Below are 56291 nucleotides of genomic sequence, written 5' to 3' on the forward strand. Positions count from 1 at the left end.
CGAAGGCACGGCAGCGAGGTTCGAGATATTGACCTCGATGATGTCGGTCCAGCGGTTCTTGGGGGCGAATTCCTCAAGATAGACGGCGGCGGCGACACCGATCGGCACGGCCAGCATCAGCACCACGAACATCATGTAGAGCGAGCCGAGGATGGCGATGCCCACGCCGGCGGCTTCGGGGCGCTGGTCAGAGGCGTCGGGATTGGTCAGGAAGGACCAGTTCCATTCCGTCGCCAGCAGATTCTGGCCCTTGAGCGCATCGGCCAGTTGCAGCTGCGCCACCGAGGTATTGGCATCGCGCGAGGCGCTGTCCATGCTGACGCGGCCCTTGTAATAGCCGTCGACCCGGCCGTTCACCAGCACGCGGGCGTCGATGGTGGTGCCGATCAGCTCGGGGTTGGCCAGCACCTGATTGCGCAGCTGCGCCGAGGCCTCTTTCGAGATCAGGTCGGCCGTGTCCTTGGCGCTCAGCCCCTCGATGGTGATGCCGTGCTGGGCGATGGCGGCCTGCAGCGACTGGTCGAGGATCTTGCCATAGGCCAGGGTCAGGACTTTTTTCAGCTCTTCGGGATTGCGCTGGCCGGACTTGTCCAGTTGCTGAGCGTCCAGCGTCACCGGGATTTCCAGATAGGTCTGGCGAAAGGCGCCAAGACCGCCGGAAAAAATGGTGATCAACAGCATCAGCAGGCACAGGATCGACACTGCGATGGCGGCAAGGCCATAGCCGCGGAAACGGGCCTCGGCGGCGTTGCGCTTGCGGGTGCGCTCGTCAAGGACCAGCAGCGAGCCCGACTGCGCCGGCTGATCGGCGGCGGTGAAGGTTGCGTCGGTCATTCGTACTGCTCCCGGTATTTACGCACGATGTAGAGGGCGAAGACGTTCAGCGCGAGCGTGACGGTGAAAAGCGTGATGCCCAGTGCAAAGGCCACCAGCGTCTCGGGCGCGGCGAAGTCGGTGTCGCCGGTCAGCTGGCTGACGATCTTGACGGTGATCGTCGTCATCGCCTGGAACGGGTTCACGCTCATCTGTGCGGCGGCACCGGCGCCCAGCACCACGATCATCGTCTCGCCGATGGCGCGCGAGGCGGCCAGCAGGATGGCGCCGACGATGCCGGGCAGCGCGGCGGGCAGCACGACCTTCTTGATGGTTTCGGACTGGGTCGAACCCAGACCCAGCGCGCCGTCGCGCAGGCTTTGCGGCACGGCGTTGATGATGTCATCGGAAAGCGAGCTGACAAAGGGGATCAGCATGATGCCCATGACCAGACCCGCCGTCATCACCGACGAGCCCGAGCTGCCAAGCCCCAGAGGCTGGGCGAAATAGTCGCGCAGCAGCGGCCCGATGGTGATCAGGGCGAACAGGCCGTAGACGATGGTCGGGATGCCGGCCAGCACCTCGATCGCGGGCTTGGCAAAGCTGCGCAGCTTGGGCGAGGCGTATTCGGACATGTAGATCGCCGCGAACAGCCCGATCGGGATCGAAACCGCCAGCGCGATCAGCGAGATATACATGGTGCCCCAGACCAGCGGCACGATGCCCAGCTGCGAGCCACCGCCAAAGCGGGGCGACCAGGTGGTGCCGAACAGGAAATCCTGCCAGGGGTATTGCCGGAAGAAGTTGCCGGTTTCGAACAGCATCGACAGCACGATGCCCAGCGTCGTCATGATGGCGATGCACGAGCACAGGATCAACAGGCCGCGCACGAAGGCTTCGACCGCATTGCGGGCACGGAACTCGGCCGAGCTGCGCATCAGCGACACGCCCAGACCGACCGCAGCCAGCAGCAGCGCGACGCCGGCCAGCAGCGGGCGGCTGACCTGCGGCTGGAAGAAGGTCCAGATGGCAATCAGGAACAGGGCCGGAACGGCCGTGTAAAGGGCAATGTTCCAGCCGTAATAGCTGGGACGGGAGTGCAGTTTGCGACTGTCACCGGCGACCTCGGCAAGCACGCGCTTGCGGCCGACGAATGAACCGGCAACCGCCAGGACCAAGATGAGCAGCAGGATCCAGGAGACGGGCATGTGAGCCTCAGGTCGATGGAACAGGGAAAAAGGCGCGGGACCGTCAGGATCCCGCGCCCATGAGGATATTATTGGGCGATGGTGGTTTCGTCAGCCACGGCCTTTTGCGTCGCCGCCAGTTCGGGGTCGGCAACCAGACCATAGGTGGCCAGCGGGCCCGACGGGCCGGCGATCTCGTCCGAAACGAAGAACTCGGCGAATTCCTTCAGGCCGGGAACCGAACCGATGTGCTGTTTCTTGACGTAGAAGAACAGCGGGCGCGACACCGGGTATTCACCCTTGGCGATGGTCTCGGTCGAGGGGAGCACGCCGCTCATGGTGGCGACCTTCAGCTTGTCGGTGTTGTTTTCGTAGAAGGCCAGACCAAAGACGCCGATGCCGTTCTTGGCCGACTGGATGCGGGCCAGGGTTTCGGTGTAGTCGCCGTCCACGTCGACCGACTTGCCGTCGGTGCGCAGCGCCATGCAGTCCTCGGCGGCTTTCTTGTCGTCAGCGCCGGCGGCTTTCAGGGCGTCCTCGGCACCGGCTTCCTTGCAGCCGGCGTGGATGACTTTTTCCTCGAAGACTTCGCGGGTGCCGTGCTTGGTGCCGGGCACGAAGGCCAGGATTTCCTGGTCGGGCAGATCGGCGCGGATCTCGCTCCATTTGGTGTAGGGGTTCGGCACCATCTTGCCGTCCTTGAGCACATTCGCGGCCAGCGCGTTGTACCAGTCGGCCGGGGTGAAGGCGAAGTCCTTGCCCGAGATGTCGCTGGCAAAGACGATGCCGTCATAGCCAAGGCGCACTTCCATGATCTCGGTAACGCCGGCGGCCTTGCAGGCAGCCTTTTCCGAATCCTTGATCGGGCGCGACGAGTTGGCGATGTCGATGGTGTTGTCCGCCACGCCTTCGCAGAATTTCTTCAGGCCGGCCGACGAACCGCCCGATTCCACGACCGGAACCGGGAAATCGCTGTTTTCGCCGAAGGCTTCGGCGGCGATGGTGGCATAGGGCAGCACGGTGGACGAGCCGGCGACCTGGATCTGGTCGCGGGCAGCAGCAAACGTCGCCGAAGCGGCGATCATGGCCAGCGCCGACACGGCGAGCTTTGCGGATTTCATAGGATCACTCCTGACATTTCCATGGGGCCTTCAGCGGCCTGTCGTTCGCATAAGGACCGAACGTGACGCTTATGCGTAATGAATATGACAGTCGTGCGACAATCGCCGGCCGGGGCGGAACTTGCGCCGCAAGGCCGCGCCGATCCGTCCCGGTCTATGGTGTTGCGGCCCCGAGGGCCGGCCGGATCAGCCGATGCGACCGCGCTGGCCGCCGGTCTGGGCGCGGTCCAGCAGCAGGTGGTCCAGAATCACGCAGGCCGCCATCGCCTCGCCAATCGGCACGGCGCGGATGCCGACGCAGGGGTCGTGCCGGCCCTTGGTGATCAGCTCGATTTCCTCGCCCTTCTGGTTGATGGTGCGGCGCGGCGTCAGGATCGAGCTGGTCGGCTTGACCGCGAAACGCACCACGATGTCCTGCCCGGTCGAGATGCCGCCCAGAATGCCGCCGGCATGGTTCGACAGATAGCGCGGCCCGTTATTGCCCATGCGGATCTCATCGGCGTTCTGGACCCCGGTCAGGGCGGCAGCCGCCATGCCCTCGCCGATCTCGACGCCCTTGACGGCGTTGATCGACATCATCGCGGCGGCCAGATCGGTGTCGAGCTTGCCATAGACCGGCGCGCCAAGGCCGGGCGGGCAGCCCTGGATCAGCACCTCGATAGCGGCGCCGACGCTGTTCTGATCCTTGCGGATGGCGTTCAGATAGTCCTCCCAGACCGGCACCGCCGCGGCATCGGGCAGGAAGAACGGGTTGTTGCCGATCTCGGCCGCGTCGAAATTCGCCCGATCCAGATGCAGGCTGCCCATCTGCACCATATAGCCGGTGATCCTGAGCCCCGGCACCAGATCGCGCAGCACCGCTTGCGCCACGCCCCCCGCCGCGACCCGGGCCGCGGTTTCGCGCGCGCTGGAGCGCCCGCCGCCGCGATAGTCGCGGATGCCGTATTTCAGGTGATAGGCGATGTCGGCATGGCCGGGGCGAAAGGCCTGCGCGATCTCGCCATAATCCTTGCTGCGCTGGTCGGTGTTCTCGATCATCAGCTGGATCGGCGTGCCGGTGGTCTTGCCCTCGAAGACGCCCGACAGGATGCGGACCTGATCGGGTTCCTGCCGCTGGGTGGTGAATTTCGAGGTGCCGGGGCGGCGGCGGTCCAGAAACTGCTGGATCCATGCCTTGTCCAGCGCCACGCCGGGCGGACAGCCATCCACAGTCGCACCCAAGGCCGGCCCATGGCTTTCGCCCCAGGTTGTGAACGTAAAGACGCGGCCGAATGTGTTGCTGCTCATGCTGCCCCCTTTTGCCTCTGCGATAGCCGCGCCGGCGCATTCAGGCAATGGAAAATGCCGGTGCCAAGCGGCATCCCGCGCCACCTGAACGAACCAGTTCACACCCTATTCACGCCCCGGCGCGAGAGTCCGGGACGGGGCCCCAGGGCGACCCCTGTCGTGTTCACGATTTCACAGGAGGAAACGATGGCCTACAATTACATATACGGCACCACGGGCAACGACTCGCTGGTCGGCGGCAGCGGCGATGACGCCATCTATGCCTATGCCGGCAACGACACGCTTTTTGGCAATGCCGGCAACGATTACCTTTTTGGTTACGATGGCGACGATTACGTCAATGGCGGCAGCGGCAATGACTACATCACCGGGGATGCCGGCAACGATTACCTGATCGGCGATTCGGGCGTCGACACGATCTATGGCGGCACCGGCAGCGACACGCTGGTCTCGACCGGCTACGGCTATTACTCGGCCGGGGCGGACAATGATGCCGTCTATGCCGGCAGCGGCGGCGGCGAGACGCTGGACGGCGGCGACGGCAACGACTGGCTGTATACCTACAGCTTCAACGGCGACTATCTGGTGAACCTCGCCACCGGCGCCACCAATTACAGCTTCGAAAGCTTTACCAATTTCGAGAATGTCTACACCGGCGACGGCAATGACACGATCTATGGCACCACCGGCGCCAACTATATCTACAGCAACTCGGGCAACGACCTGATCAGCGGCGGCGATGGCAATGATACGCTGTCCGGCGGGCTGGGCGATGACACGATTTATGGCGGGGCCGGCAACGACTACCTCTATGGCAGCGACGGCAACGACTATCTCTCGGCGGGGACCGGCACCGACACGGTCTATGCCGGGGCCGGAAATGACACGCTCAGCTCCAGCGGCTATGGCGTCTATTACGCCGAAGGGGGCGACGATCTGGCCTATGCCGGGGTGGGCGGCGGCGAGACCATCGACGGCGGCACCGGCAATGACTTTCTTTATACCTATGCCTGGAGCGGTGACTATCTGGTCAATCTCTCCACCGGCGCCACCAATTACAGCTACGAAAGCTTTACCAACTTCGAGAGCGTCTATTCCGGCACCGGCAATGACACGCTGCTGGGCACCGACGGCGCCAACAGCATCTTTGGCAACAGCGGCAATGACAGCATCCTCGGGCTGGGCGGCAACGACTATATCGAGGGCGGCGATGGCAATGACACCATTCTGGCCGGCACCGGCGTCGATACGGTCTGGGGCTTTGACGGCAACGATTCCATCACCTCGTCGGGCTATGGCGAATATTACGGCGGCAACGGCAATGACACGATCTATGCCGGCAATGGCGCAGGCGAGACCATCGACGGCGGCGCCGGCATCGACTGGCTGAACACCACCTCGTGGAATGGCGATTACGTCGTCAACCTGACCACGGGCGCCACCAACTGGAGCGGCGAATATTTCATCAATTTCGAGCATCTGTTGACCGGCAGCGGCAGCGACACCCTGACCGGCACCGACGGCAACAACCTGATCGGCGCCAATCTGGGCAATGACGTCATCTATGGGCTGGGCGGCAATGACACGCTGTTCGGCTCGCTCGGCAATGACTATCTGTCGGGCGGAGATGGCAATGACTCGCTTTCGGGCGGGCAGAACAACGACACGCTGCTGGGTGGCAACGGCAATGACACGCTGGACGCCGTCTCGGGCAATGACGTGGCCTATGGCGAGGCGGGCAACGACCTGCTGCTGTCCTCGGGGGCGGGGCAGTATTTCGGCGGCACCGGCAATGACACGATCCGCAGCGTCACCGGCACGGCCGAGACCCTGTCGGGCGGCGACGGGGTGGATCTGGTCGATACCAGCGGCTTCTCGGGCAATTTCAGCCTGAACCTGACCAGCGGCGCGACCAACAAGGCGGGTGAGCTGATCATCGGCTTTGAAAACGCCACGCTGGGCGCTGGCAGCGACACGCTGACCGGCTCGGCGGGGGCCAACCTGCTGAACGGCGGTGGCGGGCATGACCGCATCAGCGGCATGGCCGGCAACGACACTTTGATCGGCGGCGCGGGCAACGACACGCTGATCGGCGGTGCCGGAACTGATTCGCTGATCGGGGGCGCGGGCGCGGATGTGTTCCGTTTCAACCTCGTCAGCGACTCGCCTGCGGCATGGGACGTGATCTCGGGCTTTGACGGCATCGGTGTGGCGGGCGGCGACCGCATCGACCTGTCCGCAATTGACGCCAATACACTTATCGCAGGAAATCAATCCTTTACCTTCAACGGCACGACCGCTGGCGGTGCCGGAACCTGCTGGCTGCAGAATTCTGGCAGCGACACTTTGTTGCGTGTTAACGTCGATGGTGACGCTACGGCAGAAATGACGTTCCGCATTCTCGACGGCGGCGCAATTGCAGGGCAATATGCGGCGGTAGACTTCATATTGTGACAGTTGTCCGCCGTGCTTGTGGTGGGGTGCGGCAGGGCAACTTTGGAGGGCGCGGGCCGGAGACACCCGCGCCCTTTCCATTTTTCCGGCGGCGGGGGCCCTAGCTGCGGGCCAGCAATGCCAGCCGTTCTTGCCAATGCCGGGCCGTCAGCGCCGCCGTGCGCGCCAGCGCAACCGCCTGCTCGGGCGTCACGGCGCGAAATCCCAGTGCATCGCCCGGCCGCAACTGCACGAAACCGTCCAGATCACAGTCAAGCACGGTGGCGATCTTGGGATAGCCGCCGGTGGTCTGGTGATCGGCCAGAAGCAGCGTCGCAACCCCGTCGCCCGCAACCTGGATCGAGCCGCGCGACACCGGCCCCGAGGGCATGTCCAGAACCGCGTCGGGCGCGATGCGTGGCCCGTCCAGCCGCACGCCCATACGGTCGCCCGCGCCGGTCACGCGCCATGGTCCGGCAGTCAGCCGCGCCAGCGTCTCGGGGGAAAAGAACCGCTGCTGCGGGCCCAGCGTGACATGCAGCCGCCCGCGCGGCCGGGCCTGCACGGGACAGGGGATCAGGCAGGGATCGCGCGGCGCCGGATCGGCGATTTCGATACGGTCTCCCCGGCTGATCCGCCCGCCGCCAAAGCCCGAAACCCAATGCGTGGCCGCGCTGCCCAGCCATTCGGGGCTTTGCAGCTGCCCGGCAAAGGCAAGATAGCACCAGCTGCCCCAAGGCCCGCGCCGGATCGCCAGCCGCTCGCCCGCGCGCAGGGTGGCGAGGCTCCATGAGCCCAGACGGCGCCCGGCATGTTCGGCGATGAAACCGCCGCCGGCCAGCGCAAAGCCGACCTCGCCGGACAGGCATTCCAGATCCAACCCCGCCAGCGATACCTCGATGCCGGGGGCGCCGGCCGGATTTCCCAGCGCCAGATTGGCGGCGGCAAAGGCGCCCCGGTCCATCGGACCCGAACGCGGCACGCCATAGCGCATCAGCCCCGGCCGGCCGGCATCCTGCACCGAGACCAGCGGCCCTGCCGCGACCACCGACAGCACCGCCGTCATGGCCGCGCCTCGAAGACCGCGCGCGGGATGCGGCGGAACCGCACCCGGTCGCCCACATCGAACAGGAACGGCCGCTGCGGATCGCCGGTCAGGATGCGTGTGGGCGAGCGGCCGATGATCCACCAGCCGGTCGGCATGGTCAGGGTCGAGACCAGACATTGCGGCCCGGCAATCAGCACGCTGCCGGCAGGCACATCGCGACGGGCGGCAGGCTTGCGCGGCAGGCGGATCGGCTGCGGCACGCCGGCCATATAGGCGTAGCCGGGGGCAAAGCCATACATATAGACCCGGTAATCACCCGCGAGATGCGCCGCGATCACCGCTTCGGGGGTCATGCCGGCGGTCCGGGCGACCTCGGCCAGATCGGGGGCAAGATCCTGATCATAGCAGACCAGAACCTCGCGCGTGGTGCCGGGGCCGGTGGCCGATGGCCGGTCCAGCAGGCCGCGCGCCCCCGCCTCGACCGCGGCATGGTCGGTGCACAGGGGATCAAAGCGGATCAGCAGCGCGGCATAGCTGGGCACCGTCTCGACCAGACCGGGCAGCGGCGCCAGCGCCAAGGCCCGGTCCAGATCGAGCACGCGGGCATGGATGGCATCGTCGATCCGGTCGCCGAACTCGACCAGCAGGCTGTGTTCGGCAATCGGGGCAAAGACGGGAAAGCCGCGATCCGTCATCGCGCCGCAAGAAAGGGGGCAATGGTGACACCGGCCGCGGTCAGGCGCTGGCGCAGCAGGCCAGCCATGGCCACGGCCGCCGGATTGTCGCCATGGATGCAGATGGAATCGGCCGCAAGCGGGATCGCGCTGCCATCGGTGGCCGGCATCAACCCGCTGTCCAGAAAGGCCAGCAGGCGGCGGGCCACCGTCTCGGGGTCGTGCAGGACCGCGCCGGGCAGGTCGCGCGGCGCCAGCCGGCCATTGGGCAGATAGCCCCGGTCGGCGAAGATTTCCGAAAACACCGCCAGCCCGGCGGCGCGGGCTGCAAGCTCAAGCTCGGTGCCCGAGATCGCCAGCACCGCCAGCTGCCCCGGCAGGGCCGCGACCGCCGCGACGATGGCCTCGGCCACCGGCCGGTCAGCGGCGGCAAGATTGGCCAAGGCGCCATGCGGCTTGACATAGCGCAGCTCGGCGCCCGCCAGCGCGGCCACGCCCTGCAGGCTGCCGACCTGCGCGGCAATCATCCGGCCGATCAGGGCGGGCGTCATCGGGATGATGCGGCGGCCAAAGCCCTCGCGGTCGGCATAGCCGGGATGTGCGCCGATGGTGACGCCGCGCGCCGCGGCCGCCCGCAGCGTGGCAAACATCGTCTCGGGGTCGCTGGCATGGCCGCCGCAGGCGATATTGGCCGAGCTGACCAGATCCAGCATGGCCGCGTCATCGCCCATCGCCCAGGGGCCGTAAGCCTCGCCCAGATCAGAGTTCAGGTCCATCCGCATCGCCCCCCGGCATTCGCTGGCCCGGACTATGCCCCCTGCCCCGCCCCGGCCGCAATAGGGCGGCGGTTGCGCCGGCCGCCACCCTTGCCCTGCGGGCGGTTTCGTATGACAAGGCTGCAACACGCAGAAGGACAGGCCGGATGAAACAGCTCGCGCGGATCGGGATCGACGGCTACATGCTGCTCTTGATACTGACCGGGACTCTGGGGGTCGTGCTGCCGGCGCGCGGCATCGCGGCCGATGTGCTGGGCAATGTGACCTTCTGGGCGGTGACGCTGCTGTTCTTTCTTTACGGCGCCAAGCTGGACGCGGCCTCGGTCCGGGCGGGGATGCTGAACCTGAAGCTGCAGGGCCTGACCTTTCTGTGCACCTATCTGCTGTTTCCGGTCATCGGTCTGCTTCTGGTCGCGATCTTTGGCCGCGTGCTGGGCCCCGAGATGGCCATGGGCATCCTGTTTCTGTCGGTGCTGCCCTCGACCGTGCAAAGCTCGATCGCCTTCACCTCGATCGCGGGGGGCAATGTGCCGGCGGCGATCTGCGCGGCCTCGCTGTCCAATCTGGCCGGCGTCGTGCTGACGCCGCTGCTGGTCAGCAAGCTGTTGCATCTGGAAAGCGGCGGCGGGGTCAGTCTGGAGGCGGTGGAAAAGATCGGCGTCCAGATCCTGCTGCCCTTCATCCTTGGTCAGCTGATGCGGCCGCTGATCGGCACCCTTGTCCAGCGCCACCGTTTCCTGACCATGCTGGTCGATCGCGGCTCGATCCTGCTGATCGTCTATGCGGCCTTCAGCTCCAGCACCACCTCGGGGCTTTGGGCCGATATTCCGCTGGCGAGCATGGCGCTGAGCTTTGGCGTGGTGGTGGTGTTTCTGGCGGTGGTCATGTGTTCGACCAGCCTGACCGCGCGGCTGTCGGGCATGGGGCGCGCCGATGAGATCGTGCTGTTCTTTTGCGGCTCGAAGAAAAGCCTCGCCAGCGGGCTGCCGATGGCCACGGCGATCTTTCCGGCCGCGACGCTGGGCGCCACCGTGCTGCCGCTGATGATGTATCACATGCTGCAATTGCTGGTCTGTTCGGTCATCGCGCAAAAGCTGGCGCGCCGCGTGGCGCGGGCGGGATAGCCCCTCCGGCGCGCGTTGCTTGCCCTCTGACGGCAACCCCAGGGTTTTGCCCCGATAATGGGCGCAACATCATTGGAGTCGCAGGAGCAAGTCATGCCGAACAAAGCCACAGTCCGGGGCGTCCTCGTGGACGCGACGCTGGCGCCCATCGCCGAGGGCAAGATCGTCGCCACGCTGAACGGGTCGGATATCTTCGACAACGGCATCCGCATCGTCACCCAGAAGGTCGAGGCGACCACCGACGTGCAGGGCCAATGGACCATGTCGCTGATCGTCAATGCCGAGGGCGACAATGCCGCCACCAGCTGGTCGATCGAGGGTTACAACCAATATGTGACCAAGGTTTTCGAGGTGAAGTCGCTGTTCATCGCGACCAGCCTTGCGACCTCGCTGGGCGATCTGGAAAAGACCAGCGCCCAGAACCTGAAGGCGGCACGGGACGGCAGCGTCTCGCGGCTGATTCTGGTGGACAGTTTCGCCGAATATGCCGCCCTGCCCGAAGCGCAGAAGCGCGGCAACGACATCGTGCTGGTCAAGGAGGCCTGAGATGGGGGTCACGCTTTACGGCGACATCAGCCCGGCCACCTTCAAGGGGCTGGCCGCGGCCTATTTCGGCAATACGCCCGTCAAACTGTGCGATGCCGGCGGCACGCCGGTCGTGGGGGCGACCCCGGCCGTCGCGCCCGCCATCCAGCGCCAGCCCAGCATCCTGCCCGCCACCGCCGGCATCGGCGACAGCGTGACGCTGGATCTGGGCGCGGCCTCGGGCACGCCTGCCCCGGTCGCCAGCTGGGATTTCACGCTGGACGGCGCCTCGATCAAGGGCCGGCTGGACAGCGGCGCCATGACCATGGAACTGGCCGAGGCCGGCAGCTATGCGCTGACCGTGACCTGGGCCAACAGCGCCGATGCGGTCGAGGCCACGCCGGCCAGCCTGCTGGTCAAGAAGGACGAAACGCCCACGACCCCCGCCATCGACTATGCCCGCGTCGCGCTGGCCTATGTCGATGCCGCCAGCAGCTTTTCCGGCAGCGCCACGGATGTCACCGCGATCACCGCCACCGGCACCGGCGGCTATGTCTTTGCCAAGGCCGGCAGCGGCACGGCGATCCAGCGCAGCGAGGCCGGTTTCGTCTTTGGCGACGGCGCCTATGTCCAGACACAGGTGCTGAGCAACCAGCCGACCACCGATGGCCTGTTCGTCGTGGTCGATGTGACGCTGAGCAGCTATGGCAGCAACGTCGGCCAGCTGATCGACGGCACGGGCATCAACCTGAAGCTGCGCAACAGTGCCGGCGCGATCCAGGCGCTGGGGCCGGTTTCGGGTCAGGGCGCGCTGGCGCTTGGCACGGTCAGCTATGGCAACCGCATTCTGATCGGCGGCCAGATCGACGACGTGCTGGACCTGCTGCGCGGCATCAACACCTCGGGCGCGGTGGTGTCGGCGCCGCATAGCGGGCTGACCGATCCGCTGCCGACGCGCTTTACCACCGGGCGCTATGTCAAGGGCACGCTGCACCGGCTGGTCATCATCGGCCGCGCCGAAGGGCAGGACTGGCCGGTGACGCTGGAGCAGGTCTTTGCGGATTTTCGGCGGGGGGAGTGACGGCCCCCCGGCCTTCCGTCACATCGCTGGACATCCTGCCGGTCTATGGCCAATCCGAAAACCGCTCGTCCGAGGCGGTGGCGCTGTCGCAGGCGCTGGATGCCACGGCGCCCGGACAGATCCATTACACCTTTGGCATGGTCACCGAGGCCGGGCGCCCGGTGGACAGTTCGGGCGCGGGCTGGGGCGGCAGCAGCATGGCTGCCATCGACCAGACCCATCCCGCGCAGGGCTTTGCCCCGGCGGCGGGGCTGGGGCGGGTGTCGCCGGCATTTACGCTGCAATTCTGCCGCGCCGCGCGGTGGCGGGCGGCGGGCCATCCCGAACAGGGCGCGATCATCGGCGATCACGGCTATGGCGGCCGCTATATCAACGAATGGCGCCGCGATGACGCCAGCCCCATCGGCCGCAACCAGCAGTTCTGGATGCGTGAAAGCAAGCGGCTGGCCGACGGTTTCGGCATCGCGATCCGCTGTCCCTATGTCTATCTGTTCCAGGGCTCCTCGGCCAAGGACCAGCCCGGCGCCGTCTATCGCGCCGATTTCAACGTGGCGCATGGCGAGACGGTGGCGCTGGCGACCGAGCTTTTCGGTGTGGCACCGCAGCTGGTCGTGGTCGTCAACGGCGCGGATGTGAACACCATCGGCGATGTCTATGCCACGCCCGGCGTGCAATATCGCATCGCGCTGGATTACGGCGGCATCATCGCCACATGGCAGCGGATCTATCCGATCAACGACCAGAACGCCCATGTCGATCCCGACGCCAAGCTGTTGATCGGCGAGACCTCGGACTGGGCGATTTCCGAGGTCGAGGCGGGCCGGCCGTGGAACATCACCTATGGCGTAGAGAAATCCGGCAGCGACGTGATCGTGCGCTTTGCCCTGCGTCCGGGCGAGACGCTGATGCAGCGCGCCAGCCTTTACGACGCCTTTGGCGGCGCCGGCACCTGCGCCGATTTCGGCTTCGAGGCCGATGGCGGCATCAGCAGCGTCACGCCCGATTTCGCCGGCAACAGCGTGCGGCTGACGCTGGCCTCGGCCTCGGCGCGCTGGCTGCGCTTTGCCCATCAGGTGCAGGATTGCTACGCGCTGACCGATGCCGGCGGCTATACCATGTCGGCCCATCGCACGACACTGTTTGCCAGCGAGACGCGGGCCAGCCGGCTGGTCCCGGGCCAGGCGCTGTGGCGGGCGCTGCCGGGATTCCGGGGCAGTTTCGCCGGCGACAGCTTTCAGCCCGAGGCCTGAGATCCGGGCCTGCCGCCCGCGGCAGGCCCCTTTCGGTCGGAACCCTGCCCCGGCCCCGGCGTTGGTCCGGTGTAGAACGCAACATCAACCGACAACGGAAGGGATGTGCCATGAACTGGGATATCATCGAAGGCAAGTGGAGCCAGCTCAAAGGCGCCGTGAAGGAAAAATGGGGCGACCTGACCGACAATGACCTGACCGAGATGGACGGCAAGCGCGACAAGCTGCAGGGCAAGCTGCAAGAGAAATACGGCTGGACCAAGGAAGAGGCAGAACGCCGGGTGGATGACTTCTTCAAGGACAAGCTTTAGTCTGGGCCCGAATCTGGTTCCGATTCATCGACCGGAAACCATTGAACTGATATATTGAGGGCATCTGGCGGCACCCCGGCCTTTGCGGGGTGCCTTTCGTCATGTCCGGGGGAACGGTTTGCGCGCCAAAGAGTCATTGAACACCAGCCTTTCCCTACCTATCTTTGTGACAAGCAGGGGACCCGTGCTGCCGATCCCGGGGCCGCGTCTCTTGGCGAGAAAGGACTGATTCCATGAACGAATTCGCCCAAACCACCCATCCGGTCCTGCCGCTGCGGGATATCGTGGTGTTTCCGCACATGATCGTGCCGCTCTTTGTAGGGCGCGAGAAATCGGTGCGGGCGCTTGAGGCCGTGATGGAACAGGATCGCCCGATCCTGCTGGCCGCGCAAAAGGACGCCGCCGTGGACGAGCCGTCTGCCGACGGCATCTTCCTGACCGGCGTGCTGGCCAATGTGCTGCAACTGCTCAAACTTCCCGATGGCACCGTCAAGGTGCTGGTCGAGGGGCGCGAGCGCGTGCAGATCACCGGCTTCGTGCCGAATGACGAATATTTCGAAGCCCGCTCCGAGCCTCTGGCCGAGGTCGAGGGCGATGCCGACACCCGCACCGCGCTGACCCGTGCTGTTGCCGAAGAGTTCGAGCGCTACGTCAAGGTGCGCAAGAACATCCCCGAAGAGGTCGTCTCGGCGGTCGCCGAAGCGCGCGAGCCTGCCCGTCTGGCCGATCTGGTCAGCGGCCATCTGGGCATTGCGCTGGACAAGAAACAGGAACTGCTTGAGACCCTCGACACCGCCGAGCGGCTGGAGAAGGTCTATGGCCTGATGCAGGGCGAAATGTCCGTGCTGCAGGTCGAGAAGAAGATCAAGTCGCGCGTCAAGACCCAGATGGAGAAGACCCAGCGCGAATACTATCTGAATGAGCAGATGAAAGCCATTCAGAAGGAACTGGGCGATGGCGAGGATGGCTCGAACGAGCTGACCGAGCTGGAAGAAAAGATCGCCGCGACCAAGTTCAGCAAGGAGGCCCGTGAAAAGGCCGAAGCCGAGCTGAAGAAGCTGAAGTCGATGTCGCCGATGTCGGCCGAAGCGACGGTCAGCCGCAACTATCTCGACTGGCTGCTGAGCCTGCCGTGGGGCGTGAAATCGCGCACCCGCAAGGATCTGGCCAAGGCCGAGGAAGTGCTGGACGCCGATCACTATGGTCTGGAAAAGGTCAAGGAACGCATCGTCGAGTATCTGGCGGTGCAGAACCGTTCGGCCAAGCTGAAAGGTCCGATCCTGTGCCTCGTCGGCCCTCCGGGCGTGGGTAAAACCTCGCTGGGTCGGTCGGTGGCCAAGGCCACGGGGCGCGAATTCATCCGCATCAGCCTGGGCGGCGTGCGCGACGAATCCGAGATCCGCGGCCACCGGCGGACCTATATCGGCTCGATGCCCGGCAAGATCATCCAGGCGCTGAAAAAGGCCAAGACCACCAACCCGCTGATCCTGCTCGATGAGATCGACAAGATGGGGCAGGATTTCCGCGGTGACCCGGCCTCGGCGATGCTGGAGGTGCTGGATCCCGAACAAAACGCGACCTTCGTGGACCACTATCTTGAGGTGGAATACGACCTGTCGAACGTGATGTTCGTGACCACGGCCAATAGCTACAACATGCCCGGGCCCCTGCTGGACCGGATGGAGATCATTTCTCTGGCCGGTTACACCGAGGACGAAAAGCGAGAGATCGCCCGCCAGCACCTGCTGCCCAAGCAGATTACAGCGAACGGCCTGCGCAAAGGCGAATTCTCGGTGACGGACGAGGCGCTGACCCATGTGATCCGCTATTACACGCGGGAAGCCGGGGTGCGGTCGCTGGAGCGTGAGATCGCGAAACTGGCCCGCAAGGCCGTGACCGAGATCCTGAAGGGCAAGGTCAAGTCCGTCGAGGTGACCCCGGCCAAGGCCGAGGAATATCTGGGCGTGCGCCGCCACCGTTATGGTCTGGCCGAAAAGGACGATCAGATCGGCGTGGTGACGGGTCTGGCCTGGACTCAGGTCGGCGGCGATCTGTTGCAGATCGAGGCGCTGAAATTGCCGGGTAAGGGCCGGATGAAGACGACCGGGAAACTGGGCGAGGTGATGAAGGAATCGATCGACGCCGCATCGAGCTATGTGCGCTCGATTGCGCCGCAGATCGGGGTCAAGCCGACCAAGTTCGACACGATCGACATCCACGTCCACGTCCCCGATGGCGCCACCCCCAAGGACGGCCCCTCGGCCGGTCTGGCGATGGTGACCTCGATCGTCTCGGTGCTGACGCAGATCCCGGTCCGCAAGGACATCGCCATGACCGGCGAGGTCAGCCTGCGCGGCAACGCCATGGCCATCGGCGGGCTGAAGGAAAAACTGCTGGCCGCGCTGCGTGGCGGCATCAAGACCGTGCTGATCCCGGTCGATAACGAAAAGGACCTGGCCGACATCCCGGCCAACGTCAAGGAAGGGCTCAAGATCATCCCGGTCAGTCATGTGCGCGAGGTTCTCAAGCACGCGCTGGTGCGGGCGCCCGAGCCCATCGAATGGGACGAGGCTGCCGAAGAGGCGGCCGAGGCCAGCCGGCTGGCTGCCGCCAGAGAGCAGGCCGCCGGCAGCACGACGGTCGCCCATTGACACAGACCGATCGCGCGGGGCATGGTCCCCGCGCGATTTTTTCACGATTGTTTGTGTAACGATGCAGGAGCCCCCGATGGCACGGAATGGCCACGACAAGCCAGGCGCCGAAGGCAATCCACAGTCGCGCCGCCGCACCCGGATCGAAGAGGATCCCGGCACGGCGCGGGTGCTGCAAAAGCGCCAGTTCCTGAACGCGGTCGCCCTGCGCAGCGGCCTGCGCCCCGCTCAAATCAAAGAGGTGGTCGAGGCTACGCTGGCCGAACTGGGCGATGCCATCGCCTCGGGCCAGACGCTGGCCCTGCCGCCGCTGGGCCGCGCCCGCGTCAACCGCCAGAAGGATGTCTCGGGTTCTGAGGTGATCGTCCTGCGGCTGCGCCGCCGCGCCAGCGACACCGAGGAGTCCGAGGGGTAGTTTTTTTGCCCATCCCCCTTGCGGCGCTGTCGCGCTGCGGCTATCTAGCGCGCACCGGGCGATTAGCTCAGCGGTAGAGCGCTTCGTTCACATCGAAGATGTCAGCGGTTCAAATCCGTTATCGCCCACCATCATTCCAATGACTTAGGCAGCGTATTGCGATATGCGCCTAAGTTCATTGAATTTCCCCCACACACATTCTCCCGGCTCCCGGTCCTGACGGATCGCGGGCCTGATCCGATTCGCCCCCCCTGCGGCTGCGCGCGCGGATGTGCGAAACGGCGATCACATGGGACTAACGCTGCGATCTTCGCGGGTGGCGGGGGTTGCGAAGCGCGCCCATCGGGCGCAAGAACGCGCCGGGGGCCTCCCCCTCATCTCCCCGCGAAATTCGGAAAGATAATCCAGTGTCCAATCAAACTCTTGAATTGCTGGCCAAGCGCCGCAGCCAATATGCGCTCGGCAAGAACCTGCCCCTGTCGAACGATGCCGTCGAGGCGCTGATCAAGCAGGCCATCCGCCTGTCGCCCTCGTCCTTCAACTCGCAAAGCTCGCGCGCCGTCATCCTGTTCGGGGCCGACAGCGAAAAGGTCTGGTCGCTGATCGAGGCCGAGCTGCGCAAGATCGTCCCGGCCGAGGCCTTCGCCCCGACCGAAGCCAAGATGCGGGGCTTTGCCGCCGGCGCCGGCACCGTGCTGTTCTACGAGGATCAGGCCGCGATCACCGCACTGCAAGAGAAATTCCCGCTTTATGCCGACGCCTTCCCGGGCTTTGCGAACAATTCGGCCGGCATGGCGCAACTGGCGGTCTGGACCGCGCTGGCCGAGGTCGGCATCGGTGGCAGCCTGCAGCACTACAGCCCGATCGCCGACGCCGCGCTGGCCGAAGCCTTTGGCGTGCCGGCCAGCTGGAAGCTGATCGCGCAGATGCCCTTCGGCTCGAACGAGGCGGTCCCGGGCGAAAAGACCTTCGTCGCCGACGACACCCGCTTCATCACGCTGGGCAAGTAAGACCTGCCCCTGGCCCTGCCGCGACCGGCGGCAGGGCAAACCCTGCGGGCCACGCCCGCGCCGGCCCGCCAATACCCAGCCCTAGCCCGGATCGCGCGCGCCCCAGACCGGAAACGGATCGGACAGCCCGCGCCAGTCTTGCGGCGCGAAGTCCTGCGCCCCGACCAGAGCCGCGTCCAGCTGTGCCGTGATGGCGCCGCGATCCATGTCGATGCCGATAAAGACGATCTCTTGCCGGCGGTCGCCCCATGGTTCGGACCAATTGCGCGCGATCTCGGCCCGCGCTTCGGGATGGGCAGGACGGCGTTCCTCGGGCAGGCTGGCCCACCAGCGCCCCAGCGGGCTGATCGAGGCCGAGGCGCCGGCCAGACTGAACTCGGCTGCCCAATCCGGGCGCGTCGCCAGCCAGAAATGCCCCTTGGCGCGGATCACGCCGGGCAAATCCCCCGCCAGCACCTGCTCGACCCGGACCGGATCAAAGGGCTGGCGTGCGCGATAGACAAAGGACGAGATGCCATATTCCTCGGTCTCGGGAACATGTTCGGCAAAGCCGTAAAGCTCGCGGGCCCATAGCGGATGTTCTTGCGCCTTGTCGAAATCGAAAAGCCCGGTGTTCAGGATCGCGTCCGGCGGCACCTGACCGAAATCGGTCTCGATCAGGCGGGCGGCGGGGTTCAGCGCGTGGATGATCTGCCGCGCCTGCGGCAGACGTTCGGGGCCGGCCAGCGAGGCCTTGTTCAGCACGATGACATCGGCGAATTCCACCTGCTCGGTCAGCAGGGCGACCAGATCGCGGCGGTCGCTGTCGTCCAGCGCCTCGCCACGTTCGGCGATGGATTCCAGACGCTGGAAATCGCGGGCAAGGCTGGTCGCATCGACGACGGTGACCATCGTGTCCAGCCGCGCCACATCCGACAGGCTGTCGCCGGCCGCATCGCGGAAATCAAAGGTCGCGGCCACCGGCAGCGGCTCGGCGATGCCGGTGCCCTCGATCAGCAGATAGTCGAAGCGCCCCTCGGCTGCCAGTTGCCGCACGCCTTGCAGCAGATCGTCGCGCAGCGTGCAGCAGATGCAGCCATTGGTCATCTCGACCAGCTTTTCCTCGGCCCGGTCCAGCCGGGCGCCCTCGCGGATCAAGTCGGCGTCGATGTTCACCTCCGACATGTCATTGACGATGACGGCGACGCGGCGCCCGTCGCGATTGTTCAGGACATGGTTCAAAAGCGTGGTCTTGCCCGCGCCCAGAAAGCCCGAAAGGACGGTCACGGGCAGGCGGCTGTCGCCTGAATGCTGGCTGGCTGGCATGGCGTTCCTTGTATGTTATGTTATTACATCTCCAATACCCCAGCCCCCGGTGCCTTGCAACTGCCGATGTCCTACCGCCCGAAGGGCCGGTTGACGTCGGCGGGCCAAGGCGGGAAACATGCGCGGATGATCGCATCCCGGCCTTGCCCGCCCGTCGCCCGCCGCGCCGCGCCGGGTGGCCCGCGCAAAGGACAGGCCCCGTGAACAGCCCCGCATTTCGCCAGCACAGCAGCCATTGGGGCGCCTTTCAGGCGCGTCCGCAGCCTCGCGGCGGGCTGGAGATCCGGCCCTTTGATCAGGATCCGGCGCCCTCGCCCCTCTTGGGCAATATCCCGGCATCGCTGGACCATCCCGCGCGGCTAGGCCGGCCCCTGGTGCGCAAGGGCTGGTTGCAGGACGGCCCCGGCCCCGATCCCCGGCGCGGCCACGACAGCTATGTCGAGATGGATTGGGACAGCGCGCTGGATCTGGCCGGACGCGAGCTGCGCCGGCTGGGCGCCGGGCCCGAGCAGCCGCTGGCAGGGCCGCTGCCCGGCACACGGGTCTTTGGCGGCTCTTATGGCTGGGCTTCGGCCGGGCGGTTCCACCATGCGCAAAGCCAGCTGCACCGCTTTCTGAACTGCGCCTTTGGCGGCTATGTCTCCAGCGTGGACACCTATTCCACGGCGGCGGGCTCGGTGATCCTGTCGCTGGTCTGGGGCGAGGCGTTCCGGATGACGCGCGATCACCCCTATCTGCAAGAACTGGCCGAGGATACCGAGCTGCTGATCAGCTTTGGCGGGTTGCCGCTGCGCAATACCGCCGTCAGCGGCGGCGGCAACTCCCAGCATTCGGTCGCACAGGCGCTGGATCGGGCGGCGGCGCGCGGCTGCGGTTTCGTCTCGGTCAGCCCGCTGGGCGATGACATGGCGGCGCTGCCCAATGGCGACTGGCTGGCGCCGCGTCCGGGCAGCGACACCGCGCTGATGCTGGGCATGGCATGGCATCTGCAGGACAAGGGGCTGGCCGACCGCGCCTATCTGCAACGCTATACCAGCGGCTATGACCGCTTTCTGGCCTATCTGACCGGCGCCTCGGACGGGGTGGCCAAGACGCCGGACTGGGCGGCGGCGATCTGCGATGTGCCGGCCGCGCGCATCGTGGCGCTGGCCGAACGCGCCTCCCGCGTCCGCACGATGATCAATGTCACCTATTCGCTGCAACGCGCCGAGCATGGCGAACAGCCGGTGTGGATGGCGCTGACGCTGGCGGCGATGCTGGGCCGGGGCCAATTGCCCGGCGCGGGGTTCTGCTATGGGCTGGGCTCGATCGGCAATATCGGCAAGGCGCCGATGGACCTGCCGCTGCCGACGCTGCCGCAGGGCCAGAACCGCGTGCCGGATTTCATCCCGGTCGCCCGTATCTCGGACCTGCTGCTGAACCCCGGCGCGCCTTTCACCTATCGCGGCCAGACGCATCACTATGCCGATATCCGGCTGGTCTATTGGGCCGGCGGCAATCCGTTCCACCATCATCAGGACCTGACGCGGCTGGCAAAGGCCTTTGCCCGCCCCGAGACGGTGATCGTGCATGACAGCGTCGGCACCGCCAGCGCCGCCCATGCCGATATCATCTTTCCCGCCACGATCAGCGCCGAGCGCGAGGATATCGGCGCTTCGGGCAACGACCCCTTCCTGATCGCCATGCAGCCGCTGGCCGCGCCAAGGGGAGAGGCGCGCGACGATTACGCGATCCTGTCGGCACTGGCGCAGCGCATCGGCTGCGAGGCCGCCTTTACCGAGGGGCTGGACGCCGCCGGCTGGTTGCACAGGCTCTATGGCCATGCGCAGGCCACGCTGGCGCGGCGCGGCATCCCCACCCCCGATTACGAGGCATTCCGTCAGGGCATGGTGCTGCCCCTGCCGCTGCGCGAGGCCGAGGGGCTCTTGCGCCGCTTTCACCGCGACCCGCAGGCGCATCCGCTGGCCACGCCCTCGGGGAGGATCGAGATCTGGTCCAATACCGCTGCCGCCGCCGGCCTGCCCGGACATCCGGCATGGCTGCCGGGGCAGGAATGGCTGGGCGCAGCCGGGGCGGCGCAACACCCGTTCCAGCTGATCGCCAACCAGCCGGCGACGCGCCTGCACAGCCAGCTGGATTTCGGCGCGACCAGCATGGCCGCGAAACAGGACGGGCGCGAGGTGGCGCGGCTGAACTCAGACGATGCCGTCCGTCTGGGCATCGCATCCGGCGATGTCATCCGCATCTGGAACGGGCGCGGCGCGCTGCTGGCGGCGGCGGCGCTGTCGCCCGCGATCCGCCCCGGCGTGGTGCAGCTGCCGACCGGGGCCTGGCATGCGCCGGTCGATCTGCCCGGGTTGGGCTGGGTCTGCGTCAACGGCAATCCCAATGCGGTCACCTCGGACCGGCCCGCCTCGGGGCTAAGTCAGGGCTGCACCGGCCAGCTGGCGCTGGTGTCGGTCGAAAAGCTGGCGGGCGAGGCACCGGCCCCGGTGCCGCATCACCACATCCTGCCCCGGCCCTGACGCCGGGCGCAGGCGGGTCGGGGCCTAATGCCCGGTCCCGCCCGCGTCGCGGTAATGGGCCAGCGCCACAAAGACCCCCACCGCCAGCGCACCGATCAGTGCGGCGGCGGTGGCCAGCAGCACCGAATGCGTGGCGCTGAAGGCGGCTCTGGCCGCCGCGATCACCGCCGCGCCCGGACCGTCCGGCAGTTGCTGCGCCACCAGATAGCTGTCACCGATCGAGCGTGCGGCCTGCGCCGCCAGATCCGGCGCCAGACCCTGCGGCGCGGTAAAATGCCGGCCAAAGACCCCCGACATGAACACACCGAACAGGGTGATGCCCAGTCCGGTGCCCAGCTCATAGCCGGTCGCCTCCAGCGACCCGGCCGCGCCGCCCTTGCTGGCCTCGACCGAGCCCATGATCGCGATCGAAGAGGCGGTCAGCCCGATGCTGAGCGCCAGCCCCAGCACCGCCAGCAGCGCCGCGACCAGCAGCCCCGCCTCGTGGAAATCGCGCCGCGCCAGCCCGGCCAGCGCCATGGCCGCCGCCGCCAGCGACAGGCTGGCCACCAGCCGCAGGCCGAACCGCCCCGACAGCCAGCCGGCAACCGGCCCGCCCAAGGCGGCAGCGGCCATGATCGGCACCATGAAGATCCCGGCCTGCAGGGGCGACTTGCCCAGCACATATTGCAGCTCTTGCGCCAGCGTCAGCTCGACCCCGGCCAGCGCGCCGGTGACCACCACCGCCATGATCATGCCCGCGACGATGGCCGGGTGCGAAAACAGCGTCAGGTCCAGCATCGGCTCGGCCCCGGCAAGCTGCTTGCGGGCAAACAGCGCCAGCAATGCCAGCCCCAGAACGAGAACCAGCGCCACCACCGCCAGCGGTTGCCGGGCGCCGAATCCCGCCTTGATCGCATAGACGATCGCGATCATGCCAAGGATCAGCAGCAGCGCCTGACCAAAGGCCCAGCCGCCCGGCGTGACCGCCTCGCGCCGGGGTAAAAGCAGCCAGCAGGCCGGGATCACCACCAGCATCACCGGCAGGTTGATGAGAAACACCGAGCCCCACCAGAACCGCTCAAGCAGCGCGCCGCCGATCAGTGGGCCGATGGCCGCCCCCGTCGCGCCGACCGTGCCCCACAGGCCCAAAGCCATACCGCGTTCGCGGTCGTCCTCGAAGGTGCGGCGGATGATCCCCAGCACGCAGGGCAGGATCATCGAGCCGCCCAGCGCCAGCAGCATCCGCGCCGCGATCAGCAGGGACGCGTTCGGCGCAAAGGCCGCCAACGTCGAGGCGATGCCAAAGATCGACAGCCCCGCCAGCAGGATCCAGCGGTTGCCGACCCGGTCGGCCAGCGTGCCCATTGGCACCAGCAGCCCCGCCATCAGCAGCGGATAGATGTCGATGATCCACAGCACCTCGTTGCTCGTGGCGGCCAGCGCCTGCGTCAGCCGGGGCACCGCCACATGCAGGATGGTCATGTCCAGCACCACCGGCGTAAAGGCCAGCATGACCGCCACCAGCACCAGCCAGCGTTTCGGATCGGGTTGTCGCGTCGGCACGGTCCACCTGAGAATCTGTTGTGTCTGCCGATATAAATACATACGTATGGATTTCAACGATCCATTGGGCAGACAGGGGCGCGGATGGGCAGGAAACCGACGATCAGCCGCGACCGGCTCTTGGATGTGGCCGAGGACATCGTGCGTCAGGGCGGCGCTGCGGCGCTGACCATCGGCGCGCTGGCGCAGGCGGCGGGGATCTCCAAGGGCGGGGTGCAATATTCCTTTGCCTCGCGCGAGGCGCTGGTGCAGGCGCTGATCGCGCGCTGGACCACCCAGTTCGACGCCGTGCTGGAACCGCAGGACGCCGCCGATCCGGTCGGCTTTGCCCGGCGCTACATCGCCGCAACCCGCGCCTCGCAACCGGCGCTGAACGCCAAGATGGCGGGGCTGATGATCGGCTATCTTGAGGATCCGGCCAACCTGCACGAGATCCGCGAATGGTATCGCGGCATCTTTGCCCGGCTGTCGGGCAACTCGGGCGCGGCGCAGGCGGCACGGGTGGCCTTTCTGGCCGTCGAGGGCCTGTTCCTGATGCGAATCAATGGCATCGACGAAAGCGGAGCATGGGGCGGCTTTCTGGACGATGTCGAGGCCGTGCTGGACCGGCTGGCAGAACCGGCCCCCGCCGTCGGTCCGGTAGCACCGGACGACCGCGCCGAGGCCGGATAGACCCCGCCCCGGTGATGCCGACGCGCGTAAGCCAACACCGCATCGTAAGGGCCGGGCGACATGGCCCGCCCCTCCTGACAAACTGCGGCCCCCGAGGGGGGAGGAACCCCGGGGGCCGGTTGCCGGCTGGCGGGGGCCACCCGCCGCCCGGGTCACTCGCAAGGCAGCGCAGGGCCTTGGGCGATCAGGGCGACCAGCCCGTCAGACGGCGCTCACCGCGCAAGGACCGCCTTCAGCACCCGCGCCAGTTCGACCTGCGGAGCGGCGCTCTTGGTGGTGGCACGCCAGGCAATATGGTGGTCGGGACGCACCAACAGGCAGCCATCGTCGCGGATTTCGGAAAGTCGGGCCCATTCGCCGCTGTGATCGACATAGGTCTGGCGCGGACCGATGACATGGGTGGCGATCTCGATGCCCAGCTCGGCCGCCAGCGCCTCGGCCGCCTGCGCCCAATCCTCGCCGCCAAGTCCGGTCAGCAAGGTAAAGCGCCCGTGCCCGCACAGATCAAGGGTCGAGACCTCGGCCCCGTTGTCATGGCGGTAAAGCCATGCATGCGGCAGGCGCGCACCGGGCCAGGTGGTGGGCTGGTAATGCAGATCGGCGTCCAGCTCGAATGCGGGCTCGATCTGGCCATCCGTCACCACCGCATCCGAGCGGTAACGCTGGTTCATCTCGACCCCATGGGCATCGAATTCGTATTTCTTGAAGGCGATGGCCTTGCGGATCGCATCGCGCTGCGCCTCGGCCTCGGGGGTGCCCTGGGTGCGGGCCTGCAGGTTCGTCTGCATCTGCTCGGGGCTCACGCCCTCGGTCATGCCCAATGCGGCAAAGATCGGGCCGGTCTCGGCAATCGACTGGTTGGCGCGGGTGACGATCTGCTTGGCGACCGGGGCGCGCTCGGCGTCATAGCTGTCCAGCAGCCGCTCGCCCGCCTGCCCCTTCAGCACCATGGCCAGTTTCCACGCAAGGTTGAACGCATCCTGGATCGAGGTGTTCGAGCCCAGCCCGTTCGACGGCGGATGGCGGTGGATCGCATCGCCCATGCAGAACACCCGGCCCTGCGCCGTCTTGGTGGCGTAGAAATTATTCACGGTCCAGGTGTTGGCCGAGATCAGCTCGATTTCCAGATCGGGGTCGCCGACCAGCTGGCGGGCAACGCTGGTGGCGAATTCGGGCGTGACGTCGGGCGCGGGCTGGTTGATGTCATAGCCCCAGACGATCAGCCATTCGTTCCACGGCCGCACCATGCGCACCAGACCCATGCCGATGCCGCCGACATCGGCGCCGGGCTGCATCACCCAGTAAAGCACCGAAGGCCGGTGCGCGACATAGCGCGACAGATCGGCGCGGAAATAGATGTTCATCGAGCCGCCGACGCCCATCTTGCCCTCGAAGGGCAGGCCGGCATGTTCGGCGACCAGCGACTTGCCGCCATCGGCGCCGATCAGGTATTTCGAGCGGATGGTGATTTCCTTGCCCGACAGCCGGTCGCGGCAGGTGGTGGTCACGCCCTCGGCGTCCTGCACATGGCTGAGGTATTCGGTGCTCATCCGCGCCTGCGTGCCGCGCTGGCAGGCGGTCTTGAACAGCAGCGGCTCCATGAAGGTCTGCGGCAGGTCGTTCATCAGCGTGGGCGAGGACATCAGATGCTCGGCCTTGGACAGCGGATGGTTGCCCCAGGCCTTCATCCGGCCGATTTCCTCGCCGGCAAGGCTTTCGCAGAACACGTTCTCGCCCATCAGGTCCTGATGCGCGGCGAACATATAGGCCTCGTCCTCGACCTCGCGACCCAGATCGCGCAGCACCTCCATGGTGCGCTGGTTGGTGATATGGGCGCGCGGGGTATTGGCCAGCCAGCGATAGCGGTTCACCGCCATATTGGCGATGCCATAGCTGGACAGCAGCGCCGCCGTGGCCGAACCGGCGGGGCCGGTGCCGATGATCAGCACGTCGGTGGTGATGTCAGTCATGCAGGTTCCTCCCAGAATGGTGCTCGGCGCGGACCTCCCCGTCCGCGCCGAGGAGACAAGGTCAGGCGGCAGGCGCCTCTCCGGCCCATGCGGCCTGCAACAGGCTGCGGATGCCGTCGCGCGTGACCGGGCGCGGGTTCCAATAGGGGTTGGCCGAGGCCAGATCGGCGGCACGGTCCAGATCGCTTTCTTTCAGGCCCAGATCGCGCAGCGCCAGCGGCGCGCCGGCATCGCGGGCGAAATGCCACAGGCCCAGCCCCGGATCGCCGCCGCCGAACAATTCGCTGACCGGAGCCAGCAGATCGGGCACCGCCGCCGCGTTATAGGCGATGGCATGAGGCAGGATCACGGCATGGGTTTCGGCATGGGGCAGATCGAAACTGCCGCCCAGCGTGTGGCAAAGCTTGTGGTGCAGCGCCATGCCGACCTGCCCCAGAACCGTGCCGCACAGCCACGCGCCATAAAGCGTCTGGCCGCGCGCCGACACGTCGCCGGGTTCGGCCATCACGCCGGGCAAGCTGTCACGAAAGGCGCGCAGCCCCTCGACCGCCATCAGCGACGACAGCGGCGAGCGGTCGCGCGCATAAAGCCCCTCGGCCGCATGGGCCATGGCGTTAAGGGCCGAAGTCACGGTCATACCCACCGGCAGGCTGGCGACCAGCTCGGCATCGTAAAGGATCACCTCGGGCTGGACGGCCGGGCTGGTCAGCGTGGTCTTTACGCCATTCTCGGTCTGGCCCAGAATCCCCGTCGCCTCCGAGCCGGCATAGGTCGTCGGCACCACGATCTGCGGCAGGTCGGTGCGCAGCGCGATGGCCTTGCCCAGCCCGGTGGTCGAGCCGCCGCCGACCGCGACCAGCACATCCGCGCCCAGCTCGCGCGCCCGCGCCGTCGCCTGCTCCGAAATATCGACCGGCGTGTGCATCGCCGCGCCGGTAAAGCGGCCCACGGCCAGATCGCCGCAGATCGCTGCGAATTCATCGGCCATCGCGGCCTGCTGCGGCGTGGTCAGGATCAGCGCGCGACGGGCGCCAAGCGCCTCGATCTCTTCGGCGACCGCCTTGCGGATGCCGGCGCCGAAACGCACGCGGACCGCGGCACTGCGCGCCGTGAACTCATCGCGGTAAAAAGACATGGTCTTCCCCTCCTTGCCTGGAACTGACTTTATCGCCATCCAACAGAAATATTGATCGGAAGCGCGCGCTGTAATATAGCCTTTCGGTATGAAACTCGACAGCGAGCACCTTGAGATTCTGGCAGCCATCGTCGAACACGGCGGGCTGACCGAGGGCGCCGAGGCCATGGGCAAGTCGCAGCCCTCGGTCTCGCGCTCGATGGCCTTGCTTGAGGCGCGCATCGGCCTGCCGCTGTTCGAGCCGGGCCGCCGCCCGCTGCGCCCGACCGAGCTGGGCGCCAGTCTTGCGCGGCTGGGCAGCCGCATCCGCCACGCCAGCCAAGAGGCCAGCCTGCTGGTGCAACGCTATCGTCAGGGGCTGGCGGGGCGGTTGCGGGTCGGCGGCTCGCCGATCTTCATGGATGGCGTCGTCGCCTCGATGATCGCCGAATTCCAGTCGCGCCATGCCGATGTGCAGATCGACCAGTCCTATGGCTATCTCGACCAGCTGGAAGCCGGGCTGCGCAACGGCGGGCTGGATGCGGCGATCCTGCCGCTGCATCCCGGACAGGTGCCCGAGGATCTGGAATTCACCCCGCTGCTGGCCGGCAATAATGTCATCGCCTGCCGCGCCGGCCATCCGCTGACCCGAACCAAGGGCATCACGCTGAATCATATCGCGCCCTATGCGTGGATCGCGCCGCCGACCAACAGCCCGCTTTACCGCGACCTGCAGCGGGCACTGAAATCCATCGGTCAGGATGATTTCCGGGTGAATTTCTCGGGCGGGACGCTGGCCTCGATCCAGTCGGTGCTGGCGGGATCGGATGCGCTGACGGTGCTGCCCTATTCGGTGGTGTTCCTGTCGCGGCGCACCATCCCGCTGGCGGCCCTGCCGCTGAAGATCGACCATGCCGCGCGCCAGCTGGGCATCCTGCGCGTGCTGGACCGGCAATTGCCGCCGGCAGTGCGGCAGCTGACCGGCTTTCTGCTGGGCGAATGCCAGCGGCTTCAGGCCAGAATGGACCATGAACAGCAGATCACCCGGCGACGCGGCTGAAGCCGTGGCCGGTCCCGGTTGCGCCTGCCCCCGCGTGCCCGATTGCGACACCCCCTGCCACGGCGCCGGTCATTTCAGCGCCACATAGGTCGCCGAATCCAGCTGCGCGATCCTGACCGCCACGCTGAGACCGCTGCACGCGGCCAGCATGTCGCGCATGGTTTCCCCGACCCCCTCCAGCCGTTCGCGCGTGCGCGAGGGGCGCGGCATGATATGCAGCTCGGCATTGATCCCCGGCTGGTCGGGCAGCGCCAGCACCGGCACCACCGCCAGCTGGCAGGCGTCGGGCGTGACTTCCAGCTGCTCGCACAAGACCTGCCGCAGGTCCGGCAACAGGGCCGAAAGCCCGGCCCGCGCCTCGTCATAGCGGCTGTCGTCGACATAAAGCTTCAGGTTGGGCATCGGGGCACCTCAGACCGGGACCAGAACGAAATCATAGGGCGAGCGCCACAGCGTCTCGCCGCCCTCGACCTGCTCATAGGGCGCGATCAGCGTGTCCTTGACGCCAAAGACCGCATCCGAGGTCAGATATTCGTCGCCGCCGACGAAGGTATGCGTCACCAGCCGCTGATAGCCCGGCGCGGTCACCAGATAATGCATATGCGCCGGCCGATAGGGGTGGCGGCCCAGCTGCGCCAGCATCTGCCCCACCGGGCCGTCATCGGGGATCGGATAGGCCACCGGCTTGATGCCGCGGAAACTGTAGCGCCCGTCCGGCCCGGTGATGAAGCGGCCGCGGTTGTTCCACTTGGGCTGAATGCCGGGCTGCTGCACGTCGTAATAGCCCTCGGCATTGTCGGACCAGACATCGACCGTCACGCCTTCGATGGGATTTCCGTCCAGATCCAGCACCCGCCCCTCGAAGAGGCAGCTTTCGCCCTTGCCGTCCAGCGTGATGTTGTCGCCCATCTGCCGGATCGGCGCGTCCATGACGTGAAAGGGGCCAAAGACGGTGTTCTCGGTCGCGCCCTCGGGGCGGCGGTTGTTGATCGCATCGACCAGCATCGAGACGCCCAGCACATCCGACAGCAGGATGAATTCCTGACGCTCGGCCGAACAGATCTGGCCGGTGCGGGTCAGAAAGCCGATGGCATAGTCCCATTCCTCCTGCGTCAGGCCGACATCCTTGATGAAATCATGCAGATGCCGGACCAGACTTGCCATGACCGTAGCCAGACGCGGATCGGTGTCCGGCCCGATGCGGCCATTCACGGTGGCGGTGGAATTGGCTTCGCTGAAATAGCTCATGGACGGGTCCTCCTCAGGAACGGGTTGGTGCGGGGGCGGCGGGCGCGGCATGTGACAGCGGCAGCGGGTCAAGCCCCGTGCGCTGGACAAAGCCGCCCCACAGCCCCCGGCGGGCAAACAGCATGATCGCAATGCCGATCAGGCCCAGCACGATCAGATAGACGGTGCCGTAATCGGCCAGCAGGCGTTCAAGCCCGTAAAAGACCAAGACGCCGATGACCGGACCGGGCAAGGTGCCGATGCCGCCGATCACCACGATGAAAATCACGAAGGCGGTCCAGTCCAGCAGCGAAAAGGCCGCGCCGGGCGAGATGCGGCCGATCTGGATGAACAAAAGCCCGCCGCAGATGCCGGTGCCAAAGGCGGTCAGCAGAAAGACCAGCGCCTTGAGCCGCAGCGGATCCACCCCCACCGCCCGCGCCGCCAGCGCATTGTCGCGCACCGCCTGCAGCCCCAGCCCCATGCGCGAGCGCAGAAAGGCCCAGCTGGCCAGCAGCAGCACGACCACCAGCGCCAGCGCCAGCCAATAGGTCAGCGCATCGACCGCTGCGGCCTTCGAGCCGCCGATCAGCCCGCGCACCGTGGCCACGCCCAGCATCTCTTGCGCGGCACCCTTGGGCAGCGAGGTGCCGGTGCCGCCGCCCAGCGCCTTCCATTGGCTGAAGGCCAGCCTGGCAATATCGGCCACGACCCATGTGCCGATGGCGAAATAGGCCCCGTTCAGGCGAAAGGTGAAAAAGGCCACCGGCACCGCCAGCGCCATGGCGACCAGTCCACCGACCAGCAGCCCCGCCAGCGGGTCCATGCCCCACAGGATGACGCTGGCAAACATCGCATAGGCGCCGATGCCGACAAAGGCCTGCTGCCCGACCGAGACCAGCCCGGCAAAGCCCGCCAACATGTTCCAGTTCAGCGCCAGCACCAAGAGGCACAGCACCATGAACAGGTCCTGCACCAGCGCGCGCGATCCGATCACCGGCACCAGCGCCATGCCCAGCACCAAAAGCGGCAGTATCAGCGGAGTGAATGTTTTTCCCATGATCTCGCCTCAGTCATTGGCGCGCGGGAACAGCCCACGCGGACGCACAAGCAGCACGGCGACAAAGGCCAGATGCCCGACCAGCACCTGCCATTCGGGGTTCAGCGCCGCGCCAAAGGCCTGGGCCACGCCGATCACCAGCCCGCCGGCCAGCGTCCCCCACAGGCTGCCAAGACCGCCGATGATCACCGCCTCGAAGGCATAAAGCAGCCGCGCCGGCCCGATCGAGGGATCGAAATTCGCCCGCGCGCCCAGATAAAGCGCGGCGATGGTCGCCACCACCAGCGCGATACCGGTCGCCATGGCAAAGATGCTGCGCGGGCGGATGCCCATCAGCTGCGCCGTCACCGGATCGTCCGAGGTCGCCCGGAACGCCCGGCCCAGCGCCGTGCGGTAAAAGATCTGGTTCAGCACCACGATCACCAGCACCGCCGAAACCAGCGTCAGCAGCGGCATCACCCCGACCGTCACCGGACCCAGCGGCAGCGATTGCGCATCGATCGGGCCGACGGGCAGCTTGCGGCTGTCGGCGGAAAAGCCGATCAGCAGTGCGTTCTGCACCACCACCGACAGGCCAAAGGTGACCAGCAGCGGCGGCAGGATATCCTCGCCCAGCACCCGGTTCAGCAAGGCGCCCTGCAAGAGCCAGCCCAGCGCGAACATCACCGGCAGCGCCAGCAGCGCCGCGACAAAGGGATTGAGCCCGGTCACCGTGCCGATGCCAAGGATCAGATAGGCGCCCAGAACGATCAGGTCGCCATGCGCAAGGTTCACCAGCCGCATGATGCCAAAGACCAGCGACAGCCCGGCCGCGAACAGCGCGTAAAGCCCGCCCAGCATCAGGCCCTGGACCAGCGTATCAAGCCAGATCATGCGTGGACTCCGAAATAGGCATTGTGGATGGCGTCGCGCGACAGCGTGTCTGGCCGCCCCGACAGGGTGATGCGCCCCTCCATCATGCAATGGACGTGATCGGCGATCTTCAGCGCCTGCCCGATGTCCTGTTCGACCACAGTGATGGCGGTGCCGCTGTCGCGGATGGTCGGAAAGGCGGCGTAGATCTCGCGGATCACGACCGGGGCAAGGCCCAGAGACAGCTCGTCGCACAGCAGCACATCGGGGTTCGACATCAGCGCCCGGCCGATGGCGACCATCTGCTGCTGGCCGCCCGACAGCGCGGTGGCGGGCTGCTGGCGGCGCTCGCGCAGGATCGGGAACAGATCGTAAAGCCGCGCCAAGGTCCAGAAGCCGCTGCCCCGCCGGGCATGGGCGCCGATCAGCAGGTTTTCCTCGACCGTCAGGCTGGGAAACAGCCGCCGCCCCTCGGGCACCATCGAGACGCCGGCGCGCAGGATGTCGGGCGCGGCCAGCCGGTCCAGCCGCCGCCCGGCCAGCGCCACCGACCCGCCCGAGACGCGGGCGATGCCGGTGATGGCGCGCATCAGCGTGGTCTTGCCGGCGCCGTTCGCGCCGATGATCGCCATGACCTCGCCGCGCTCCAGCGCCAGATCGACGCCGAACAGCGCCTGAAAATCGCCGTAATGCGCGGTCAGTCCGCGGATTTCCAGAAGCGCGCTCATGCCTCGATCCCCAGATAGATCTCGCGCACCTCGGGGGCGGCCATCACCGCATCCGGGGCACCGATCATCAGCATCCGGCCAAAGTTCAGCACCATCAGCCGGCTGACCACCGAGGTCAGCGCATGCAGGACATGTTCGATCCAGATGATCGCCGTGCCCTGGGCGTGAATGTCGCAGATGGTGGCGACCAGCTCGACGCATTCGCCCTCGGTCAGCCCGCCGGCGATCTCGTCCAGCAGGATCACCCGCGGCCGCGTCGCCATGGCCCGGGCCAGCTCCAGCCGCTTGCGGTTCAAAAGCGGCAAGCCTCCGGCCTTGCGGTCGGCCAGCGCGGCAAGGCCGGTGCGGCGCAGGATGTCGGCGCAATGCGCCGGGGCCTCGGCCGCCGTCAGCCGGCCGCCAAAGCGCGCCGCCACCAGCAGGTTTTCATAGACCGACAGATGGTCAAAGGGCTGCGGGATCTGGAACGAACGCCCGATGCCGCTGGCGCAACGCTGCATCGGCGTTTCGCCGGTGACATCGCGCCCGTCCAGCAGGATCGCGCCCTGATCAGGCCGCAGATTTCCGGTGATCAGGTTGAACAGCGTGGATTTTCCCGCCCCGTTCGGACCGATGATGCCCAGCGCCTCGCCCGGAGCCAGATCGAAGCTGACCTCCTGGGTCACCTTCAACGCACCAAAGCTTTTCGAGACGTTCTGAAGCGACAGAATCGCCATGGCTCCCCCCATGCTGGCCCGCCCTCCCCGGCAGACCGATGCCCCGCCTTCAGCCTAAAGGCCGGGCCGCCAGAAAGTGATCGGATGATCGGGCAGGAATATCGCTTCGGGTTATGAAGCGGCCGGCCCGCGCCAGATCATCAACGAAAGACATCACGGCTGTCCTCGCCCATCAGCGTCAGGCTGACATGGCCATCGGCCGCCTCGCGCAGCCGGTGCCAGCGCCGGTCCAGATAGATCAGCGATTCCAACTCGGGCGCCTCGGCGCCCTGCCCGGCCTCGCCCTCCAGCAATTCGGCCACGACCACGGTCGCGCCCTCGACCGGCAGTGCGCCTTGAATGCGGGCACGAAACCATGTCGCAACGCCGCTGTAGCGCGGCTCGCCGGTGGGCAGGCGCTGCCATGCGATGCCGGGACCGAACCGGTCGGCCCCCGGCGTCGCGCCCAGCTGCGCGAGCGCCAGATCGGAATAGCGCAAGAGATGGATCACCGCCGAGCCCGCCTCCAGCACCGCTGCCGTCGAACCCGAGCGCGAGGACAGCGAAAACGCCACCGTCGGCGGCGCGGCACTGACCGAGATCAGCGAGGATACCGTCATCGCCACCGGCTGGCCGCCCGGATCGGCGGTGATCACCGCCACGCCGGCGGGGTGGCAGCGAAAGGCCTCGCGAAAGGCCAGCGACAGGGATTGGTCGGTCATCATGCGCGGTCTCCGGCTGCGCGCGGGCCGGGGCGGTCCCGGCCCGCGCGGGGGGTCATTTCTTGTCGATCAGGTCGTAGAACTGCCAGGTGCGGTCGGACCATTGCCCGCCCAGCTCGCGCCCGGCCGAGGTCACGATCGAAGGCGCGATGGTGAAATGGTTCGCTGCCACCATCATGTCGCGGAAGGTGCGCTGGATCACGCCCGCGCGCAGCCCCGCCCCGCCCGAGGCGCGATAGGCAAAGTTGCAGACATCGACGCCGACCTCGTGGATCTGCGCCTTGGCCAGATGCACAAGGCTGATCTGGCGCGTGGTCATCATCTGGCCGGCCTCGCACATGGCCTCGATTTCGCCCCAGGTCTCCATGACCAGGGCGCGGGCGGCGCGGTAATTCGCCTCGGCACGGCCATAGTCATACCAGAACTTCTCGCTTTCGCCCAAAAGCCCGGCGCGGCCGGATTTCGAGCGGGCAAAGGCCGCGATCTCGTCAAGCATCCGCCGCCCGGCGCCCATGGCCCAGCCGGTATGCCCGATCGAGGCCAGACCGACGATGCCAAGGCTGAACAGCTCTTTCAGGCGCTGCGGCGGCGCGGTCAGGATCGGGAACACCATATCCTCGGCGACAAAGACATTCTCGGCCGAATAGTCGATCGAGCCGGTGCCCTTCAGCCCCAGCACGTCCCAGTTGCCCAGCTGCTTGTGTTCGGGGATCGGCGCATGGGCGCACATGATGATCGGATTGCCCGCCGCGTCCTTGGCCGGCTTGCCGCTGCCATCATCGACGAAACAGGCCGAATGCGACCAGGTGGCATGCGAAAAGCCCGAGCCATAGCTCCATTTGCCGGTCAGGGTATAACCGCCTTCGGTCCTTTTCAGCATGCCCAGCGGCGCGCCCTGCCCCGAGAAACGGTTCTCGGTGCCCGGCGCGAACAGGCGCCCGACGGCACTGTCGGGCAGGAAGGCCGCCGACATGGCGCCGATGCAGCAATGCACCATCGACACCCAGCCAGCCGAACCCGAGTGGTAGGTAACAGCCTCCAGCAGTTGCAGCACCTCGGTCGGGCGCATCTGCGCGCCGCCCAGTTCCTCGGTGGCCATCAGATGCGAAAAGCGCAGCGGCTTCAGCAGGGCAAAGGTTTCGGGCGTCAGCTCGCCCGCCGCCTCGTCGGACGGGGCATTGGCTTCAAGCTGCGGGCCGATCTCGGCGATCCGGGCCAGCAGATCGCGGTAATCGACGCTCTTGCCCCAATAGCGGTGGTTCATGGGCTTGTTCATCTTGCTCCTCCTCGGGATGGCTTCAGGCGGCGAGAAAATCGCCGATGTCTTTCAAGGTCTCAGGCCGTTCCTGTGGCACCAGATGGCCGGTATCGGGCACGGACAGGAATTGCGCATTGCCCAGATTTTCCAGCCAGATCGGCGCCTGGCTGGCGGGCAGCAGCCGGTCCTGTTCGCCCCAGACCAGCAGCGTCGGATTGGTGATGCGCGCCATGAAGCGGCGCAGGTTCGGATGGCCCATGCCAAAGGGCGCGCAAAGCCGACCGACCAGATCGCCCTCGCGCATGCGGTCGGCGCCAAAGGCTTCGGCAAAGGCCGGGTCGCTGCCATCGGGGAAATAGCGCGCCGCCACCGCCGGATCATGCGTCAGATAGCCGGGAAAGTCCTGCGGCGCGATCGCGGACAGGGGCGTGGCCGGATGCGCCGGATCGTTCAGCCCGGCGGGCGCGATCAGCACGACCTTGCCAAAACGCTCGCGCGCCAGCGCCGCCAGTTCGGTCGCCATCCAGCCGCCCATGGAAAAGCCGATCAGATGCGGCTTTTCCGCCAGCTCCAGCGCATCGAGCAGGTTCAGGTAATGCAGCAGCATGTCCGTCATGCCCGCGACATGCGGCGCCGGGCCGGACAGGCCCATGCCGGGATGGCTGGGCAGGATCACGCGAAAACGGTCGGCCAGGGCCTCGGCAAAGTCGAAGCCCTCAAGCGTGGCCGCGCCATGCAGGAACAGGACCGGCGCGCCCTGCCCGATGGATTGCACCACCGTCCGCACGCCACCGATATCGTATTCCCGCGTTTCGAAAGTCACGGACATCTTGTTTCCTCCTCAGGTCAGCTCGGGCTGGATCAGCACCTTGCATTGCGTGGTGCGGCGGCGCAGGCCTTCGAATACTTGCGGCACCGGCGACAGGCCGATGCGGTCGGTGATGATCGCCTGCGGTGCAAAGGGCCCGGCGGCCAGCGCGTCCAGCGCCACGCCGAATTCGTTGCGCTGGTGAAAGAACACCGAAAAGATCAGGTCGATTTCCTTGGAGAGCGCGACGAACGGATCCCATTCGTCGCCGCCGATGCACAAACCGACGCCGATCACCTTGCCCTGCAGCCGCACCGCCTCGGCGGCGGCCTGCAAAAGCCCGCGCCGGCCCACGCATTCAAAGACGATATCGGGTGGCCCGTCGCAGAGATCGGCAAGGTTTTCGGCCAGCCGCTCGCCCGACAGCGCGAAATCCGTCGCCCCCAGCGCCAGCGCGCGGTCGCGCTGATGATCGTGCAGATCGGCCATGACCACCCGCGCCGCGCCCAGCCGCCGCGCCCAGAAGGCCACCAACAGCCCGATGGGACCGGCGCCCAGCACCGCCACCCGGTCGCCGGGGCGCATGCCGGCGCGCAGGACCGCATGCAGCGCCACCGCCAGCGGCTCGGCCAGCGCGCCATCGGCCAAGGCCACGCCCGGCGGCATCACCCGGCACTGGCGCGCGGCGACGGTGACATATTCGGCATAGCCGCCGCCGATCAGCGCCATCTGCGGACAGCGGGCCGGATCGCCCGCAAGACAGCGGTCGCAGCTGCCGCAGCCGCGCATCGGCACCACCGCGACCGCATCGCCAAAGGCAAACTCCTTGACGTCGGCGCCGGTCGAGACCACCTCGCCGGCGATCTCATGGCCCAGCACAAAGCCCGGACCGATGCCAAAGGGCGCCGGATCCTCGGTGATATGCAGGTCGCTGCCGCAGATGCCGCAGCCGGCGACGCGCAGCACCACCTCGTCGCGGGCCGGGGTCGGATCGGGGCGGGTGTCGAGGCGCAGCGGCTGGCCCACCGCATCGAAGATGACGGCCTTCATGGTGTCTTGTCTCCTGTCAGGATCAGGTGGCGGCGGATCGGGAACCATGGCGCGTCCCAGCGCGCCGAGATCATGCCCCAGATGCCGCCCCGCGCATAAAGCGCCACCAGCACCGTCATCACGCCCAGCACCACGAAATAGCTGGCGCCATATTCGCCGAACCAGCGGTCGGCCACGAAATAGATCAGCGTGCCGATCAGCACCCCCTCGATCGAGGCGATGCCGCCGACCATGACGATAAAGATCGCCACATTCGACCACATCGGATCGAAGGCCGCCTGCGGGTTGATGCGCAGCTGCGCCATGAAATAGACCGCGCCGACCAGACCGCAGCCCACCGCCGCCGCGACATAGATCATGAAGCGCAGCCGGCGCACGTTGACGCCCTGACTGGCCGCCGCCACCGGATTGTCGCGCATCGCGATCAGCGCCAGCCCATAGCGCGACCGCAGGAACCAGTAGCTGCCGCCGATGCTGACCAGCACCATCAGCGCACACAGCAGCGACATGGCGACGTTGCGCTGAAACCCGGTGTAATCCTTCATCACCGACAGCGACATGCCCGCCCCGGCATTGACCCATGACAGGTTCGAGGCGACCAGCCGGAACACCTCGGCCACGACCCAGGTGCCGATGGCGAAATAGGGCCCGTCCAGCCGGTGCAGCAGCAGATAGCAGGGCACCGCCAGCACCGCCGGCACCAGCAGCGACAGAAAGATCGCCAGAAACGGGTTCACGCCAAAGGTCTGCGCCAGCACGAACAGCGCATAGCCCGCCGCCCCCATGAAGGCCTGCTGCCCGACCGAGACGAGGCCGGCATAGCCTGCCAGCATGTTCCACATCTGTGCCACCGCCAGATAGCAGCACAGTTCCAGCACCATCCGGATGGTGCCGGTCTTGGCCCAGAACGGCATCGCCGCCAGTGCCACCACCGCCAGCGCCAGCGCCAGCAGCGCCATCCGGCCCGAGGCCGTCTGCCGCCGCACCTCGACCGCGGGAAGATCAGGGGAAATCGCGACCATGTCTCAGGCCCTTCCGAACAGGCCCTGCGGGCGGGTGGCCAGCACGAGCAGAAAGACAAGATGCCCGGCCAGCACGCCGAAACCGGGATCGATGCGGAAACCGATGGCCTGCGTCACGCCCAGCACCATCGAGCCGATGAAGGCGCCCCAGACCGAGCCCATGCCGCCGATGATCACCGCCTCGAAGGCATAGATCAGCTGCGCACCGCCATCCGAAGGCGCCACGGTCGAGCGCAGCGACTGAAACACCGCCGCAAAGCCAAGGATGCCGACTGCGATGGCCGTGGCCGAGGCATAGACCGCGCGCGGGTTGATCCCGGTCATCGCCGCCGCCTCGACATCGGAGGCCGCCGCGCGCAGCGCCCGGCCAAAGCGCGTGCGCCTGAGCAGCAGATCCAGCCCCCAGGTCAGCGCCACGGCAAAGACCAGCACGATCACCGGCAAAAGCCCGATATGGATGCCGCCAAAGGCCAGCGACCGGCTTTCCAGCCCGCCGCCGGGCAACGAGCGGCTGTTGGCCGACCAGATCTGCAGCATCAGGTTCTGCAGCGCCAGCGACAGGCCAAAGGTCGCGATCAGCGAGGGCAAGGGATCCTCGCCCACCACCCGGTTCAGCACCGCCTTTTGCAAAAGCCAGCCCAGACCCACCGCCAGCGGCACCAGCGCCGCCATGACGGCAAAGGGCCCCAGCCCCAGCTTCGAGGCCAGCGAAATGCCGATCAGCGACAGCAGGATCACCAGATCGCCATGGCTGACGTTGACGATCTTCATCACCCCGAACATCAGCGCCATGCCCAGCGCGTATTGCGCATACATGCCGCCCAGCAGCACCCCCTGCACCAGCGCATCAAACCATTGCATGAGAGCCTCCGAAATAGGCGCGGCCGATGTCCTCGCGCGTGACCGCCCCGGATGCGCCGGTCAGCGTCACCCGGCCTTCCAGCATGCAGTAAAGCCGGTCCGAGGCCGATTGCGCCAAACCCACGTCCTGTTCGACCAGCACGACCGATGTGCCCTGCGCCCGGATCTCGGGCAGGGCGGCATAGATTTCGCGGATCACCTTGGGCGCAAGCCCCAGACTGATCTCGTCACACAGCAGCACCCGCGGCTGGCACAGCAGCGCCCGCCCGATCGAGACCATCTGCTGCTGGCCGCCCGACAGGCTTTGCACCGGGGTGCGGGCCTTGTCCCTGAGGATCGGAAACAGCTGTTGCAGCCGCGCCAGCGACCAGCCGCCCTTGCGGCCCAGCCGCTCGGCCTGATCGACGGCGACACGCAGGTTGTCCTCGACCGACATGCCGGTGAAAAGGCGCCGGCCCTCGGGGACGATGGCAATGCCCTTTTGCACCATGCGGTCGGTGGGCGTGCCGCCGATGGGCTGGCCCGCCAGCCGCACCATGTCGGGCGCTACCGGCAACAACCCCATGATCGCGCGCAGAAAGGTGGACTTGCCGGCGCCATTGGCACCGATCAGCGCCACGGCCTCGGCCTCGGCGATCTGGAAATCGACGCCGTAAAGCGCCTGAAAATCGCCATAGCGCGCCACCAGCGCATGGGTGGACAGAACCGGATCCGTCATGCCTCGATCCCCATGTAGACGCGTTTCACCTCGGGGTCGGCGATGACGGTCTGCGGCGCGCCCTCGGCGATCTTCTCGCCGAAATTCAGCACCATCAGCCGGTCGGCCACCGCCATCAGCGCATGCAGCACATGTTCGATCCAGATGATGGTCACGCCACGGTCGCGGATGCGCCGCACCAGCCCGACCAGCGCCGCCGATTCCTCGTCGGTCAGCCCGCCCGCGATCTCGTCCAGCAACAGCAGTTGCGGGTCCGAGGCCAGGGCCCGCGCCAGTTCCAGCCGCTTGCGGTCCAGCAGCGTCAGCCCGCCCGCGCGCAGATTGGCCTTGTCGGCCAGTTTGCAATCGCGCAGCACGCCCGCGCAAAAGGCATAGCTGTCGCGCTCGGACCGGCCGCCGCCAAAGGCCGAGGCGACCAGCAGGTTTTCAAAGGTGGTCATACCCGAATAGGGGCGCGGGATCTGGTAGGTCCGCCCGATCCCCATCTGGCAGCGGCGAAAGGGCGGCTCGCCGCGCAGCGCCACGCCCCCCAGCCGGATCTCGCCGGCCGAGGCGTGGATGTCGCCGCTGATGATGTTGAACAGCGTGGTCTTGCCCGCGCCATTCGGGCCAAGGATGCCCAGCACCTCGCCCCGATGCACGTCAAGGCTGACGCCATGCAGCACGCGGACCGCGCCAAAGCTTTTCGACAGATCGCGTGCCGCCAGCAGAATGTCCCGGGTCGTCCCGGCGTCCTGGTCCAGCATCTTACCAGCTGATCGGCACGATCTTCTGTTCCGGCGCGATCAGCTGGTTCACAGAATTGTCCACGATCTTCAGGTCATAGGGCCATTTCTCGCCCTTGACCCACTGCCCGCCAAAGATCGGCATGGTGCAGACGTTCTTGTGCGGCTGACCCGAGAACTTGACCGGGCCGCAGACGGTGGTCAGGTCGGTGGCGGCCATGGCCTCGCGGTTGGCCTCGCGGTCCAGCGGATCGGTCGAGCGTTTCAGGATGTCGATGGCCACCTCCAGCAGCGCATGGGAATAGCCCAGAGGCTGCGTCCATTGCCGTTTGCGGTCGGCCTCCCATTCGTCGGCCAGCGCGCGGCCGTTCTGGCCGGTCAGGCTGGACGGGAAGGGAAAGGCCGGCGTCCACCAGACCTCCGAGGACATGCCATTGCCCAAAGGGCCCATCGCCTCGACCCCGCCGGGAAACAGCAGCGCCGCCGCCACCGTGACCGCGCGCGGCTTGAAGCCCTGCTGGTTGCATTGCGTCACGAAGGTCTTGAGATCGTCGGGATAGGTGATGCCGCCGATGATTTCGCAGCCGGCCTTCTTGAAGGCGTCGATCTGGGCCGAGAAATCATTGGTCCGGGCCTGGAAATACCCCGGGATGGTGACATCGTAGCCGGCGGCGCGGGTGGGCTTGGGCAGGCCGTAATCCTCGTTGCCCCAGGTCTCGCCATCGATGTTTTGCGGAAACAGCATCCCGACCTTGCGGTTGGTCTCCAGCCCGTTCCACAGCCCGACAAAGGTGTTCAGCGCCTCGTCCAGACCCCAGAAGAAATGATAGGTCCAGTCGAATTCGCCGCCGCCGCGCGGCATCACCACCGCCTGCCACGGCGCACCCGCCGAGATGCAGGGCGTCTCGTAAAGCTCGGATTGTTCCATCACCGGCAGGATGGTGTCGGTGGTCGAGGCCGGCACCATCAGATGCACCTCGTCGTTCAGGATCAGGTCGCCCGCGATTTCCGCCGCCTTGTTGGGGTTCGACTGGCTGTCGCGTTCAAGGATCTCCAGCTCATAGGTACTGCCGTTGGCGGCGGTGATCTTGCCCCCCAGCGCGGCGCGGATCTTTTGCACGGTATAGCCGTCGGTTTCGCCAAACAGGCCCAGCGGGCCGGTGGCGGGGGTGACATAGGCCATCTTGATCTTGCCCGCCGTCTGCGCGCGCAGATAGCCCGGCAGCGCCAGGGTCGAGACCATCCCCGCCCCCAGTCCCTGCAGGACGCTGCGGCGGCTGATGCCGGACCGGACCAGCCTGTTGAAATAGGTCATCGTGTTTCCTCCCTTGGGGCTGCCGGTTCCGCCTCCTCCTCAGGCGGGGCCGGCGCCCGTGATTTCAGGTCATGCGGGTCAGCGAGCCGCCGTCGATCACGATCAGCGAGCCGGTAAAGAACGCCCCCGCCGGCGAGGCCAGCAGCAGCGCCAGCCCCTTGATGTCCTCGACATCGCCAATGCGCCCGATCAGCGACTGGCTTTCAAAGGCGGCGCGGTCGGCCTTGTTGCGCAGGCGCCCGCCGGCGATATTGGTGATGAAGGGGCCGGGCAGGATGGCGTTGACGCGGATGCCATAGGCGCCAAGCTCCATCGCCATGTGGCGCACGAAATGGTTCACCGCCGCCTTGGCCGGCATGTAGCTGGTGCCGACGATGCTTTCGTTGATCTGCGAGGCGATGGACGAGGTGACGATGATCTCGCCGCCGCCCTTGGGCTTCATGTGCCGGACGGCGTTCTTGACCGTGGTATAGACCGAGGTCAGGTTGATCTCGATGCCGCGGTCCCATTGGCTGTCGGGGATGTTCTCGATGGCGCCGTCGGGGTTGCGCACGCCTTCGGGGGTCATGAAGCCGGGGCCGGGGTCGATGCCGGCATTGGCAAAGACCGTGTCGATGCGGCCATGGCGTTCGGCCACCGCGTCAAAGGCCGCAGCCATCGCCGGGCGGTCGCCGACATCGACCTGCTGGCCCCAGATCTCGCCGCCTGCGGCGCCCAGTTCGGCCACGGTGCGCGACAGCCCCTCGGCGTCGATGTCAAAGATGCAGACCCGCGCGCCCTGCTGCAGCATGATCTCGGCATAGGCGCGGCCAAGACCGCTGGCGCCGCCGGTGACGATCACGGATTTCCCGCGCACGTCGAACATCGTTTCCAGTGAAGCCAAAACATCCTCCCATCCGCTTCGTTCGGTCCCGGCCGGACAGGGCACCACGGCCCGCGCCGCAACGCAGGCAAGGGGGCGCCGGCCGTGAAAACCCGGTGCGCGCCTTGCGTCCATCCTGTCGAGAGGGCCACGCCCCCCTCCCAGAGGGCGCAACCAGTGCCTGTATCAAGCGGCCTGCGCCGGCCCAAGTCAAATGCGGAAAGCGGCCATTAACATAGCGCTTCGATATATAGCGCCGAGCTCAGGCCAGCGCCTCCATGCTGCCGCCCGTCGGGATCTCGGGGGCGCCGCCATTCTCGACGATCACCAGATCATAGCCGCCGCCCTGTTTCATCCGCCATTGTCCGCCGGTCAGCGGCGTCTTGCAGACGTTCCTGGCGGCGAAGTCCGGCACGCCGGCACCGTTCCATGCCACCTTGCCGACGACGGTGGCCATGTCGGTGGCGGCCACCGCCTCGGCCACGGCATCGCCATCGTCCACATCGCCCGCCCGGCCCATGACATTGGCCGCGACCTCGAACAGCGAATGCACAAAGCCGATCGGCTGCGTCCATGGCCGCCCGGTGCTGGCGGTGAAATCCGCCGCCAGTTCGGCCGAGCTCTTGCCGGTCAGCGTCGACGAGAACGGGTGCGAGGGCGACCACCACACCTCTGAAGACAGGTTGTGCCCGGCCTGCCCCAGCGCCTCGACCGATTGCGGGAACAGCAGCGCCTTGGCCACGGTCACCGCCTTGGGCGTCAGACCCTGCTGGCGCAGCTGCGCCCAGAAGGTGGCGAAATCGGGCGGGATGACGACGCCGGTGATGATATCGGCCTTGGCCGCCTTGAAGGCATTGATCTGGGCCGAGAAATCATCCGAGAGGTTCTGAAAGCTGCCGGGATTGGTCAGCGCATAGCCCCGTTCGACCAGACCCGGACGCAGGCCGGTTTCCGGATCGCCCCAGGCATTGCCATCGGCATCATTGGGAAACAGCCCGCCCACCGCCTTGTCGGTGCTCAGCTGGTCCCACATGGCGGTATAGACGCGGATCACGTCCTCCATGCCCCAGAAGTAATGGAAGGCATAGTCAAAGGGCTTCCAGCTGGCCGGATCGCGCGGATTGCCCTGCTGGCCGATGAACCACGGCTGCCATGGCGCCACCGTGGTGATGCAGGGCACGCCCTCGCCCTCGCAGACCCCGGCCACGGGATTGGTGTTTTCCGGCGTCGAGGCCGCCAGCATCAGCTTGACGCCGTCGCTGAGGATCAGTTCCTTGGCGACCTCGGCGGCGCGGTTCGGGTTCGACTGGCTGTCCTTGACCACCACCTCGAAATTGCGCCCCGCCTCCGAGGCAAGGAAGGTCTTGATGTTCCAGTCGTCGCTTTCGGCAAAGCTGGCCAGCGGCCCGGTTCTGGGCGAGACATAACCCAGCCGGATCTTGGCCCCCTGCGCCAGAGCCGGCGCGGCCAGATGGGACGAGGCGGCAAGGGTCAGGCCGGTGGCCACGGTGCCGCGCAGGAATTTCCGTCTGGTGAACATTTCATCCTCCCCGATGATCCGGGCAGGGCCTCCCGCCCGCCCGCTCCCCAACGGCGACCAGAATGGCCGCTGCCGGGGCGATTTAGTTTAGCATCTCGGTCCCGCAGTATAACCCGACGCTATGAAAGCGCACCCCGCCCGCCCTTACCTTCCCGCGGCCATCTCGGCTCTGCGTCCCTGGGCGAGCGCGGTGAGGATGGTTTCGAGCATGGCGATCTCGGCGCCGGCGACCTCGTGCGGGCGGCCGGGGAACAGATCGGCGCGCAGCGCGGCGCGGGCGCGGCCCAGATCCAGCGCCGCCGCGGCAAAGGCCTCGACCGGGATCCAGGGGTCGGCGTCCGAGCCCGTCAGATAGACCGGCAGACCCGGCGGCAACCGCAGGGGCCGCGCGTCCGAGGCCACCCCGACCCGGCAGCCGGTCAGCGCCACCAGCGCATCCGGCGGCGCCACCCCCGTCAGCGCATGTTCCAGCGACAGGCACGCCCCCTGCGAGAACCCCGCCAGCAGCAGCGGCCGGCCGGGGGCCGCCGCCCGCGTCGCCGCGATCAGCGCCGCCAGCCCCGCCAGCGCCTGCGCCAGCGCGGCGCGCGTCGCATCGGTCAGCGGGTCGATCGCGCGGGCGTCATACCAGCTGCCCTGCGGCGCGCGCGGCAGCACGAAGGCCACGCCCGGCACCGCCAGCCGCGCCAGCACATGGGACTGCATCTCTTCGGGCGACTGGCCCCGGCCATGGACAAGGACGCAAAGCGCCCTTGCCCCGGCCAGATCCGCCCCGCAATGCAGGGCCTCCAGCGCCGCCGTCATGCGAATTCGGCCGCTTCCAGACCGGCGCGCAGCTCGTCCTCGCGGTCCTTGAACCACGGCGGGAACACCAGCGTCTTGCCGATCTCGCCCGGCGGCTCATCGCGCGCCCAGCCCTGCGGCGTGGTCCAGGCCAGCTCGAACAGCGCCCCGCCGGGGCTGCGCACATAGCAGGACTTGAAGTAGTTGCGGTCCTTTTGTTCGGAAATGTCGGTAAAGCCCAGACCCTCGATATGGGCGCGCAGCTTCATCTGGTTTTCCTCGTCGCCGGTGTTCAGCGCCAGATGGTGGATGGTGCCGCCCGACAGCGTCCAGGTGCCCTGATGGCTGTCGCGGTCCACGATCACCTCGACGCGCTGCACCACGCCGCCGGCATCGGGCACGCGAAACACCAGACCCTCGTCGCTGTCGGCCTCTTTTGCCAGCGGCAGCGCGATGGTCAGGAAATCGTCCATCGCCGTGCGGTCCATCACCGCCACCGCCGCGCCATAGATGCCCTTGATGCCATGCGCCCGGGTGATGCCCTGCGCCGCGTTGGTGATGGGTTCGCGCCCGTCGCCATCGCTTTCGACCAGCTCATGCGGGATGCCGCAGGGATGGGCAAAGACCACCCGGTCGGCGCCAAAGCGCGTCACCTTGGCCGCCGCGAGGCCGCGCGCGTTCAGCCGCTCGACCCAGAAATCCGCCGCCCCCTTCGGGATCGACTGCATGATGGTGCGCGACTGGTTGGTGCCGCGCCGGCCATAGATCCCGGGCTTGCGGAACGGGAACGTCGTGATGATCGTCGAGGCATCGCCATCGGGCGAGCCATAATACAGGTGATAGACCGGGATCACCCCGTCAAACAGCACCGTGCGCTTGACCGAATGCAGGCCCAGCGTCTTGGTGTAAAAGTCGAAATCCTCCTGCGCGCCGTCGGTGGACAGCGTCAGGTGGTGATAGCCGCTGACAAGAGCCATGTTTCACTTTCCTCCCATGGTGTCGGTTCCGGGCCGTGCCAGCGGGCACAGCACCAGGTTCAGGTCCAGCAGATGTTCGCGCGCCCCGGAGCGGGTCCGGCGGGCGCAAAAATCCGCCAGAAGCTCGGGTTTGACGCCGAAGACCGCATCGCGGCCGATGGCGGGATCGGCACGGTCGAAGATATGCGTGGTCAGGGTCTCGTGCCCCGGGGCGGTGACGCGGAAATGCAGATGCGCGGGCCGCTCCAGCGGGCAGCCAAGCGCCGCCATCAGCCGCCCGACCGGCCCGTCCGAGGGCAGCGCATAGCCCCCCGGCTTGACGGTCAGGAAATCGAACTGGCCCCGGCCATCGGCGCGCAAGCGGCCACGCAGGTTGAACTCCGGCTGGCGGTCGGGCTGCTGGTTCTCATAGAGGCCGGCGGCATTGGCGTGCCAGACCTCGACCCGCGCCCCGGCCAGACCGCGCCCGGCCAGATCGGTGACCCGCCCCGAGACCCGCAGCCGCTCGCCCCGACCATCGCGCGACAGATCCGCCCCCAGCGCCAGATCGGGCGCATCGGCGCGGTAGAACGGCCCGGCGCCGGTATTGGGCGTGGCCCCGCGCGGGCGCGGCGCGTTCAGCCCTTCGACCAGCGCCGAGACCCCCAGCACATCGGCCAAAAGCACCCATTCCTGACGGCGCGCATCGCTGTGATGGCCAAGCTCGGTCAGAAACCCCAGCGCCTGCCGGAATTCGGCCGCCGAGGGCCGCAGCGCGCCGACCAGCAGATGCAGATGCCCCGCCGCCAGCGCCACCGCCTCGGCCAGCCGCGACGGCGCCCCCCCGGCCAGCCGCCGCTGCAGTTCCTGCCCGATGCTGTCGGGGAAACCGGCGGCGGGGGGTGGAGGGGCGGGTGGTGCGGCGGACAGCGCAGCAGGCCCGGGCGTGGGCCCGGCGGGCGTGGCAGATTCGGGCAGCTGCAAGGGCAGCGCCCCGGATGCCGGCGTTGGCGCAGCCAGTTCGGACGGCGCGAGCCTCTCGGGCAGCGCCACAGGCCCCTGCACGGACCCGACCGGTGCGGCATCCCCGGGCAGCGCGCCCTGTCCCGGCACGGACCCGGGCACGGACCCCAAGCCGACAGGCGCCCGCCCCGGCCCAGGCCCCAAGGCCCTCTGCTCTGGCTCGCGGCAATCATCCATGCCTGCGCAACTCCTCTTCCCCGAGAAGCTGCTAACATGGCCAAACCCGAAACAGCTTGAGTTTTGCCCACAAGCATATAGCAATTTGCTATGCGATTGAACGAACGACACCTCATGCAACTCGCCGCCGTCCTCGATGCAGGCGGCGTCTCGGAAGGCGCGGCCATGCTGGGCCTGACCCAGCCCGCCGTCAGCAGATCCCTCTCCATGCTGGAGGCGAGGGTGGGCGAGCCGCTTTTCGTCAAGGGGCGCAGGCCGCTGCAGGCGACGCCTCTGGCCGCGCAGCTGGCTGCGCAGGGCCGCGTCATCATCGCGGCCTCGCGTCAGGCATCCGATGCCGTGCAGGGCTTCGTCAAGGGCAGCAAGGGCCTTGTCCGTCTGGGCGGCGTGCCGTTTTTCATGGACGCGATCATCAGCCGCATGATCGGCGAGTTTCAGGGCCGCGAACCCGAGATCATCGTCCAGCAAAGCTACATGAACCTGCCCGAGGTGGTCGCGGCGCTTGAGGGCGACCAGATCGATCTGGGCATCGTCGCCATGGGCGAGGTCTCGTCCGGGCCGGGTTTCGAATTCACCGAGATTCTGCACGGGCGCAATGTCGTCGCCTGCCGGCAGGCGCATCCGCTGCTGCGCAAGCGCCCGATCGAGGCGCGCGACATGACCACCTATCCCTGGGTCGCGCCGCTGCCCGGATCGCCGCTGATGTCGGACCTGCAGATGATCCTGATGAGCATCGGCATGTCCGACCTCAACATCCGCTATTCCGGCGGCTCGCTGATGAGCGTGGTGAATTTCCTGACCGAGACCGACGCGCTGGCCGTGCTGCCGTTCTCGGTGGTCTTTGCGCTGCGCGACAGCAGCCGCATCACCGTGCTGCCCTATCAGATCCCCCAGCCCAACCGCGCGCTGGGGATCATGCGCAAGGCGGGCGGCGCGCGCAACCCGGCCTCGGACCGGCTGGCGAACCATGTCACGCTGGCCTTTGACAGCCTGCGCCACGCCATCAAGCGCCATGAGGGCGCTGTGGTCTGGGGCCATTCCTGATCCATATGCGGCGCCGCTGCGTCATCTGCGGGGCGGAATTGCCATGACGCCCGGATGGGCTAGTGTCTGATCAGGGGACGGACAGGAGGAAGGATGACACGGCAGGGCGCGGCCCGCCGGGCGCTGGCCCGGCTTAGCGGGCGGATCATCACCTTTTTCGCCCGCGCGGTCACGGCGGTGCAGCCGATCTGGCAGGGCGTCGCCCCGGATGCGGCGCGCCAGCGGATCTATTTCGCCAACCACGCCAGCCACGGCGATTTCATCCTGATCTGGGCGGTGCTGCCGCCGCGCCAGCAGCGCGCGACCCGACCGGTGGCGGGGGCGGATTACTGGCGCAGCGGCCGGCTGCGGCGCTTTGTCGGCGGCGAGGTCTTCAACGCCCTGCTGATCGAACGCAAGGGCGAGGCCGTGCCCGGCACCGCCATCGCGCAGATGGCCGAGGCACTGGATGCGGGCGACTCGCTGATCCTGTTTCCCGAGGGCACCCGCAACCAGACCGATGCGGCGCTGCTGTCGTTCCGCAGCGGGCTCTTTCACCTTGCCAGCCAGCGCCCCGAGATCGATCTGGTGCCGGTCTGGATCGAGAACCTGAACCGCGTCTTGCCCAAAGGGGCGGTGATCCCGGTGCCGCTGATGTGCAAGACCGTCTTTGGCGCGCCGCTGCATCTGGCTGCGGGTGAGGCCAAGGCCGATTTTCTGGCCCGCGCCCGCGCCGCGCTGCTGGCGCTGCGCCCCCGCCCCGAGACGGACGCCCCCGCCGAACCCGTGCCAGCCCCCAAGGAGGCCCCATGAGCCCCGCCCGCCACGATCTGTTGACCGTCATTCTGGGCATCGGCGGCGTGCTGGTGCTGGCCTCGGTCATTGGCGCGCTGCTGGGCCGGCGCTATTCGCCGCAGGGCCAGAACGCCGCCATCGAAAATCTGAACGACCGCATCCGCGCATGGTGGCTGATGGTGCTGGCCCTGGCGCTGGCCTTTCTGGGCGGGCGCGCGGGGGTGATCGGGCTGTTTGCGATCTGCGCCTTTGCGGCGCTGCGCGAATTCATGACGCTGACCAATGCCACCCGCGCCGATCACCGCACGCTGGCCGCCGCGTTCTTCATCGTGCTGCCGGTGCAGTTCTGGCTGGTCTGGATCGGCTGGTATGGGCTTTACGCGATTTTCATCCCGGTCTGGGTGTTCTTGCTGCTGCCCATCGTCTCGGTGCTGGCGGGGGAAACCCGCAACTACCTCGTGCGCGTGGCCGAGATGCAATGGGCGCTGATGATCTGCGTCTTTTGCGTGTCGCATGTGCCGGCGCTGCTGGACCTGAAGATCCCCGGCTATGGCGGGCGCAACGTACTGCTGATCGCATGGCTGGTGATCGTGGTGCAGCTGTCGGACGTGCTGCAATATGTCTGGGGCAAGCTGATCGGGCGGCGCAAGCTGGCACCGAAGCTGTCGCCCTCGAAAACGGTCGAGGGGCTCGCCGGGGGCGTCCTGTCGGCCAGCGCCATTGGCGTCGCGCTGTGGTGGATGACGCCGTTCCGCCCGCTACAGGCGGCGGGGATGGCGCTGATGATCACGGCTTTGGGCGCGGCCGGCGGGCTGGTGATGTCGGCCATCAAGCGCGACCGCGGCGTCAAGGACTGGGGCCATACCATCGCTGGCCATGGCGGTTTCATCGACCGACTGGATTCGGTGGTCTTTGCCGCGCCGATCTTTTTCCATGTCACGCGCTATGTCTGGAATGTGGGGTAAGCCATGGTCGATCTGTCAAATCGCAGGCCACTGGCCAGCCGCCAGACCGGATGGGCGGCGCAAGTGACGCGCTGGCTGGCGGGCACGACGGTCACGCCCAACCAGATCTCGATCGCCGGCATGGTGGCGGCGGCGGGTGCCGGCGCGGCCTTCTGGTCGGCGGGCGGCGTGGCCGGCTGGGGCCGGGCCCTGCTTTTGGTGCTGGCGGCGGGGCTGTGCCAGCTGCGGCTCTTGTGCAACCTGTTCGACGGCATGGTCGCGGTCGAGGCCGGGCGCGGCGGCCCAGATGGCGGGTTCTGGAACGAGTTTCCCGACCGCGTGTCGGATCTGCTGATCCTGCTGGGGCTGGGCCTGTCGCTGTCTGCGCCCTCGCTGGGCTGGGCGGCGGCGGCCATGGCCTTTCTGACCGCCTATCTGCGCGAATTGGGGGTGAATTGCGGGCTGCCCGCCGATTTCTCGGGGCCGATGGCCAAGCAGCACCGCATGGCCTTGGTCACGGGGGCCACGCTGCTCAGTCTGGCCGAACCGCTGTGGCAGGGCCATGGCCAGATCCTGTATCTGGCGCTGTGGCTGCTGGTCATCGGCACCGGCCTGACGGCGCTGCGCCGGGCCGTCAGGCTGGTGCGGGCGCTGCGCGCAAGGGGCTGAGCGGCCCGGGAAAGCCCTCTAGAACAAACCATGTGCGCCGCCGACCGCGCCCGCAATCGTGATCAGCGAGGCGGCCAGCAACAGCCGATGCAGCGCCTCCAGCCGGGCAAAGTCACGCTCGGGCGTGGCCGAGCGCGCCATGCGCCGGTGCAGCGCCAGCGGCTCGATCACATAGAGCATCGCGGCAAAGACCAGCCAGACCGCGACCATGGCATGCATCCACCAGAAGTCGGGCGTGGTGAAGCGGTCCCAGATCTGGCCGCGCCACAGCATCCACAGCCCGCTGGCCCCGGTCAGGGCGACCCAGATCCGGGCCTGCCCGGAAAAGCGCGCCTCGACGCGGTGGAACTGGGCCAGCCGCTGCCCGGGCGGGTGCCCGTCCCGGATGGCCGGGATCAGCGCCAGCGTGACGAAAGCCACGCCGCCGATCCACAGCACCACCGCAAGGACATGGATCACCCGCGCCAGGGTAAAGTCGTCCATCACGCCGCCAGCAACTCGTCAGCGGGGCCGAAGAACTCATAATGGATCCGCCCGGAAGGCACCCCCGCCCGCGACAGCGCCAGCACCGCCGCGCGCAGAAAGGGCCGGGGCCCGCAGATGTAATAATCGGCCGCAGCCCCCGGCGTATGCGCCAAAAGCCAATCGTCGGTGATCAGCCCGGCCTGATCGTAATCGCGGCCCGCCACCTCGTCAGGCAGCGGCGACTGGTGGAAATCGCTTACCTGCACCGCATGGCCCTGCGCGGCCAGCGCGCGGATATGATCGCGCATGGCGTGGCTGTCGCGGTCATGCGTGCCGTGGATGTAATGCACCGGTTGCCGCGCGCCCTGCGCCACCAGCCATTCCAGCATCGAGACCATCGGCGTCAGCCCGACCCCACCCGACAGCAGCACCGCCGGACGCGGCGGCAGTTCCTCCAGGCAGAACTCGCCCGCCGGGGCGGCGACCTTCAGCACCGTGCCCGCAGGTTGCGCATGCAGCCAGCGCGAGACCAGCCCCAGCGGCTCGGCCTTGACGCTGATGCGATAGCCGGCGCGGTCCGGCGCGGACGAGATCGAATAGTTGCGCTTGGCCGGGGCATGGCCGTCGATCTCGATCGAAAAGCTGAGATACTGGCCCGGCTTGTGCAGCATCACCGGCCCGCCATCGACCGGGCGCAGCAGGAACGAGGTGATGACATTGCTTTCGCGGATCACCTCGGCGATGCGGAAATCGCGCCAGCCGTTCCAGCCCCCCGAGGCAGCGGCCTGATCGTCATAGACCCGGCGCTCGCGCGCGATCAGGATATCGGCAAGGAACCAATAGGCCTCGCCCCATGCGGCAAGGATCTCGGGCGTGGCGGCATCGCCCAGAACATGGCCGATGGCGCCCAGCAGCGCGTCGGCGACATGCGGGTAATGCTCGGGCAGGATCTGCAGGCCGACATGTTTCTGCGCAATGCGTTCGACCGCCGGGGCCAGCGCCGACAGATTGTCGATATTGGCGGCATAGGCCAGAATCGCGCCGGTCAGCGCCCGCGGCTGGGCGTCGCTGACGCCCTGATGCGACTGGTTGAACAGGTCGCGGATCTCGGGGTCGCGGAACATGCGGGCATACATTTCATGCACGACGTCCAGCCCATGCGCCTGAAGCGCGGGCAGGGTCGCCTTGACCAGTTCGATCGTGCGGGGGCTGAGAGTGCGGGTCATCGGGAACTCCTGCGGGGCTGCCACTGTGCTGAGTCGAAAACATGCATATGTGATGCATCTATACCCCGCGTCAAAAATGATGCAAATGATTTGCATCTTTTGGAGACCGGCGATGCGGCTGACGCGATACACCGATTACGCGATGCGGGTGCTGCTGTATCTGGGGCGGCAACCGGACCGGCTGTGTTCGATCGCCGAGATCGCAAGGGCTTATGGCATCTCGCAAAACCACCTGATGAAGGTGATCAACGATCTGGTGAATGCGGGCTATCTGGCCAGCGTGCGCGGGCGCGGCGGCGGTGTGCGGCTGGCGCGTCCGGCCGAGCAGATCAACGTGGGTGCGCTGATCCGCCACACCGAGGACGATTTCGATCTGGTCGGCTGCGGCAGCTGCATCATCGCCCCGGCCTGCGGCCTGACCTCGGTGCTGAACGAGGCGCTGGCCGGCTTCCTTGCGGTGCTGGACCGCCATACGCTGGCCGATGTGCTGGCGCGGCAGGGTGATTTCCTGCCGCTGCTGCACCCGGTCCGCCCCGATTAGGCGGCGGTCGGCGCGGCGCAGGCGCTGCGGCACCAGTCAAGGATCGCCTCGGGCCGGGGCGGCAGGGCATGGGCCAGACCACCTGCAAATTCCAGAAACGGCGGCAGGTTCAGCCCGTTGACGCCGACCAGCACCGGCAGGCCGCGCGACAGCGCCTCGGCGATGATGGGGGCAAGCCCCCTGCCCTCGGCCTCTTGCTTGCCGAACTTGTTCACCACCAGCATTTCGGCGCCCTCCAGCGCGCCGGCGGTCCACAGCACGGATTGCTCCAGCGCCCCGGCATCCAGCCGGCAGCCGCGCGCCTCGGCGCCGCGATCGACGCTGATGCGCACGGTCGGCCCGTCGGGCAGCAGCCGCAGGTCCATGTCGCAGCGCCGGTCGGTGCGCTCGATATTGGTCTGGACCGTGCCGGCAAGGCGCAGGCCCCCGGCCTCCAGCTGCGCGACCACCTGCGCCAGCAGCGCGTCGATGGCGCCGCGCCCCGACAAGGTGACATAGCCCAGCTTCATGCCGCGACCTCGCTCATGGCGATGCCGGTCACCTGCGCCTCGGCGACCAGCTCTGCGGTCAGGGCGCGGCTGGCGCGGATCCATGCGGCCTTTTCCTGCGCTTCGCGCAGATGCGGCAGCACGGCGTCAAAGGGCAGCACCTCGCCCCGCGCCCGCGCGTCCAGCCGGATCAGATGGATGCCATAGCGGGTTTCCACCGGCTCGCTGATCGCGCCCTCATCCATCCCGGCCAGCGCGGCCTCGAATTCCGGCACGGTATCGCCCGAGGCGAGCTGCCCCAGCAACCCGCCCTGATCGCGCGAGGCACAGGCGCTGTGGCGCGCGGCCAGCTCGGCAAAGCGGCGCGGCGATTGGCGCAGTTCGGCCAGCAGCGCCTGCGCCGTCTGCCGCGCCAGCGCCTGTGCATCGGCGTCGGTCTCTGGCGCGGCCAGCAGGATATGCGCTGCCTCATAGAGCGACGGCGCCCGGAAACGGTCGGGGGCAGCGTCGTAAAGCGCGCGCAGCTCGGCCTCGTCGGGCAGGACCGGGGCGATGGCCTGATCCAGCAATTGCCGGATCAGCGCCTCTTCCTCGGTCTCCCAGCGGCCGGGCGACAGTTCGGCCGGATCGGGGCTAAGGCCACGGGCCCGCGCCTCTTGCAGCAGGATCTCGCGCAGGGCCAGCGCGCGGGCAGCAGCTTTCCACGCAAGGCCCGGCTTGCCCTTGGGCGCGGGATGGTTCTGCGCCTCGGCGGCGATGCGCTCGGGGGGGATGGTCACGCCGTTGACGGTGACCGGCGGCAGCAGGGGTTTGATCTCCATGATGCTTACTCCGCCGGGTGCTGGGTCTGCTGGTCGCGCTGCCAGACCTCGGCGGCGCGGGCATCGCGGGCGGCACGGTCACGGCCGATCAGCGCCAGCCCGGCGCCCGGCTTGGCACCGCGTTTCGAGCGCACGATCTGATAGCCCGGACGCCACAGGTAGCGCACCGGCGCCGACAGCATGTGGACCAGACGGGTGAACGGGAACAGCACAAAGATCGTCAGCCCCAGCAGGATATGCAGCTTGAAGATCAACGCCACATCCACCAGATGCGCCGCCGGATCGGCGCCGAAATAGACGACGCCCTGCGCCCATTGCATCAGCTTGACCATCTCATGCCCGTCCAGATGTTGGGCCGAGACGAGGATCGTGCACAGGCCCAGCGTCAGCTGCGCCATCAGCAGGATCAGGATGCCGGTATCGGCCAGCGTCGAGTTGGCGCGGATGCGCGGATCGGTCAGGCGGCGGTGCAGCAGGATCAGCCCGCCGACCATGGCGAGGATGCCGGCGAAACCGCCCATCAGCATGGCAAAGACCTGCTTGGCGCCATGGCTGACCCCCAGCGCGTCCCAGACCGCGATCGGCGTCAGCAACCCGACGAAATGGCCGCCAAGGATCATCAGCACGCCCAGATGGAACAGCACCGAGCCGATGACGAACTGCTTGCGCCGCAACAGCTGGCTGGACGAGGATTTCCAGGTGAAGGGCTCGGTTTCATAGCGCACGACCGAGCCAAGGATCATCACGGTAATGGCGATATAGGGGTAAACCCCGAACAGGAAGTGGTTCATCTGTTCCTCCTCAGCTGGCGACGCGCGGGGTGGGCGCGGCGTCCATGCGGGCCAGAAGATCGCGGCTGACCGGGCAGCCGGCATTGGGATCGGGGCCGAACATCACCTGAGCCTCGGCCCAGACGGCATCCAGCGCGGCCAGATCCTGCGGATCGTCGTCTCTGACGCCCAGCAGGGTCTCGGCCTCTTGCGTGGCGGGATCGGCCTCGGCGATGGCGACCAGCGCATGGAACACGGCCGCATAGGCCGTGTCGCGCCGCGACAGCCGTTCGCTCAGCGCCACCAGAATATGGCCGGCGCCCTGCAGCACCTCTCGCGCCTCGGCCAAGGGGCGGGTCGAGAGATATTCCAGCAGGACCGGCAGGTGGTCGGGCAGCTCGCTGCCGGCCAGATCGAAACCGCCGGCGCGATACATCTCCAGCAGGTCGACCATGGCGCCGCCCCGGTCACGGCTTTCGCCGTGGATATGTTCGAACAGGTTCAGCGACAACGTGCGCGAGCGGTCGAAGAGCAGCACGTATTCCTCTTGCAGATCATAGATATCCAGCGCCGCCAGCCGGTCCAGCAGGGGCGCCAGCGCCTCGACGCGCGCGGGGTCAAGCACCCGCTCGCTGAGCAAGAGCCCGGCGATGGCGGGCACCGCCTGTTGCAGATCGGGCGTCGGATAGGTCAGCAGCAATGACAAGGCTTTGAAGGTTTTCATGCGATGAACTCCTGCGGGCTGCGGAATTTCTTGCCCGAGAACAGTTTTTGCGCGCTATGGCCCGACGAGCAGCCGTTGCCGTCGGTAAAGCTGCACCCGCCCTTCAGGTCATAGGCATCCTCGACCAGTTCGCGATGCGTGGTCGGGATGACGAAACGATCCTCGTAATTGGCGATGGCCAGCAGCTGATACATCTCGTCGATCTGCAGGGGCGTCAGGCCGACGCGCTGCGCCACACCCAGATTGACCACGCCATCGACATTCTTTGACCGCATGTAGCTGCGCATGGCCAGCATCCGCTCCAGCGCCGCCGCGACCGGGGCCTCGTCGCCCGCCGTCAGCATATTCGCCAGATAGCGCAGCGGGATGCGCAGGCTGCGCACATCGGGCATGTCGTCCTGCGCCGCGATCTTGCCCGCCTCGGCGGCGTTCTGGATCGGCGACAGCGGCGGCACATACCAGACCATGGGCAGGGTGCGGTATTCGGGATGCAGCGGGAAGGCGATCTTCCATTCCATCGCCATCTTCCAGATGGGCGAGTTCTGCGCGCCCTTGATCCAATCCTCGGGGATGCCCTCGGCACGGGCGGCGGCGATCACCGCCGGGTCATTCGGGTCAAGGAAGACGCCCAGCTGCGCGTCGTAAAGATCCATTTCCGATTCCGTCGCGGCGGCCTCGGCGATCTTGTCGGCGTCATAGAGCATCACCCCCAGATAGCGGATGCGCCCGACGCAGGTTTCCGAACAGACCGTGGGCTGGCCGCTTTCCAGACGCGGATAGCACAGGATGCACTTTTCAGATTTGCCCGAGGACCAATTGTAATAGATCTTTTTATAGGGGCAGCCCGAGACGCACATGCGCCAGCCCCGGCATTTTTCCTGATCGATCAGGACGACACCGTCATCCTCGCGCTTGTAGATCGCGCCCGAGGGACAGGATGCGACACAGGCCGGGTTCAGGCAGTGTTCGCAAAGCCGCGGCAGATACATCATGAAGGTATTTTCATACTCGCCATAGATGTCCTTCTGCACGCCGTCAAAATTGTAATCCTGACTGCGCTTGGCGAATTCACCGCCCAGGATTTCCTCCCAGTTCGGGCCCCATTCGATTTTCTCCATCCGCTCGCCGGTCAGCTTGGAACGCGGGCGCGCGGTCGGGAATGCCTGCATTTCCGGGGCGGATTTCAGGTGGTCGTAGTCGAAATCGAACGGCTCATAGAAATCGTCGATCTGCGGCAGGTCGGGGTTGGCAAAGATATTGGCCAGAATGCGCCATTTGCCGCCCTGCTTGGGTTGCAGCTTGCCCGACCGCGTCCGCGTCCAGCCGCCGTTCCAGCGTTTCTGGTTTTCCCAATCCTTGGGATAGCCGATGCCGGGCTTGGTTTCGACATTGTTGAACCACGCGTATTCGACGCCCTCGCGCGAGGTCCAGACGTTCTTGCAGGTGACCGAACAGGTGTGACAGCCGATGCACTTGTCCAGGTTCAGCACCATGCCGATTTGCGCACGAACTTTCATTCCGCGGCCTCCGGAGTTTGGGTTGCGGG

At 67.0% G+C, this 56291-nt stretch carries 56 protein-coding genes and 1 tRNA gene (2 of these 57 running past the window's edge); 18 read left to right on the top strand and 39 right to left on the bottom strand.

What is annotated here, in order from left to right; all coding sequences use genetic code 11:
- The 4 genes from pstA to aroC form a co-directional block, all read right to left on the bottom strand.
- A protein-coding gene (gene pstA / locus GL279_RS03475) for a phosphate ABC transporter permease PstA (protein WP_155063213.1) crosses the window boundary here: on the bottom strand, positions 1-834 show its 5' portion. 519 nt of this gene lie to the left of the window's left edge; only the first 834 of its 1353 coding nucleotides appear in the window; the start codon lies at positions 832-834; its stop codon lies beyond the left edge, outside the window.
- Positions 831-2021: a phosphate ABC transporter permease subunit PstC gene (gene pstC, locus GL279_RS03480; RefSeq protein ID WP_155063214.1), complete on the bottom strand. Its 1191-nt coding sequence runs from the start codon at positions 2019-2021 to the stop codon at positions 831-833. Before pstC ends, pstA begins: the two co-directional genes overlap by 4 nt.
- Positions 2022-2089: 68 nt before the next feature.
- Positions 2090-3121, bottom strand: a complete 1032-nt coding sequence (locus tag GL279_RS03485) for a substrate-binding domain-containing protein (RefSeq protein ID WP_155063215.1) — start codon at positions 3119-3121, stop codon at positions 2090-2092.
- A gap of 186 nt (positions 3122-3307) precedes the next feature.
- Positions 3308-4408: a chorismate synthase gene (gene aroC, locus GL279_RS03490; protein ID WP_155063216.1), complete on the bottom strand. Its 1101-nt coding sequence runs from the start codon at positions 4406-4408 to the stop codon at positions 3308-3310.
- 186 nt (positions 4409-4594) lie between these two features.
- Between aroC and GL279_RS03495 the strand changes: the two genes are divergently transcribed.
- Positions 4595-6862: a calcium-binding protein gene (locus GL279_RS03495; RefSeq protein WP_170293913.1), complete on the top strand. Its 2268-nt coding sequence runs from the start codon at positions 4595-4597 to the stop codon at positions 6860-6862.
- 100 nt (positions 6863-6962) lie between these two features.
- On the opposite strand, the gene GL279_RS03500 is transcribed toward GL279_RS03495, so the two are convergent.
- The 3 genes from GL279_RS03500 to GL279_RS03510 are packed head-to-tail and all read right to left on the bottom strand — an operon-like array spanning position 6963 to position 9345.
- Positions 6963-7907, bottom strand: coding sequence for a 5-oxoprolinase subunit C family protein (locus GL279_RS03500; protein WP_155063218.1), 945 nt, complete (start codon positions 7905-7907; stop codon positions 6963-6965).
- Positions 7904-8584: a 5-oxoprolinase subunit B family protein gene (locus GL279_RS03505; RefSeq protein WP_155063219.1), complete on the bottom strand. Its 681-nt coding sequence runs from the start codon at positions 8582-8584 to the stop codon at positions 7904-7906. Before GL279_RS03505 ends, GL279_RS03500 begins: the two co-directional genes overlap by 4 nt.
- Positions 8581-9345, bottom strand: coding sequence for a LamB/YcsF family protein (locus GL279_RS03510; RefSeq protein ID WP_155063220.1), 765 nt, complete (start codon positions 9343-9345; stop codon positions 8581-8583). Before GL279_RS03510 ends, GL279_RS03505 begins: the two co-directional genes overlap by 4 nt.
- A gap of 140 nt (positions 9346-9485) precedes the next feature.
- On the opposite strand from GL279_RS03510, the gene GL279_RS03515 reads away from it, so the two are divergent.
- From GL279_RS03515 to GL279_RS03555, 9 genes are all read left to right on the top strand, one after another.
- On the top strand, positions 9486-10463 hold the full coding sequence (locus GL279_RS03515) for a bile acid:sodium symporter family protein (RefSeq protein ID WP_155063221.1): 978 nt from the start codon (positions 9486-9488) through the stop codon (positions 10461-10463).
- 93 nt (positions 10464-10556) lie between these two features.
- Positions 10557-11009 carry a hypothetical protein gene (locus tag GL279_RS03520; protein ID WP_155063222.1) on the top strand — a complete coding sequence of 151 codons (453 nt, stop codon included), beginning with the start codon at positions 10557-10559 and terminating at the stop codon, positions 11007-11009.
- A gap of 1 nt (position 11010) precedes the next feature.
- Entirely contained in the window at positions 11011-12069 is a 1059-nt protein-coding gene (locus tag GL279_RS03525) for an immunoglobulin domain-containing protein (protein WP_155063223.1), read from the top strand.
- The gene (locus GL279_RS03530; protein WP_155063224.1) at positions 12066-13319 is read left to right on the top strand and encodes a hypothetical protein; all 1254 of its coding nucleotides are present in this window, start codon (positions 12066-12068) and stop codon (positions 13317-13319) included. Before GL279_RS03525 ends, GL279_RS03530 begins: the two co-directional genes overlap by 4 nt.
- Before the next feature lie 110 nt (positions 13320-13429).
- Positions 13430-13630 carry a CsbD family protein gene (locus GL279_RS03535; RefSeq protein WP_155063225.1) on the top strand — a complete coding sequence of 67 codons (201 nt, stop codon included), beginning with the start codon at positions 13430-13432 and terminating at the stop codon, positions 13628-13630.
- Between the two features lie 233 nt (positions 13631-13863).
- Positions 13864-16281, top strand: a complete 2418-nt coding sequence (lon, locus tag GL279_RS03540; RefSeq protein ID WP_155063226.1) for an endopeptidase La — start codon at positions 13864-13866, stop codon at positions 16279-16281.
- Positions 16282-16357: 76 nt separating this feature from the next.
- Positions 16358-16696 (top strand): HU family DNA-binding protein, encoded by a 339-nt coding sequence (locus tag GL279_RS03545; protein ID WP_155063227.1) that lies wholly within the window; start codon positions 16358-16360, stop codon positions 16694-16696.
- Positions 16697-16752: 56 nt separating this feature from the next.
- A tRNA-Val gene (locus GL279_RS03550) sits at positions 16753-16827 on the top strand.
- A 276-nt stretch (positions 16828-17103) separates the two neighbouring features.
- Positions 17104-17706, top strand: a complete 603-nt coding sequence (locus GL279_RS03555; RefSeq protein WP_343039696.1) for a nitroreductase family protein — start codon at positions 17104-17106, stop codon at positions 17704-17706.
- An 81-nt stretch (positions 17707-17787) separates the two neighbouring features.
- Here GL279_RS03555 and GL279_RS03560 read toward each other — a convergent pair whose 3' ends face one another.
- Positions 17788-19011: a GTP-binding protein gene (locus GL279_RS03560; RefSeq protein ID WP_155063228.1), complete on the bottom strand. Its 1224-nt coding sequence runs from the start codon at positions 19009-19011 to the stop codon at positions 17788-17790.
- A gap of 200 nt (positions 19012-19211) precedes the next feature.
- Here GL279_RS03560 and GL279_RS03565 point away from each other — a divergent pair, with 200 nt between their 5' ends.
- Entirely contained in the window at positions 19212-21536 is a 2325-nt protein-coding gene (locus tag GL279_RS03565; RefSeq protein WP_211371245.1) for a molybdopterin-dependent oxidoreductase, read from the top strand.
- A gap of 24 nt (positions 21537-21560) precedes the next feature.
- On the opposite strand, the gene GL279_RS03570 is transcribed toward GL279_RS03565, so the two are convergent.
- A complete protein-coding gene (locus GL279_RS03570) occupies positions 21561-23081 on the bottom strand; it encodes an MFS transporter (RefSeq protein ID WP_343039697.1) in 1521 nt (506 codons plus the stop codon).
- 84 nt (positions 23082-23165) lie between these two features.
- On the opposite strand from GL279_RS03570, the gene GL279_RS03575 reads away from it, so the two are divergent.
- Positions 23166-23753, top strand: coding sequence for a TetR/AcrR family transcriptional regulator (locus GL279_RS03575; RefSeq protein WP_155063231.1), 588 nt, complete (start codon positions 23166-23168; stop codon positions 23751-23753).
- A gap of 212 nt (positions 23754-23965) precedes the next feature.
- On the opposite strand, the gene GL279_RS03580 is transcribed toward GL279_RS03575, so the two are convergent.
- Positions 23966-25723, bottom strand: a complete 1758-nt coding sequence (locus GL279_RS03580) for an FAD-dependent oxidoreductase (protein ID WP_155063232.1) — start codon at positions 25721-25723, stop codon at positions 23966-23968.
- Between the two features lie 61 nt (positions 25724-25784).
- On the bottom strand, positions 25785-26858 hold the full coding sequence (locus GL279_RS03585) for a maleylacetate reductase (RefSeq protein ID WP_155063233.1): 1074 nt from the start codon (positions 26856-26858) through the stop codon (positions 25785-25787).
- An 88-nt stretch (positions 26859-26946) separates the two neighbouring features.
- Here GL279_RS03585 and GL279_RS03590 point away from each other — a divergent pair, with 88 nt between their 5' ends.
- Positions 26947-27897: a LysR family transcriptional regulator gene (locus GL279_RS03590; RefSeq protein ID WP_155063234.1), complete on the top strand. Its 951-nt coding sequence runs from the start codon at positions 26947-26949 to the stop codon at positions 27895-27897.
- 69 nt (positions 27898-27966) lie between these two features.
- Here GL279_RS03590 and GL279_RS03595 read toward each other — a convergent pair whose 3' ends face one another.
- The 20 genes from GL279_RS03595 to GL279_RS03690 form a co-directional block, all read right to left on the bottom strand.
- Positions 27967-28299, bottom strand: a complete 333-nt coding sequence (locus GL279_RS03595) for a hypothetical protein (RefSeq protein ID WP_155063235.1) — start codon at positions 28297-28299, stop codon at positions 27967-27969.
- A 9-nt stretch (positions 28300-28308) separates the two neighbouring features.
- On the bottom strand, positions 28309-29145 hold the full coding sequence (locus GL279_RS03600; RefSeq protein WP_155063236.1) for an intradiol ring-cleavage dioxygenase: 837 nt from the start codon (positions 29143-29145) through the stop codon (positions 28309-28311).
- Between the two features lie 13 nt (positions 29146-29158).
- The gene (locus tag GL279_RS03605) at positions 29159-30184 is read right to left on the bottom strand and encodes a branched-chain amino acid ABC transporter permease (protein WP_155063237.1); all 1026 of its coding nucleotides are present in this window, start codon (positions 30182-30184) and stop codon (positions 29159-29161) included.
- Positions 30185-30193: 9 nt separating this feature from the next.
- On the bottom strand, positions 30194-31057 hold the full coding sequence (locus GL279_RS03610) for a branched-chain amino acid ABC transporter permease (protein WP_155063238.1): 864 nt from the start codon (positions 31055-31057) through the stop codon (positions 30194-30196).
- Positions 31054-31764: an ABC transporter ATP-binding protein gene (locus tag GL279_RS03615; protein ID WP_155063239.1), complete on the bottom strand. Its 711-nt coding sequence runs from the start codon at positions 31762-31764 to the stop codon at positions 31054-31056. The genes GL279_RS03610 and GL279_RS03615 overlap by 4 nt, the downstream gene beginning before the upstream one ends.
- Positions 31761-32480: an ABC transporter ATP-binding protein gene (locus tag GL279_RS03620; RefSeq protein ID WP_155063240.1), complete on the bottom strand. Its 720-nt coding sequence runs from the start codon at positions 32478-32480 to the stop codon at positions 31761-31763. Before GL279_RS03620 ends, GL279_RS03615 begins: the two co-directional genes overlap by 4 nt.
- A 140-nt stretch (positions 32481-32620) precedes the next feature.
- Positions 32621-33184 carry a flavin reductase family protein gene (locus GL279_RS03625; protein WP_155063241.1) on the bottom strand — a complete coding sequence of 188 codons (564 nt, stop codon included), beginning with the start codon at positions 33182-33184 and terminating at the stop codon, positions 32621-32623.
- Between the two features lie 52 nt (positions 33185-33236).
- A complete protein-coding gene (locus GL279_RS03630; RefSeq protein WP_155063242.1) occupies positions 33237-34457 on the bottom strand; it encodes an acyl-CoA dehydrogenase family protein in 1221 nt (406 codons plus the stop codon).
- A gap of 22 nt (positions 34458-34479) precedes the next feature.
- Complete coding sequence (locus tag GL279_RS03635) at positions 34480-35268, bottom strand: alpha/beta fold hydrolase (protein WP_155063243.1); 789 nt, start codon at positions 35266-35268, stop codon at positions 34480-34482.
- Positions 35269-35280: 12 nt separating this feature from the next.
- On the bottom strand, positions 35281-36297 hold the full coding sequence (locus GL279_RS03640; RefSeq protein ID WP_155063244.1) for a zinc-dependent alcohol dehydrogenase: 1017 nt from the start codon (positions 36295-36297) through the stop codon (positions 35281-35283).
- A complete protein-coding gene (locus tag GL279_RS03645) occupies positions 36294-37319 on the bottom strand; it encodes a branched-chain amino acid ABC transporter permease (protein ID WP_155063245.1) in 1026 nt (341 codons plus the stop codon). Before GL279_RS03645 ends, GL279_RS03640 begins: the two co-directional genes overlap by 4 nt.
- 3 nt (positions 37320-37322) lie before the next feature.
- Positions 37323-38180, bottom strand: coding sequence for a branched-chain amino acid ABC transporter permease (locus GL279_RS03650; RefSeq protein ID WP_155063246.1), 858 nt, complete (start codon positions 38178-38180; stop codon positions 37323-37325).
- On the bottom strand, positions 38167-38898 hold the full coding sequence (locus GL279_RS03655) for an ABC transporter ATP-binding protein (RefSeq protein ID WP_155063247.1): 732 nt from the start codon (positions 38896-38898) through the stop codon (positions 38167-38169). The genes GL279_RS03650 and GL279_RS03655 overlap by 14 nt, the downstream gene beginning before the upstream one ends.
- Positions 38895-39644 carry an ABC transporter ATP-binding protein gene (locus GL279_RS03660; protein WP_155063248.1) on the bottom strand — a complete coding sequence of 250 codons (750 nt, stop codon included), beginning with the start codon at positions 39642-39644 and terminating at the stop codon, positions 38895-38897. Before GL279_RS03660 ends, GL279_RS03655 begins: the two co-directional genes overlap by 4 nt.
- A 1-nt stretch (position 39645) precedes the next feature.
- Positions 39646-40938, bottom strand: coding sequence for an ABC transporter substrate-binding protein (locus tag GL279_RS03665; RefSeq protein WP_155063249.1), 1293 nt, complete (start codon positions 40936-40938; stop codon positions 39646-39648).
- 64 nt (positions 40939-41002) lie between these two features.
- Complete coding sequence (locus GL279_RS03670; protein WP_155063250.1) at positions 41003-41821, bottom strand: SDR family NAD(P)-dependent oxidoreductase; 819 nt, start codon at positions 41819-41821, stop codon at positions 41003-41005.
- 241 nt (positions 41822-42062) lie between these two features.
- Positions 42063-43340 carry an ABC transporter substrate-binding protein gene (locus GL279_RS03675; protein ID WP_155063251.1) on the bottom strand — a complete coding sequence of 426 codons (1278 nt, stop codon included), beginning with the start codon at positions 43338-43340 and terminating at the stop codon, positions 42063-42065.
- A gap of 144 nt (positions 43341-43484) precedes the next feature.
- Positions 43485-44144 (bottom strand): alpha/beta hydrolase, encoded by a 660-nt coding sequence (locus tag GL279_RS03680; RefSeq protein ID WP_155063252.1) that lies wholly within the window; start codon positions 44142-44144, stop codon positions 43485-43487.
- Entirely contained in the window at positions 44141-45100 is a 960-nt protein-coding gene (locus GL279_RS03685; protein ID WP_155063253.1) for a VOC family protein, read from the bottom strand. Before GL279_RS03685 ends, GL279_RS03680 begins: the two co-directional genes overlap by 4 nt.
- Before the next feature lie 3 nt (positions 45101-45103).
- On the bottom strand, positions 45104-46144 hold the full coding sequence (locus GL279_RS03690; RefSeq protein ID WP_211371246.1) for a dioxygenase family protein: 1041 nt from the start codon (positions 46142-46144) through the stop codon (positions 45104-45106).
- 249 nt (positions 46145-46393) lie between these two features.
- Between GL279_RS03690 and GL279_RS03695 the strand changes: the two genes are divergently transcribed.
- The 4 genes from GL279_RS03695 to GL279_RS03710 all read left to right on the top strand — a co-directional run bounded on the left by GL279_RS03695 (position 46394) and on the right by GL279_RS03710 (position 49710).
- Entirely contained in the window at positions 46394-47323 is a 930-nt protein-coding gene (locus GL279_RS03695; RefSeq protein WP_246175119.1) for a LysR family transcriptional regulator, read from the top strand.
- Positions 47324-47416: 93 nt separating this feature from the next.
- On the top strand, positions 47417-48115 hold the full coding sequence (locus GL279_RS03700) for a lysophospholipid acyltransferase family protein (protein ID WP_155063256.1): 699 nt from the start codon (positions 47417-47419) through the stop codon (positions 48113-48115).
- Positions 48112-49062: a phosphatidate cytidylyltransferase gene (locus GL279_RS03705; protein ID WP_155063257.1), complete on the top strand. Its 951-nt coding sequence runs from the start codon at positions 48112-48114 to the stop codon at positions 49060-49062. Before GL279_RS03700 ends, GL279_RS03705 begins: the two co-directional genes overlap by 4 nt.
- Before the next feature lie 3 nt (positions 49063-49065).
- Positions 49066-49710, top strand: coding sequence for a CDP-alcohol phosphatidyltransferase family protein (locus GL279_RS03710; protein ID WP_155063258.1), 645 nt, complete (start codon positions 49066-49068; stop codon positions 49708-49710).
- A gap of 18 nt (positions 49711-49728) precedes the next feature.
- Here the strand turns inward: GL279_RS03710 and GL279_RS03715 are convergent, their stop codons facing one another.
- Positions 49729-50193 carry a hypothetical protein gene (locus GL279_RS03715; protein WP_155063259.1) on the bottom strand — a complete coding sequence of 155 codons (465 nt, stop codon included), beginning with the start codon at positions 50191-50193 and terminating at the stop codon, positions 49729-49731.
- Positions 50193-51401 (bottom strand): NO-inducible flavohemoprotein, encoded by a 1209-nt coding sequence (hmpA, locus tag GL279_RS03720; RefSeq protein WP_155063260.1) that lies wholly within the window; start codon positions 51399-51401, stop codon positions 50193-50195. Before hmpA ends, GL279_RS03715 begins: the two co-directional genes overlap by 1 nt.
- A 112-nt stretch (positions 51402-51513) precedes the next feature.
- Here hmpA and GL279_RS03725 point away from each other — a divergent pair, with 112 nt between their 5' ends.
- Positions 51514-51942: an RrF2 family transcriptional regulator gene (locus GL279_RS03725; protein ID WP_155063261.1), complete on the top strand. Its 429-nt coding sequence runs from the start codon at positions 51514-51516 to the stop codon at positions 51940-51942.
- Here the strand turns inward: GL279_RS03725 and GL279_RS03730 are convergent.
- The 6 genes in view from GL279_RS03730 to GL279_RS03755 are tightly spaced (at most 10 nt apart) and all read right to left on the bottom strand, a layout consistent with a single transcriptional unit that may run on beyond the window.
- The gene (locus tag GL279_RS03730) at positions 51939-52451 is read right to left on the bottom strand and encodes a DUF2478 domain-containing protein (RefSeq protein WP_155063262.1); all 513 of its coding nucleotides are present in this window, start codon (positions 52449-52451) and stop codon (positions 51939-51941) included. The two genes, GL279_RS03725 and GL279_RS03730, sit on opposite strands and share 4 nt — an antisense overlap.
- Positions 52448-53251, bottom strand: a complete 804-nt coding sequence (locus tag GL279_RS03735; RefSeq protein ID WP_155063263.1) for a peptidylprolyl isomerase — start codon at positions 53249-53251, stop codon at positions 52448-52450. Before GL279_RS03735 ends, GL279_RS03730 begins: the two co-directional genes overlap by 4 nt.
- A 5-nt stretch (positions 53252-53256) precedes the next feature.
- On the bottom strand, positions 53257-54042 hold the full coding sequence (gene narI / locus GL279_RS03740; RefSeq protein WP_155063264.1) for a respiratory nitrate reductase subunit gamma: 786 nt from the start codon (positions 54040-54042) through the stop codon (positions 53257-53259).
- 10 nt (positions 54043-54052) lie between these two features.
- Positions 54053-54745 (bottom strand): nitrate reductase molybdenum cofactor assembly chaperone, encoded by a 693-nt coding sequence (gene narJ, locus GL279_RS03745; RefSeq protein ID WP_155063265.1) that lies wholly within the window; start codon positions 54743-54745, stop codon positions 54053-54055.
- Positions 54742-56262, bottom strand: coding sequence for a nitrate reductase subunit beta (gene narH / locus GL279_RS03750; protein WP_155063266.1), 1521 nt, complete (start codon positions 56260-56262; stop codon positions 54742-54744). Before narH ends, narJ begins: the two co-directional genes overlap by 4 nt.
- A protein-coding gene (locus GL279_RS03755; protein WP_155063267.1) for a nitrate reductase subunit alpha crosses the window boundary here: on the bottom strand, positions 56259-56291 show its end. It continues 3717 nt past the right edge of the window; only the last 33 of its 3750 coding nucleotides appear in the window; its start codon lies beyond the right edge, outside the window; it ends in the stop codon at positions 56259-56261. The genes narH and GL279_RS03755 overlap by 4 nt, the downstream gene beginning before the upstream one ends.

The sequence above is a fragment of the Paracoccus limosus genome, assembly GCF_009711185.1.
Taxonomy (GTDB): domain Bacteria; phylum Pseudomonadota; class Alphaproteobacteria; order Rhodobacterales; family Rhodobacteraceae; genus Paracoccus; species Paracoccus limosus.

Excerpts from the sequence above, each read along its gene's own strand:
- pstC (WP_155063214.1), bottom strand. The coding sequence starts at position 2,021 with ATGCCCGTCTCCTGGATCCTGCTGCTCATCTTGGTCCTGGCGGTTGCC.
- GL279_RS03485 (WP_155063215.1), bottom strand. The coding sequence starts at position 3,121 with ATGAAATCCGCAAAGCTCGCCGTGTCGGCGCTGGCCATGATCGCCGCT.
- aroC (WP_155063216.1), bottom strand. The coding sequence starts at position 4,408 with ATGAGCAGCAACACATTCGGCCGCGTCTTTACGTTCACAACCTGGGGC.
- GL279_RS03495 (WP_170293913.1), top strand. The coding sequence starts at position 4,595 with ATGGCCTACAATTACATATACGGCACCACGGGCAACGACTCGCTGGTC.
- GL279_RS03500 (WP_155063218.1), bottom strand. The coding sequence starts at position 7,907 with ATGACGGCGGTGCTGTCGGTGGTCGCGGCAGGGCCGCTGGTCTCGGTG.
- GL279_RS03505 (WP_155063219.1), bottom strand. The coding sequence starts at position 8,584 with ATGACGGATCGCGGCTTTCCCGTCTTTGCCCCGATTGCCGAACACAGC.
- GL279_RS03510 (WP_155063220.1), bottom strand. The coding sequence starts at position 9,345 with ATGCGGATGGACCTGAACTCTGATCTGGGCGAGGCTTACGGCCCCTGG.
- GL279_RS03515 (WP_155063221.1), top strand. The coding sequence starts at position 9,486 with ATGAAACAGCTCGCGCGGATCGGGATCGACGGCTACATGCTGCTCTTG.
- GL279_RS03520 (WP_155063222.1), top strand. The coding sequence starts at position 10,557 with ATGCCGAACAAAGCCACAGTCCGGGGCGTCCTCGTGGACGCGACGCTG.
- GL279_RS03525 (WP_155063223.1), top strand. The coding sequence starts at position 11,011 with ATGGGGGTCACGCTTTACGGCGACATCAGCCCGGCCACCTTCAAGGGG.
- GL279_RS03535 (WP_155063225.1), top strand. The coding sequence starts at position 13,430 with ATGAACTGGGATATCATCGAAGGCAAGTGGAGCCAGCTCAAAGGCGCC.
- lon (WP_155063226.1), top strand. The coding sequence starts at position 13,864 with ATGAACGAATTCGCCCAAACCACCCATCCGGTCCTGCCGCTGCGGGAT.
- GL279_RS03545 (WP_155063227.1), top strand. The coding sequence starts at position 16,358 with ATGGCACGGAATGGCCACGACAAGCCAGGCGCCGAAGGCAATCCACAG.
- GL279_RS03560 (WP_155063228.1), bottom strand. The coding sequence starts at position 19,011 with ATGCCAGCCAGCCAGCATTCAGGCGACAGCCGCCTGCCCGTGACCGTC.
- GL279_RS03575 (WP_155063231.1), top strand. The coding sequence starts at position 23,166 with ATGGGCAGGAAACCGACGATCAGCCGCGACCGGCTCTTGGATGTGGCC.
- GL279_RS03580 (WP_155063232.1), bottom strand. The coding sequence starts at position 25,723 with ATGACTGACATCACCACCGACGTGCTGATCATCGGCACCGGCCCCGCC.
- GL279_RS03585 (WP_155063233.1), bottom strand. The coding sequence starts at position 26,858 with ATGTCTTTTTACCGCGATGAGTTCACGGCGCGCAGTGCCGCGGTCCGC.
- GL279_RS03590 (WP_155063234.1), top strand. The coding sequence starts at position 26,947 with ATGAAACTCGACAGCGAGCACCTTGAGATTCTGGCAGCCATCGTCGAA.
- GL279_RS03595 (WP_155063235.1), bottom strand. The coding sequence starts at position 28,299 with ATGCCCAACCTGAAGCTTTATGTCGACGACAGCCGCTATGACGAGGCG.
- GL279_RS03600 (WP_155063236.1), bottom strand. The coding sequence starts at position 29,145 with ATGAGCTATTTCAGCGAAGCCAATTCCACCGCCACCGTGAATGGCCGC.
- GL279_RS03605 (WP_155063237.1), bottom strand. The coding sequence starts at position 30,184 with ATGGGAAAAACATTCACTCCGCTGATACTGCCGCTTTTGGTGCTGGGC.
- GL279_RS03610 (WP_155063238.1), bottom strand. The coding sequence starts at position 31,057 with ATGATCTGGCTTGATACGCTGGTCCAGGGCCTGATGCTGGGCGGGCTT.
- GL279_RS03615 (WP_155063239.1), bottom strand. The coding sequence starts at position 31,764 with ATGAGCGCGCTTCTGGAAATCCGCGGACTGACCGCGCATTACGGCGAT.
- GL279_RS03620 (WP_155063240.1), bottom strand. The coding sequence starts at position 32,480 with ATGGCGATTCTGTCGCTTCAGAACGTCTCGAAAAGCTTTGGTGCGTTG.
- GL279_RS03625 (WP_155063241.1), bottom strand. The coding sequence starts at position 33,184 with ATGATGACCGACCAATCCCTGTCGCTGGCCTTTCGCGAGGCCTTTCGC.
- GL279_RS03630 (WP_155063242.1), bottom strand. The coding sequence starts at position 34,457 with ATGAACAAGCCCATGAACCACCGCTATTGGGGCAAGAGCGTCGATTAC.
- GL279_RS03635 (WP_155063243.1), bottom strand. The coding sequence starts at position 35,268 with ATGTCCGTGACTTTCGAAACGCGGGAATACGATATCGGTGGCGTGCGG.
- GL279_RS03640 (WP_155063244.1), bottom strand. The coding sequence starts at position 36,297 with ATGAAGGCCGTCATCTTCGATGCGGTGGGCCAGCCGCTGCGCCTCGAC.
- GL279_RS03645 (WP_155063245.1), bottom strand. The coding sequence starts at position 37,319 with ATGGTCGCGATTTCCCCTGATCTTCCCGCGGTCGAGGTGCGGCGGCAG.
- GL279_RS03650 (WP_155063246.1), bottom strand. The coding sequence starts at position 38,180 with ATGCAATGGTTTGATGCGCTGGTGCAGGGGGTGCTGCTGGGCGGCATG.
- GL279_RS03655 (WP_155063247.1), bottom strand. The coding sequence starts at position 38,898 with ATGACGGATCCGGTTCTGTCCACCCATGCGCTGGTGGCGCGCTATGGC.
- GL279_RS03660 (WP_155063248.1), bottom strand. The coding sequence starts at position 39,644 with ATGCTGGACCAGGACGCCGGGACGACCCGGGACATTCTGCTGGCGGCA.
- GL279_RS03665 (WP_155063249.1), bottom strand. The coding sequence starts at position 40,938 with ATGACCTATTTCAACAGGCTGGTCCGGTCCGGCATCAGCCGCCGCAGC.
- GL279_RS03675 (WP_155063251.1), bottom strand. The coding sequence starts at position 43,340 with ATGTTCACCAGACGGAAATTCCTGCGCGGCACCGTGGCCACCGGCCTG.
- GL279_RS03680 (WP_155063252.1), bottom strand. The coding sequence starts at position 44,144 with ATGACGGCGGCGCTGGAGGCCCTGCATTGCGGGGCGGATCTGGCCGGG.
- GL279_RS03685 (WP_155063253.1), bottom strand. The coding sequence starts at position 45,100 with ATGGCTCTTGTCAGCGGCTATCACCACCTGACGCTGTCCACCGACGGC.
- GL279_RS03695 (WP_246175119.1), top strand. The coding sequence starts at position 46,394 with ATGCAACTCGCCGCCGTCCTCGATGCAGGCGGCGTCTCGGAAGGCGCG.
- GL279_RS03700 (WP_155063256.1), top strand. The coding sequence starts at position 47,417 with ATGACACGGCAGGGCGCGGCCCGCCGGGCGCTGGCCCGGCTTAGCGGG.
- GL279_RS03705 (WP_155063257.1), top strand. The coding sequence starts at position 48,112 with ATGAGCCCCGCCCGCCACGATCTGTTGACCGTCATTCTGGGCATCGGC.
- GL279_RS03710 (WP_155063258.1), top strand. The coding sequence starts at position 49,066 with ATGGTCGATCTGTCAAATCGCAGGCCACTGGCCAGCCGCCAGACCGGA.
- GL279_RS03715 (WP_155063259.1), bottom strand. The coding sequence starts at position 50,193 with ATGGACGACTTTACCCTGGCGCGGGTGATCCATGTCCTTGCGGTGGTG.
- hmpA (WP_155063260.1), bottom strand. The coding sequence starts at position 51,401 with ATGACCCGCACTCTCAGCCCCCGCACGATCGAACTGGTCAAGGCGACC.
- GL279_RS03725 (WP_155063261.1), top strand. The coding sequence starts at position 51,514 with ATGCGGCTGACGCGATACACCGATTACGCGATGCGGGTGCTGCTGTAT.
- GL279_RS03730 (WP_155063262.1), bottom strand. The coding sequence starts at position 52,451 with ATGAAGCTGGGCTATGTCACCTTGTCGGGGCGCGGCGCCATCGACGCG.
- GL279_RS03735 (WP_155063263.1), bottom strand. The coding sequence starts at position 53,251 with ATGGAGATCAAACCCCTGCTGCCGCCGGTCACCGTCAACGGCGTGACC.
- narI (WP_155063264.1), bottom strand. The coding sequence starts at position 54,042 with ATGAACCACTTCCTGTTCGGGGTTTACCCCTATATCGCCATTACCGTG.
- narJ (WP_155063265.1), bottom strand. The coding sequence starts at position 54,745 with ATGAAAACCTTCAAAGCCTTGTCATTGCTGCTGACCTATCCGACGCCC.
- narH (WP_155063266.1), bottom strand. The coding sequence starts at position 56,262 with ATGAAAGTTCGTGCGCAAATCGGCATGGTGCTGAACCTGGACAAGTGC.